Source organism: Actinoallomurus sp. NPDC052308, assembly GCF_040679195.1.
Taxonomy (GTDB): Bacteria; Actinomycetota; Actinomycetes; order Streptosporangiales; family Streptosporangiaceae; genus Actinoallomurus; species Actinoallomurus liliacearum.
In genome coordinates this window covers 1-55,771 of record NZ_JBFAUM010000024.1, presented here as the reverse complement: position 1 = coordinate 55,771, position 55,771 = coordinate 1, and the positions used below count along the sequence as shown (strand labels likewise).

Below are 55,771 nucleotides of genomic sequence, written 5' to 3'. Positions count from 1 at the left end.
GCCCACCCGTCGACCACTCGGTGCGGCGCGCCGGCAGTTGCCGCTGCATCGTCGCGCGGGCCCGCTGCAGCGCGCTGTTGGCCGCGGCGACGCTCGTGCCCAGCAGCTCCGCCGTCTCCGCCGCCGACCTGGCGAGCACGTCGCGCGCGAGGAACGCCGCCCGCTGTCTCGGCGGCAGCGCCTGCAGGGCCGCGACGAACGCCAGCTCGATCGTCTCCCGCTCGACCACGACCGCGTCCGGTCCCTCGTCGGCCGGCGCGGCCTCCTCGAGCAGACCGTCCGGGTACGGCTGCAGCCACGGCACCTCGGCGAACGAACCGGCCCGGATCGGCCGGCGTGCGGCGCGCCGGAGCAGGTCCAGGCAGACGTTCGTCGCGATCCGGTAGAGCCACGCGCGGAACAGCGTGTCTCCGTCGAAGCCCTCCCGGCCGCGCCAGGCCCGCAGGAACGTCTCCTGCACGGCGTCCTCCGCCTCGTCGAAGGACGCCAGCATCCGGTAGCAGTGGACGTGCAGCTCACGCCGGTGCCGCTCGGTGAGCGCGGCGAACGCCGGCTCGTCGCCCGCGACGGCCGCGGCGATCTCGTCCCTCGGGTCCGGCGTGCGCGTCGCCTCGGCGGTGCCCGTCATGAGACCTCCTTCGTCGGCCTCATGACCAAGGTGCTCTGCTCACCGATTCCCTCGCTCCGCTCGGTCATGGGACCTCCTTCCTCGGCCTCATGACCAAGGTGCTCTGCTCACCGATTCCCTCGCTCCGCTCGGTCATGGGACCTCCTTCCTCGGCCTCATGACCAAGGTGCTCTGCTCACCGATTCCCTCGCTTCGCTCGGTCATGCCGCGCCGCCGCCGCGCCGGACCTGCTGGAGCAGCCAGCCGTTGCCGTCCGGGTCGCTGAAGGAGGCGAAGTTCGCGTAGTCGCGCTCCTCCGCGTCGTGCCCCGGCACCGGGCCGCCGGCCTCGTGGTGGAAGACCTCGCTCACCTCCAGGCCGCGCTGGACGAGCTCGGCGCGCACGGCCTCGATGTCGGTGACCACCAGGTGCAGGCCCTGCACCGCGCCGGCCGTCTCCTTGTTCTTCATCAGCGCGATCGAGCAGGCCGAACCGGGGGGCGTGAGCTGCACCACGCGGAAGTCCTCGCCCGCACTGAAGTCGACGTCCACCGTGAAACCGGCCTTCTCGGCGTAGAACGCCTTCGCCCGGTCGACGTCCGAGACGGGGACGACGATGAGTTCGAGCTTCATCTCCATGGTGCTGTCTCCTCGGGTCCGGTCGGCCGCTCGCCGACGTTCTGGTCCATGTAACGACAGGCCTCCGACGGACTCATCGGTATCGCGATGAAGATTCTCCTCGAGGTACGCCGCCGGCGCGTTTCCGCCGGCCACCGATATTTGACCGATCGGTCTACATTCGACTAGCGTCCTGAGACGTGGCGAGGACGAAGGAGTTCGATCCGGACGCCGTGCTGCAGAAGGCGATGGAGCTGTTCTGGGAGCGCGGGTACGAGGCGACGTCGATGGCCGACCTCGTCGAGCGTCTCGGCATCGCGCGGGCGAGCATCTACGCCACCTTCGGCGGCAAGCACGAGCTCTTCCTCAAGGCGTACGAGCGGTACGCCCAGACCCGCGATCTGAACGTCGTCGAGCTCCTGTCGCAGCCGGGCCCCGTCCTGCCGGCCGTACGGACGCTGGTGCGGGCCTATGCCGAGGAGTCGGCGGCCGATCCGCACCGGCGGGGATGCATGGTCGTGAACACCGCGGTGGAGCTGGCGGGCCGGGATCCACAGGCGGCCCGCCGGGTCGAGGCGAGCTGGGACACGGTGGAGACCGCCCTGACCTCGGCGCTGACCAGGGCGCGGGCCCAGGGCGAGCTGTCGGCGGACAAGGACCCCCGGGCGCTGGCCCGGTTGCTCCTCGTGCTGCTGCAGGGAATGCGGGTGCTCGGCCGGGCCCACCCGGATCCGGCCCGCCTCCGCGACGCGGCCGAGCAGGCCCTGGCCGCCCTGGACTGAGAACCGCCCGATCCGGACGGCCGACCGTCCACCGTTCTCCGCTCGCGCGTGCTTCAGCGCGGCCGGCTGGTGGGGTGTGTCGGCTGGGTGGCCGCCAGGCTGGTCAGGAGCTTGAGCCGGTCTTCGGAGGTGCTGCCCGGTTCGGCGGTGTAGATGGTGAGGTGGTGCACCGTCCGGTTGGACATGGGCAGGTCGAGAGACTGGTAGGTCAGGTCCAGGTCGCCGACCTGCGGGTGCCACAGCCGCTTGCCGCCGTGGTGGCGGAGACGCACGTCGTGGACGGCCCACTGGCTGCGGAACTCGGTGCTGAGCGTGGACAGTTCACCGATGAGGTCGCGCAGGGCCCGGTCATGGGGCTCGCGTCCGGCCTCGGCGCGCAGCAGCGCGGCGGTGACGGCGGTGGCCGCGTCCCAGTCGACGAAGAACTGCTGCGAGCCCGGGTCGAGGAAGATGTAGCGGGCGAGGTTGGCGCGGCCGTGCTGGGCGATGGCGGGGCTGTCGAAGAACGGCGCGAGCAAGGTCCGGGCCAGCGCGTTGTGGGCGACGATGTCCTGGCGGCCGTTACGCACGAACGCCGCCGACATCGTCATGGAGTCCAGCAGCCACTGGACCCGCGGTGGGACCTGGACGTCCTTGCGGCGCGAGGGCGCGCGGCGGGCGGGCCGGGCGGCTCGGGCGAGGTCGAACAGGTAGGTGCGTTCGTCCTGGTCCAGGCGCAGGGCCTGGGCCACCGCGTCGAGTACCTCGTCCGATACGCCGCTGATGTGGCCCTTCTCCAGCCGGGTGTACCACTCGGTGCTCACACCGGCCAGCACCGCGACCTCTTCGCGGCGCAGTCCGGGGACCCGGCGCCGGCCGCTGGTGGGCAGCGCGACCTGCTCGGGGGTGAGCTTGGCGCGCCGGGTGGCCAGGAAGTCGCGGATCTGGGCGCGGTGGTCGGGCCGGTCGTCCATGCCCTCCACGGTAGCCGCAGGGCTCCCGCAGGGGCGGCGGTAAGGGGGTTGAGCTTGTCCCCCCTATGAATGCGCTCTGCCTTGCGCGCGGCCAACGCGGGTTTGCTGGGATCAGCACGTTGGACGCAACGTCGAGGCACCCCCATCAGCCCGGGTCACGGTATGGGGCGCCGCCACCACCCGAGAGAACATCCATCTGAAACGGAGCACTCCTGATGCGTGCAACCCTGATGTACGGCGCCGGCGACGTCCGCGTCGAGCACGTGCCGGACTCGGTCATCAAGCTGCCCACCGACGCGCTGGTCCGCATCACCGCGTCCTGCATCTGCGGCACCGACCTATGGCCCTACGGCTCGATGAAGCCGGAGGACGGCCCCGCCCGGATGGGGCACGAGTTCGTCGGCATCGCCGAGGACACCGGCCCTCAGGTGACCACCCTCAACCGGGGCGACCTGGTCGTGGCGCCGTTCGCCATCGCCGACAACACCTGCCAGTTCTGCCGCGAGGGCCTGCACACCTCCTGCACCCACCCGCAGGCCGGCTTCTGGGGCGGCCCGTCGTTCGAGGGAGGCCAGGCCGAAGCGATCCGCGTCCCGCTCGCCGACGGCAACCTGGTCAAGCTGCCCGTCGAAGCGGACTCGGCCCTCCTGCCGTCCCTGCTGACGCTCTCGGACGTGTTGGCCACCGGCCACCACGCGGCCGTGGCCGGCGGCGTCAACCCGCGCACCCGCGTCACCGTGATCGGTGACGGTGCCGTCGGCCTGCTGGCGGTCCTGGCGGCCAAGCGCCTGGGCGCCGAGCAGATCATCCTGATGGGACGCCACCAGGCCCGCATCGACGTCGGCCGCGAGTTCGGTGCCACCGACGTCGTCTCCGCCCGCGGCGAGGAAGGCATCGAGGCGGTGCGCGAGCTCACCGGTGGGCACGGCACCCACGTGGTCCTGGAGGCCGTCGGCACCATGCCCGCCTACCGGCAGGCCCTCGGCGTCGTCCGCACGGGCGGCGTCATCAGCCGCGTCGGCGTCCCGCAGTACGAGGACGCGCCGATCGGCTTCGGTAGCCTCTTCCGCCATAACATCCGCCTGACCGGCGGACCCGCGCCGGTCCGGGCCTACATCGAAGAACTGATGCCCGACATCCTGGACGGCACCATCGAACCAGGCAAGGTGCTCGACGCCACGGTCGGCCTCGACGGCGTCCCGGCCGGCTATCAGGAGATGGCCGACCGCAAGAGCCTCAAGGTCCTCATCAAGCCCTGACCTCGATCGGCGCGACTGGGGTGCGGGGCGGACGGGCGTCCTGCCCGACGATTCGCTCAGCGTCGTGACGCTCGACTCGGATTGCTGATCCGGCAGCCGGGCCGAATCGTCACCGACTGACCCGCGAACGGCCGCCACGGCCAGTGACGGCCGTTCGTTCTTCCATCGCCCCGTCAGGCGGTGAAGGCGGCGAAGTAGGCGGCCGCCATGTCCTCCTCGGCGTGGCCGGCGAGGGCGGCCCGCCGGAAGCGTTCGCGGGCGGCCTCCATGACGTCCATCCGGACCCCGGCGGAGGCGCCGGCCGCACAGATCAGCCGGGTGTCCTTCTCGGCGCCTGCCACGGTGAAGGTCGGCGCGAAGTCGCGCTCGATGATCGCGGCGGCCTTCTGCTGGAACAGCGCGCTGTTCATCGGACCGGCACCGACGACGTCGCGGAACGCCCGCGGGTCGACGCCCAGGGCCTGGGCCAGACCGAGGGCCTCGCCGACCCCGGAGACGAGGGTGAGGGCCCAGGTGTTCGTGACGAGCTTGAGCCTGCTGCCCGCCCCCGCCGGGCCGAGCCACAGCGTCTGCTTGCCGACCGCGTCGAACACCGGGCGCAAAGGTTCCCGGGCGGCCTCCGGCCCGGAGGCGAGGACGACCAACTGTCCCTGCTCGGCGGGTTGGCGGCTGCCCTGCACCGGGGCGTCGACGAACACGAGACCGTGCCGCTCGGCGATCGCGCGCAGATCGTCCAGCGGCGCGAGGCCGACCGTGCTCATCTGCGCCCAGATCTGTCCCTCCCGCAGGCTCGGGGCGGCCTGCTCCATCGCCTGGCGCACGGCCTCGCCGTCGTTCAGCATCGTGATGATCACGGTGGCGCCCTCCACCGCCTCGGCGGGACCGTCGGCGACCTTCAGGCCCTCGACGGCCTCGGCCTTCGCCCGCGTGCGGTTCCAGCCCCGCAGGTCGACGCCCTGCGCCAGCAGGTTGCGGGCCATCGCCGCGCCCATGATCCCGGTGCCCAGCAGTGCCACGGTCATCGGTCCGTCTCCTCTTTCTTGACTGCTCGTTACATATTTCGGGCATGACGCGGCGCCGAGCGCCCGCCACGTCACGGCAGCACGCCGAGGGCCGTCTCGACGACGCCGGTCAGCCGCCGCCGGTCGGGCCCGGCCTTCGCCATGACACGCAGCCCCTGGATGGCCGTGATGAAGAAGTCGGCCAGCCCCGGGACGTCGGCGTCCGGAGAAAGTTCCCCGCGCTCCCGTGCCCGGGTGAGCGCGGCCGCGATCGACTCGCGCACTCCCCCGAGCGCGTCGGCGACGATGCGCCCCGAGACGGCGTCGTGCGGAAGCCGTTCGACCGCGGTGTTCGTCACCAGGCAGCCGCGCCGGTCGGCGTCCCGCGCCGCCTCGTCGACCAGCGACAGCAGCAGGTCGCCGATGACCTCCCGGATCGGGACGTCCCGTTCGAGGCGAGCCGTCATCCGCGCCGAGGACATCTCGACATAGCGCCGGAGGCCCGCCTCGTACAGCCCGTCCTTGCTGCCGAAGGCCGCGTAGAGCGAGCCGCGCCCCAGCCCGGTCGCGTCCACCAGGTCCTGGATCGAGGTGGCCTCGTAGCCGCGCCGCCAGAACAGCTCCATCGCCGACCGGACGACCGTGTCGGTGTCGAACTCCCGGGTCCGTGCCATGACGAGGACGATAGCCAAATCTGTAACGAGCGGTCAAGAAAAGCCCGGCGACACACCTCCGACCACCTGCCACCCACCTCTCGATGAGGATCCTGCCCGATTCCGGGCAGAATTCTTGCTTTTGCGATTCCAGACCCGGCAACATCGTCGCTCGTGTCCGGACACCCCCATGACGAGCTCGTCGCCCACCTCAGCCGTACGTCGCCGCTGAGTCCCGGCGAGGCGGCGCGTGTCGTCGCCGACGTGCTCGCCTACTTCGCCGAGCCCGCCGAGGACTTCGTCCGCCGGCGGCACGCCGAGCTGAAGGCGCGCGGGCTGACGAACGACCGGATCTTCGAACGCATCGCCGCCGAGCTGCCGTCGTGGCGGGTCTCTCCCCCGGAGCTCTCGCTACGCCAGCTTCGCCGCATCGTCTACGGATGAAGGAGACCTGATGTGCGGAATCGTGGCCTACGTCGGCCCGCGGGACGCCGTCCCGATCCTGGCCGAGGGGCTGGCCCGCCTGGAGTACCGGGGCTACGACTCGGCGGGTCTGGCCGTCCTCGGCCGCGCGGGTGACCTGCGCGTCCGCAAGGCCAAGGTGCGCGTCGGCGAGCTGGCGGCCGAGCTGCCCGCCCGGTTCAAGGGCGCGCCGGGCATCGGGCACACGCGCTGGGCCACCCACGGCGAGCCGAGCGACGCGAACGCCCATCCCCACGTCGCCGGGTCGATCGCCGTCGTGCACAACGGCATCATCGAGAACGCCGACGAACTGCGCGCCGAGCTGGCCGCCGACGGCGTCGCCTTCTCCTCCGAGACCGACAGCGAGGTGCTCCCCCACCTGATCGCCCGGTCCGGCGAGGCGGAGCTCGAGGACGCCGTACGGGAGGCGCTGTCACGGGTCGTCGGGACGTACGGCATCGCCGTGGTGGACGCGCGCCACCCCGGGGTGCTGGTCGTCGCCCGCAACGGCAGCCCGGTCGTGCTCGGCATCGGGGAGAAGGAGATGTTCGCCGCCTCCGACGTCGCCGCGCTGGTGCGCTACACGCGGCAGGTCGTGCACCTGGACGACGGTGAGCTGGCGACCGTGCGGGCCGACGGGTTCCGCACCTCGACACTGGACCGGCGCGCGACACGCAAGGAGCCGTCCCTCATCGAGGCCGAGGAGGCCGCCTACGACGCCGAGGGCTACACGCACTTCATGCGCAAGGAGATCCACGAGCAGCCGGCCGCGGTCGAGCGCGCGCTGCGCGGCCGCCTGGATCTGCGCTTTCACACCGCGCACCTGGGCGGCCTGAACCTGGATCCGCGCGAGGCGCGGGAGATCCGCCGGGTGAAGATCCTCGGCTGCGGCTCGGCGTACTACGCCGGGCAGGTCGGGGCCCAGCTCATCGAGGAGCTCGCCCGCATCCCGGCCGACGCCGAGCCCGCCTCGGAGTTCCGCTACCGCAACCCGGTCGTCGAGGCGGACACCCTGTACGTCGCGGTGAGCCAGTCCGGCGAGACGTACGACACCCTCGCCGCCGTGCAGGAGCTGAAGCGCAAGGGCGGCCGGGTGCTCGGTGTCGTGAACGCGGTCGGCAGCGCGATCGCCCGCGAGTGCGACGGCGGGGTCTACCTGCACGCCGGCCCGGAGATCGCCGTGGCGTCGACCAAGGCGTACACCTCGACGGCGGTGGTGTTCGCGCTGCTCGCGCTGCACCTGGGCCGCATCCACGACCTGTCCCCGGCGGACGGGCGGCGGATCGCCGAGGGCCTGCGGGCGCTGCCCGCGCAGATCGAGGAGGTTCTCAAGCAGGAGGACCGGATCGCCGAGCTCGCGCGGGAGTTCGCCGCGTACCGGAGCATGCTGTTCGTCGGGCGGGTGCGCGGCTGGCCGGTCGCGCGGGAGGGCGCGCAGAAGCTCAAGGAGGTCTCCTACGTGCACGCCGAGGCGTACCCGGCCAGCGAGCTGAAGCACGGCCCGCTCGCGCTGGTCAGCCCGGAGCTGCCCGCCGTGGCCGTCGTTCCGGACGACGAGCTGCTGGACAAGAACCTGTCGACGCTCGGCGAGATCCGTGCCCGGCGCGGCCGCGTCCTGACGGTCGGGCACCGCGAGCTCGGCGAGGACGCGATCGTCGTCCCCAAGAACGAACCCGAGCTCGACCCGATCCTGCTGTCGATCCCGCTGCAGCTCCTGGCCTACCACGCCGCCGTGGCGCTGGGCCACGACGTCGACAAGCCCCGCAACCTCGCCAAGAGCGTGACGGTGGAGTGATGGCGCTGCTGACGTTCGCCGGGGTCGCGGCACTGCTCACGCTCGTCCCCGGCCCGGACTCGCTCCTCGTGCTGCGCACCGCGATCGCGCAGGGCCGCCGAGCGGCGCTGATCGCCGCGCTCGGCATCCAGGTCGGATGTCTGTGGTGGGGCGCCGCCGCCGGTCTCGGCCTGACCGCCGTGCTCGCGGCCTCGCACACGCTGTACACCGTGCTGCGCTGGGCGGGCGCCGCCTACCTGCTGTATCTGGGCGTGCGGCTGCTGATCCGCGGGGAGGAGACGGGTGAGGCGGCCGGCCCGTCCGGCCGGAACCGGTTCCTCATGGGACTGCTGACCAACGCGCTCAACCCGAAGGTCGGGGTCTTCTACCTGTCGCTGCTGCCGCAGTTCGTGCCGGCGGGCGCGCCGGTACTGCCGTGGAGCCTCCTGCTGACGGGCGTGCACGTCGCCGAAGGTTTCCTCTGGTGCGTCCTGCTGGCCGTGCTGGCGGACCGGCTGGGAGGGCTGCTGCGGCGGCCCGCCGTGGGGAGTGTGCTCGACCGGGTCGCCGGGACGGCGTTCCTCGGGTTCGCGCTGCGGCTGGCCCTGCGCCCGTGAGGCTCCGCCGCGGGTTCGCGCTGCGGCCGGCCCTGCGCCCGTGACGCTCCGCCGTCCGGTCCCTCAGCGCGACGTGGTGAGGACGATCCGGCTCAGCTCGGCGTTGGAGGTCGTGTCGCGCAGCCTGCCGATGAGGAGCTCGGCGGCCTCCTGCGGGCCGAGCGCGTGCAGGACCCGGCGCAGCCGGGCGGCGACCTCGAGCTCCGCCGGCGACATCAGCAGGTCGTCGCGGCGGGTGCTGGAGCCGGTGACCTCGACGGCGGGGAAGATCCGCTTGTCGGCCAGCTCGCGGCTGAGCCGCAGCTCCATGTTGCCGGTCCCCTTGAACTCCTCGAAGAAGACGTCGTCCATCCGGGAGCCGGTCTCGACCAGCACGGACGCGAGGATGGTCAGCGAGCCGCCCTCCTCGATGTTGCGGGCGGCGCCGAGGAACCGGCGCGGCGGGTGGATCGCCGTCGTGGCCACGCCGCCGGCGAGGATGCGGCTGCCCGACGACGCGCCGAGGTTGTACGCCCGCCCGAGCCGGGTGATCGAGTCGAGGATGACGACGACGTCCTGCCCGAGTTCGACGAGCCGCTTGGCGCGCTCGATCGCGAGTTCGGCGACGGCGACGTGCTCGGCGGCGGGCCGGTCGAACGTCGAGTGGACGACCTCGGCGTCGACGGATCGCCGCATGTCGGTGACCTCTTCGGGCCGCTCGTCCACGAGCACGACCATCAGGTGGCATTCGGGATGGTTGCTGCGAATGGCGGTGGCGAGGGATTTCAGCATCATCGTCTTGCCGGCTTTCGGCGGCGCGACGATGAGCCCGCGCTGGCCTTTTCCGATCGGCGCGATCAGGTCCACGACCCGGCCGGCCAGGTTCTTTCCATCGGTCTCCAGGCGCAGCCGTTCCCGGGGATGGAGCGGCGTCAGGTCCGCGAATCGCGGCCGCGCCGCGGCGTTCTCCGGCGGCAGCCCGTTCACGGTGTCGACGCGGACGAGCGCCTGGAACTTCTGCCGCCTGTCGTCCGGCCGCGGGCGGCGGGCCGCGCCTTCGATCCGGTCGCCGGGGCGCAGTCCGAGCTTGTTGACCTGCGCGAGGGACAGGTACGCGTCGACCGGGCCGGGCAGGTAGCCGGAGGCCCGGACGAACGCGTGCTTGTCGCCGACGTCCAGGACGCCGGAGACGGGCGTCGCCGGGTTCTCCCGGGAATCGGGCGCGCGGGACGGGGCGGTGGGTTCGAGGGTGATGGTCATGGAAATCCTTTCGGAACGCGGCGCCGTCGCCGATGACGGCGCGCGGAGAATGGGCGGCGCGGTGGGCCGCCGGAGATGACGCGCACGGCGGAACGGTGCGCGAAACGACGAGAGTCCTGCGAGAGATGGAACGTCGCCTGCCGGAGAACTCAACGGCGGCGGGTGGGAAACGACCCTGAGGAGAGAACGCCTTTTCCGATCGGGCGGAAATCCCGGCGTTGTGCCCAAGATATAGCACAGGGACGCCCGACGCACCAGCCGTGGATTCTCCGGCCGCCGGAACCTCGCTCCTCCGGGGGAGGCGGGGCGGGCCGCCGCTCTGCGAGGATTCCAGCGTGAAGTCCCTGGTCCGCCCGCTCGTCAGCGTGACGACGTACCGCCGCTGGACGTTCCTTCTCGGCGGCACGGCGATCCTGGTGCCGTACCTCCTGATCTACGTCGCGCTGCTCCAGATCATGGGCAGCGCGGGACGACTGCCCGCCGACCAGGTGCTGCAGTCGCTGGTCATGCTGCTCGCCTACGTCGCCGTCTCCAGCGCGGTGGCGTTCATCCCCGCCGTGCGGATCCTGTCCCGGACCGCCGCCGAGACGCTGCTGGGCGTACGACTGCCCGCGGAGACCGCGGAGGGGATGCGCTCATGGCGGTCCCGCCGGCGTACCGCCGCGTGGTGGGTCCTGCACATCGGCGTCGGCGGCGGCACCGGGCTGGCCGCCGTGTTCGCCCTGCCCTTCGCCCTGGTGCTGCTGCAGAAGGCGTTCGGCGGCGAGAACGCCCTCCGTGAGGTGTTCGGCGGTTCTTCCGTACTGCTCGCCGCGGCGTACGTGCTCCTGGCGCTCGTCGTGCTGCCGCTGGTCGTCTGCCTGGGGGCGGGCGTCGGAGCGCTGCTGGCCCGGCTGGCGCCGGCGCTGCTCGGCCCGTCACCGGCGGACCGGCTGGTGCAGCTCGAACGCCAGGCGGAACAGCTCATCGAGCGCAACCGGCTGGCGCGGGAACTGCACGACTCCGTCGGGCACGCGCTGACCGTCACCACTCTTCAGGCCGGCGCGGCGGTCCGCCTGCTCGACACGGACCCGGAGTTCGCGCGCCGAGCGCTGTCGGCGATCGAGGAGACCGGGCGGACGGCGTTGGAGGACCTCGACCACGTGCTCGGCCTGCTGCGCGAGGACCCGAGCGCTCGCACCCCGCAGCGTACGCTCGCCGACGTGACCGGGCTGTTCGAGCAGACCCGGTCCGCCGGCGCCGAGGTGCGCGCCGAGGTCGGCCCGACCGAGGGCATCCCGGCCGTGGTGTCCCGGGAGGCGTACCGCATCCTGCAGGAGGCGCTCACCAACGTCCTCCGGCACGCCGGTAAGGTTCCGGTCGACGTGCGGCTCGGGGTGTGCGCCGACCGGCTCGAACTCGAGGTGACGAACCCCGTCGGGTCCGTCGCCGCGCCGCGGGCGGGCGGCGGCAGCGGCCTGCGCGGCGTCCGAGAGCGCGTCACCCTTCTCGGCGGGCGCTCGAGCGCCGGCCTCGACGGCTCGCGCTGGCGCGTGCACGTCGCCATCCCGGTCGTCCCCACTCTGGAGCTCGAACGACGGTGACCGACATCCTCATCGCGGACGACGAGCCGCTGATCCGCACCGGCCTGCGCGCCATCATCGACGCCGAACCGGACTTCACGGTCGTCGGCGAGGCCGCCGACGGCGCCGAAGTGCTGCCGATGGTCCGCACGCTGCGTCCCGACGTGGTCCTGATGGACGTCCGCATGCCCGCCGTCGACGGCATCCAGGCGACCCGCACCATCCTCGGCGCGGTCCCCGAGCCGCCGCGGATCCTGGTCATCACGACGTTCGAGAACGACGACTACGTGTACGAGGCGCTGCGCGCCGGCGCGAGCGGCTTCCTGCTCAAGCGGGCCCGTCCACCGGAGATCCTGCAGGCGATCCGCACCGTCGCGCTCAGCGACTCACTGCTGTTCCCGGCGGCGATCCGGGAGCTGGCCGCCCGGCACGGCGCGGGTCACTCGACCGACCGGGTGCGGCGGGCGCGGCTCACCGAGCGCGAGGAGCAGGTCCTCACCCTGATGGCCCGGGGCCTGTCGAACGCGGAGATCGCCGCGGACCTCGTCGTGAGCGTGGAGACCGTGAAGACCCACGTGGGCAACCTGCTGGCCAAGCTCGGAGCCCGGGACCGCACCCAGGCGGTGATCACGGCGTACGAGTCCGGGTTCGTCCGGCCCGCGTAGCCCGCCACACCGTTCAACCGCGTGGGGCGCGGAACTGTTCCCCGCCTCCCGGCGGGTCCGTCAGCGGTTCTTGACGGAGGCGGCGTAGACGTCGACGTACTCCTGGCCGGACAGTTTCTGGATCGCCGCGATGATCTCGTCGGTGACGGCGCGGGGGTCGGCGTCCTCGCCGAACCGCATCGGCTCGCCGAACCGCACCTCCACCCGCATGATCTTTTTCGGCAGCTTGTGCCCCATGGGCTGGACCTTGTCGGTGCCGATCAGCGCGCACGGCACCACCGGCGCGCCCGAGGCGAGGGCCAGCCGGGCCACGCCGGTCTTGCCCCGGTAGAGCCGGCCGTCCGGAGAGCGGGTGCCCTCCGGGTAGATGCCGAACAGCCGGTCCTGTCGGAGCACGCGCAGCGCCGTGTCGAGCGCGTCGGCCGCCTCGGAGCCGCCGCGACGGTCGACCGGGATCGTGCCGACCCCCCGGAAGAAGGCCGCGATGAGCCGCCCCTTGAGCCCGGTACCGACGAAGTACTCCTCCTTGCCGATGAAGACGACCTTGCGCGGCGCCATCAGCGGCAGGAACAGCGAGTCGCAGAAGGAGAGGTGATTGGACGCGAGAATCGCGGCGCCGTCCGGAACCGTGCCGGTCACCTTCGGCCGGAAGACGATCCTCAGGAGCGGCCCGAGCAAGACGTGCTTGAGGAGCGAGAAGAACACGGCCACCCTTCCACTGACGAGTGCCCGACAGTCTGGCGTCTCCCGCCCGGTACGTCGTTGCGTACCGGTCACAAGAAACACGCCACGCTTCTTGTACCGCGCCATCACTTGACGTACACATGCCCGCGCCTTGGGATTCACCGCCGACGGCGCCACGACGCCTCGGCCATGCGCCCTCCTTCGCCGGAGGACCGATTAGAGGCACCGCGCTCATCGGCCGCGGCGCACGGCGAGGGCGGCCAGCGCGCCGGCGAGGGCGATCACGGCGCAGACGGCCAGGGCGACGTCGGCGCCCCGGGTCGGGCTCGGCCCGGACGTGGCGATGGCGACCACGACCGCGACCCCGATCGAGGCGCCGATGTAGCGGGCCGTGTTGTTCGCGCCCGACCCCATGGCCGTACGGGACGGCGGCACGCTCTCGACGGCCATCCGGGCGAGCGCGGCGTTCAGCAGGCCGCTGCCCGCCCCGCTGACCACCAGGCCGGGGACGAGCCGCCACCATCCCCAGTCGGCGGACAGGCCGATCAGAGCGAGGTCCCCGAGCGCGCACAGCACGAGGCCGGCCGCGATGAGGTGACGGCCCTCGGCGGCGAGGCGGCGGACCTGGAGGGAGACGGCGAACGCGACGCCGGACCACAGCGTCAGCACGGCGCCCGCGAGGAGCGGCGGCGCGCCGAGTACGCGGCCCACCACCGTCGGCAGGTAGCTCATCAGCCCGATCACCGCGACGCCCGTGACGAACGCCCCGCCGGTGGCGACCGCGAAGTCCGCCCGGCGCAGCAGCCGAAGGTCGAGCAGCGGCTCACGGGTCCGCGACTCCACGACCACGAACGCCGCCAGGAGAACGACGGCCGCGGCGAACAGCGCGAGCACCTCGGCCCTGGCCCATCCCCCGCGCCCCAGGGTGATCGCGCCGAGCAGCGCCGCGACTCCCAGGCCCAGCGTCAGGACACCGGCGGCATCGGCCCTGCGCCGCGCCTCGGCCCGGGACTCCCGCAGCGCGGCGCGGGCCGCGGCGGCCAGGGCGACGGACGCGACCGCCGCGGCGACGTACCACGCCCGCCAGCCGGCGAGCTCGGCCAGCCCGGCGGAGGCCTCGGGCCCGAGGGCGATCCCCAGGCCGAGCATCGCGCCCCACATCCCGGTCGCGCGGGCGCGCTCCGGTCCGGCCGGGAAGGCGTGGCCGATGAGCCCCAGCCCGGCCGCCAGCAGAGCGGCGGTCGCTCCGCCCTGGAGCAGCCGGCCGACGACGAAGGCCGTCGTCGTCGGGGCGACGGCGCACACCACGCTGGAGGCCGCCAGCGTGCCGGCCCCGGCGACGAAGACCCGCTTGCGTCCATGGTCGTCGGCGAGGCCGCCCACGGCCAGCAGCAGCACCGCGGTGCCGAGCGCGATGCCGCCGAGGATCCAGGTCTGCCCCGCCGTTCCCGCGTTCAGGTCGCGGGCCATGGCGGCGAGCGTGGAGAAGGTCGCGTTGTAGTTCATCAGCGCGAGCATCGTCGCGGCGGAGACGACGGCGAGCGTTCGCCCCTCCCGGACGCGTCCGCCGACCGGCACGGTCGTCTGCACGGTCATCACCTCGGTTCATTCATTGAACTAACGACCGGCGAACTGTAACACGTCAGTTCGTTGAATGAACTAACCTGGACCCCATGGCACTCGGCAAGGACTACGAGGCACAGGACTGCGCGCTCGCCCGCGCCCTCGAACTGCTCGGCGAGCGGTGGACGCTGCTCATCGTCCGGGACGCCTTCTACGGCGTACGCCGCTACGGCGACTTCCTCGCCCATCTGGACATCCCGCGGGCGGTGCTGGCGACGCGCCTGCAGGCCCTCGTGGACGCCGGGGTGCTCACCCGGCGGCCGTACCAGGAGTCACCGCGACGTCACGAGTACGTGCTCACCGAACGCGGCCGCGAGCTCTGGCCCGCGCTGAACGCGCTCGGTCACTGGGGCGGGGAGCATCTGTCGCCGTTCGGTCCGAGCCGGCTCTACACCCATCTCACCTGTGGCACGCGCGTCGACCGGACGGGCACCTGCCCGGCGTGCGGGCGGTTCGCCCCGCCCGAGGAGCTGGAGGTACGGCCCGGCCCGGGCGCCGACCGGCCGCACCGGGACGACGCGGTCTCGCGAGCGCTCCGGCGGCCGCACCGGCTGCTGGAGCCGCTGCTCGCCGAGTGAACCCGCGGCCCGGAGCCGTCACTCGGGATACGGCCCGTCCGGCCGCAGCCGGGTACCCCGGTGTCGCCGGCCCGCCGAACAGACCCTCGCGTTCGAAGCCGAACGTAGGATCGCCACAGGGGACAGGCGCAGCTGATCAATATGACTGCCTTGGAAGGGAACTACATGGAGCTTTTTCCCGCCATACCGTTGGCCGACTGGCAGGATACAAAAGAAACGCTTCACCGATTCGCCCAGGTCGTGGGAAAGATACGACTCGCGTCGGGTGCCCGGCGCAACCATTGGTGGCACGCCCCGTTTCATCTCACCGGACGCGGCCTGACCACCCGGCCGATGGGACTGATCAACGGCAATCCGATCTTCACGGTCGACTTCGACTTCATCGCACATGAGCTGATCGTCTCGACGGTGGACGGCAGAAGCGTGTCATTTCCGCTCCCCGGCAAGTCGGTGGCGCTCTTCTATCGCGAGGTGATGCGAGCACTGGCGGCTCTGGACGTCCACGTCGATGTGAACATTCCCCGGCCGTTCGACCTCCCCGACTCCGACCGGCCGTTCGCCGACGACACCGAGCACACCGCCTACGACCCATCGATGGTGACGCGCTACTGGCAGGTGCTCAGCCAGGTGAATCTCGTCCTGGAGGAGTTCGCCGGGAGATATTCGGGCAAGGTCAGCCCGGTACACCATTTCTGGCATACCTTCGACATCGCCTATACGCGATTCTCCGACCGAGTGATCGATCAGCCTGCCGACGTCGACCCGGTGACCCGTGAGGCCTATTCCCGCGAAGTGATCAGTTTCGGCTTCTGGTTCGGAGACGACTCGTTCCCCGCACCGGCCTTCTACTCCTACACGGCGCCCGAGCCCGAAGGCCTGCACACGGAACCCCTCCAGCCGGCCACGGCGCGATGGATCGCACAGCGAGGCAGCCACCTGGCCGTCCTGACCTACGACGACGCACGAGCGGAACCCGACCCACGCGCGACGGTACTCGCCTTCTACGAAAGCGCGTATCAGGCCGGTGCCCGACGTGCCGGCTGGGACATCGGCCGGATGGCCTGTCCCGGCGGCATCACCGACCCTCAGCTGAAGGGGCGCGTGACCGGAAACCGACCCTGACGACCCCACGATCTCCGGAACCGTGGCTCATCCGGCGAAACGCGGCCCGCGGCCGTCACTCGGGATGCCAGTCCGGCGACCGCCCGGACGCGCGCAGCACGGCCTCCCACTCGTCGCCCCGGCCCGGCGCCGGCAGGTGCGGGACCCCGGTGCGCCAGGCGTCCGCGATCACGTCCGGGCGACTGGGCCGGTGGTCCTTGTCGAGCGCGCGGGCCAGGTCCCAGGCGTGCAGGTGCCACTCGACGCACACCGCCCCGGCGTAGTCGCCCGCGGTCAGCTTCGTGCCACGGTAGGAGAGGTACGGCTCGTCCCACACGTCGAGCAGCCGGTCGGAGTACGCCTCGGCCGAGACGGCGAACGCGACGATGTGGTCCCGCCCCTCGGCGGACGGCAGCACGGCCAGCTCGGCGGCGTTCTGCCGCGACAGCTGACGCATCATGAGTGCCGCCGGGGCGTCCTGGGCGAACAGCCGGGACAGCCTGCTGTTCGGCGCGTCGTTGAGGTACTCGTGGAAGTTCTCCGCGACGCAGCGCAGGTGACCGGCCAGGTCGATGGCCTCCCACTCCTTGCACGGCGTGGGCACGGACCAGTCGGAGAAGTGCGCGGCAAGCTCGCAGATGGCGATGACGCCTTCCCGGCATGCGCCGAGAAGGTCTCGCCGATCAGGCGGCGTGCGCTCCAACTGATCCCCCCGGACAGAGCACTTCCTGCTGGCCGCGTCGCCGTGGCCGGGACGGCCGCTGTTGCCCACGACGACACCTGAGTCGGTAGAGTCTCAAAGTTCATCGGCCCGTGCCACTCCGACCGGGCCGTGTTCACGCTGGTGGGGCACTGCCTTGTACCCGTTGGACGAAATCCAGCGGCGATTTCATGGACAAGTGGCGACGGCGCGAGCCAATCGCACCGAGGGTCAAGGTCCTCTATCGGCCAGGTCACCCGGACGTGCCCCATGGCGGCGCGAGTCTTCGCGCGGCGACCGGTCCGCCCCCGTACCGGTCGGGTCACGCCCGTATTCCGTCGACACGCCGTCCGGCGGCCGCGCCCGGCGTCCGGGCGCGGCGCGAAGCCGGTCACGCGTGGTGGTGCTACGCCTCAGACGTGGGCGGCCGAGGTCGTGCGCACGGCCAGCTTGTGCGCCTCGCGCAGCGTGCGCAGCCGGTCGACCTCGTGGACGTAGGGGCGGACGCTCGCCTTGGCCCGTGCCTTGCGGGCGGCGATCTGCGCGGCGCGGCGCTGCTTGGCGTCGCCGTGCTCGTACACCTTCGGGCCCATCGCCACGCGCTCGGCCGCCTCCGCGGCGAGGAGCGCGGCGTACAGCGCGCGGTCGTAGGCGACCGCCAGCGGGCGCAGCCGGTCGAGCGGACGGCCCTCGACCTGAGCGGCGTGGAACTCCCGCTCCGCGTCCTGCGCGGCGGCGAGCCGGTCGCGCAGCTCGCCGGCGAGCTCCTTGTCCGCGGCGTGGTGCTCAGCGACCTCCGGGCTCACCTTGCGACCCAGGACCATGGCGGCTCCCCTTCTCTCCTCGATGCTCTCCGAGCCAAGGTTAGAGGGTACGGCACCGTGACACGCAGTCGGGATCCTCTTCCAGGCGACCGCCTTTACGTAGTAAGGTGCGATCATGTCGCAGCGGGAACCGCTCACGCGCGAGCGCATCATCGAGACCGCGCTCCACCTCATCGACGGTCAGGGCCTGGGCCGGCTGACCATGCGTCGCCTCGGCGACTCGCTGCAGGTCGAGGCGATGGCGATCTACCACCACCTCCCGCACGGCAAGGAACAGCTCCTCGAGCAGCTCATCGCCCACGTCGCGGCGCTGCCGGTGCCGCCCGGCGACGGCGACCCCCGCGAGCGGCTGCGCGCCTGGGCCCACGCCTACCGGGGCCGGCTGCTCGAGCACGTCGGCGTGATGCCCCTCATCGTCACCCGGCGCAATCCGGGGGCGCTCACGGCGACCACCGTCTCCGTACGGGAACTGCTGCGCGCGGCCGGCCTGCCGGAGGCGGAGGCGGCCGTCGGCGCGCACGTCCTGCTCGGCTACCTGCTCGGCGCGGTCGCCCTGGAGGCTCGCGAGCAGGCCACCGAGACGACGCCCGGCGACGTGGACCAGGACGGACGGTTCACCGCGGGCCTCGACCGCGTCCTCGCCGGCTTCTTCTAAGAACCGGACGGCGCACCGCCGGAGTCTCACCGCGGCCCTCCGCCGTCCGGGCCTCCCCCCACGCGGGTCTCTCACGCCGCGGTCTTTCACGCCGCGTGTCTCTCACACCCCGGTCTGCCGCGCCGGGTCTTCCCCGCCATGCCCGGCTCTCGTGGCACGGCCCTTGCCGTGGGGGCGGCCGTCTCCCGTACGATCATGGAGTCCGAATCCGGTAATCACCCCCTTATACGGAGATTCGGGATGGCCCGCTATACCCGTCTACGGCAACTCCAGGCCCTCGACCCCGAGCGCGACTACCAGGACATCTATCGGATCAGCGCCGAATACGAGTTCCCGTGGGACCTCCAGCGGTCCCTGGAACTCGCGCTCTTCCGTACGTACGCGGTCCCGTCGATCGGCGGACTGCTCGACCGGACCGGGGAGTTCGCCCGGCACGGACAGAAGCGCTACGACGACACCGTGGTCCTGCTGTACGAGATGACGCAGGACGGCGGTCTGGACTCCGAACGCGGCCGTGCCGCCATCCGCCGCATGAACCGCATGCACGGCCGGTACTCGATCACCAATGACGACTTCCTGTACGTCCTGTCGACGTTCGTGGTCATCCCGGTCCGCTGGATGACGGACTACGGCTGGCGGCCGTACAGCAGGCACGAGGTACGGGCGACGGTCAACACGTTCCGTCACATCGGCCGGCTCATGGGGCTGAAGGAGATCCCGGCGACCTACGAGGAGTTCGCCGAGTTCCTCGACCGGTACGAGCGCAAGAACTACGCCTACACCCCCGAGAACCATCGCGTGGCGGAGGCGACGATCGCCATCTTCGAGGACTGGTTCCCCCGGTTCCTGCGCCCGCTCGCCCGCAAGAGCGTCCTCGCGTTGACCGACGCGCCGCTGCGGCAGGCCCTGGGCCTGCCGCGCGCACCGCGGATCATGGAGATCGGCGCGCACCGGGCCCTCAAGGCGCGGGCGCTCGCCGTACGGCTGCTGCCCCCGCGCCCGTCGTCCCGGCCGAAGAAGCCGTCCACGCGCTCCTACCCCGACGGCTACTCCCTCCAGGACATCGGCCCCGAGTGGGTGAACGACGTCGGCCACCGGACCGACTGAGGCCGCCCCGCGTGGGCCGCGACGTGGGGACGGTGGTCACGGGGACAGATCGTTGTCTGTACTGAGAGTTGTTCTTTGGCCGATTTGGATGCGGGTACGGACCGATAAGCCGTAAAGTGATCTCTGTCACGAGGAGTCACTGGGGCCTTCGGAAAACCGCCCACCCGGGCCATATCGGCGCGCGGGCGAACCGCAGCACACTCGAAGACGTCTTAGTGACATGAGGCAACCGCACCTACGAGTAGTCGAGACCGGAGGCACGCAGATGTGCCCGCACGAGCCGCCATGCCCCTCGGCGACCGCACCCGACCGTGAGGCCGCTCGCACCATCACCTGCCACCCCGAGCAGGGATGGAGTCTGCTCTGCAACGGGGTCCTGCTGTTCGAGGACACCGGCGAACTGCTCCCTGACGGGGGGATCATCGCACCGCACCGCCCGACCGACGTTCCGGCTCACACGGCGGCGTGACGCGTTTCTCTTCGGGGGACCAGTCCGAAATGACCATCGACCCGGGGGATATCAGCGCGACCCGGTGCTCCACCGGCGCAGCCACTCCCCCACCACCGCCCCCACCGCGGCGGGCCTCTTGGCCAGATCGTGCCGTTCTCCCGGCAGGACCTGGACACAGGTCGCGTCCGCGGGGTCCGGGACACCGAACGGATCACGGTCGCCGTTGACGACCACGACCTCCACGCCCGCGGCTCTCAGCTCGTCCGCGCGCGAACGTTCGGGTCTTCCGGGTGGATGCAGCGGAAACGCCAGCGCGATCACTCCGCGCGCGCCGGCCTTCAGCGCCGTGCGGCAGGCGACCCGCGCCCCATTACTCCGCCCGCACTGAATCAGCGGCACGTCGGGGAACCTCTCCCGCAGCGCGGCGATCACGGTGAGCCATGCCTCGTCCTGCCGGGGAGCGGAACCGGGCGCCCGCCGTCCCGCACGGCGGAACGGCTGCAGCACGCGCGCCACCGCCCCACCGAGCGCGAGCGCCTCCTCGCGGACGGCCAGCAGGTCGGGGGCGTCGACCCCGCCGTTCGACCCGTGGGTCAGGACCAGGAGGAACGCCGGATCCGCCGGTTCGTCCAAGGTCACCTCGGCCGGACCCTGCGGGGTCGCGATGTCCATGCGGAAACCGTACTCCGCGGCCGGCCGGCCCCCGTCACGGAGGGTGTCGCGCGGCAGCCTCGAGGAATGACTTTTCGGTCGCGGCAGGTTGTTGATTACGGATACGAGACGGTCTTTGAGGAGCGCTATGGGGAACGCCGCCGATCGGCAGAAGGTCAAACGCTGGCAGGAACTCCTCGCCAGTGAGCGGGACGCCGCGGCGTTGTACTCCAGCCTTGCGGTCGCCGAGGACGGCGAGCGCCGTGAGATCCTGGAGGAGCTGGCGAGCGTGGAGCTCAGGCACGCGGCGCACTGGGAGGGGAAGCTGCGCGCGGCCGGGGCTGAGGTGCCCCTGCCCGGACCGCCCAGCATGCGCACCCGGCTGCTCGCGACGGCGGCGCGGCGGCTCTCCCCGCGTGCGGTCCTGCCGATGATCGAGCGCGCCGAACGCTTGGACGCGGGGACCTACGACCGCGACCCGGACGCCGCCCCGGGGATGGCCGACGACGAACGCGGTCACGCGCGCGTGCTCGCCAAGCTCATCGACGGCGGCAAGCCCGACCCGCGCGTGCAGATCTCGCGCCGGGAGGGCTGGCACCGTACGGACCGCTCAGGGGCGCTGCGGGCCGGCGTGTTCGGGGTGAGCGACGGCCTCGTGTCGAACACCGCCCTGGTCATGGGCTTCGCGGGATCCGGCTCGTCCCGCACCGCGATCCTGCTGGCGGGGATCGCCGGACTGCTGGCCGGCGCCTTCTCCATGGCGGCCGGGGAGTACGTCTCCATGTCCAGCCAACGGGAGATGTTCGAGCGGGAGCTCGCGCTGGAGGCGCAGGAGCTGGAGGAGACCCCGGAGGAGGAGCACGCGGAGCTGGTCCTGCTCTACCGCGCCAAGGGTCTGGACCGCGCCGACGCCGAACGCCTCGCCGACCGGATCATGAGCGACAAGAAGGTCGCGCTCGACACGCTCGCGCGGGAGGAGCTCGGCCTGGACCCGGACGAGCTGGGCTCTCCGTGGAGCGCGGCGGGCTCCAGCCTGCTCGCGTTCGCGCTGGGCGCGTTCGTCGTGGTCCTGCCCTACCTGATCACCGGCGGCGCCGTCGCGCTGCTGACCGCGATCGGGCTCGCGATCCTGGCGCTGTTCGGCGTCGGCGCGGGCATCGGCGTGCTGAACGGGCGGCCGGCCGTGCGCTCGGGCGTCCGCCAGGTCGTCGTGGGCGGTGTCGCCGCCGCGGTGACGTTCGTGGTGGGCCACCTGATCGGCACCTCCGTGTCCTGATCCCGGCGCGCGTGGCGGTGCGCCTTTCGGGAAGAATCGGATCATGGCCGAGACCATGAGCGAAGAAGAGTGGCACGACTTCGTGTCGACCGGTACCCGTACCGGCAAGGCGGCCGTCGTGAAGGAGGACGGCACACCGCACGTCACGCCGATCTGGTTCCTTCTGGACGGGAACGACCTGGTCTTCACGACGGCGGCTTCGGGGATCAAGGGCAAGGCGCTGCGCCGTGATCCCCGGATCTCGTTCTGCGTCGACGACGAGACTCCGCCGTACTCCTTCGTCTCGCTGTGGGGCGAGGCGTCCCTGTCGGACGATCCCGGCGAACTGCTCCGGTGGGCGACCGCGCTCGGCCGCCGCTACATGGGCGCCGACCGCGCCGAGGCGTACGGCGCCCGCAACGCGGTGCCCGGCGAGCTTCTCGTCCGGGTCCGGATCACCAAGGTCATCGCCCAGCGCGACATCGCGGACTGACGTCGGCGCGCGATCGCGCTGGGCGAGCGCCCCTTGCCGAAGGCCGCCAGGGTGACGTCGCGGCGTGACGGCCGCGCGCGGGGCCCTCGGTCAGTCGGCCGCGGGCCAGTCCGGAGGCAGGACGGGGACGTCGGAGCCCAGGGCCTGGCGGAGGCGCTCGGCGAAACTGTCCTGCAGCGCGCGGCCCCACGGATAGGCGGCCGGCACCCGTACGGTGTTCTCGAGCACGTCGTAGGCCTCGGCGGGCAGGCCGTCCGGGCCGTGGGCGTAGCGGGCGGCGATCACGGTGTACATGTGGTCGAGCGCGCCGAACACCTCGCCGGTGAGCATGGGCAGCGTGCCGGCGCGCAGGGCGGCCTCCACCTCGCCCTCCCACCAGGCGTCCTCCTCCCCGTCGGCGGCGAACGTACGGCGCAGCCGGGCCCGTACGTGCTCGCCGAGGGCCGGATCATCGAGGCCGCGCCGCCAGATCTCCTGGGCGGCGTCGTCCCGGCCGCGCAGCGGAAGCGTCCGGGCGAGCAGCTCGATGGCGAGCGGTACGACCTCCGGGTCGGCGTCCTCACCCGGCGTCACGCTGCCGAAGGCGTGGATCGCCTGCTCCAGGTGGGCGATGCCCAGGCTGACCGCGAGCCGGGCGTGCGCCTGCGGGTCGCGGCCTCGGTCGACGAGGTCCAGCGCGCCGGCGAGGATCCGCTGGGCGCGCGCGGGCTCGCCCCAGTCGATCAGGCGTAGCGCCAGGTCGTGGGCGGCGACGGGGGCGTACTCCTCGTCGCCGGTGGCGATGGCCAGCTCCCACCACTCGGACGCCTGCCGGGCGTCGCCCTCCTCGTCGGCGATCTGGGCGAGCGCGAGGTAGGCGGGCGGCAGGTAGGCGTGGTTGCCGAAGTCGACGACGGCGCGCCAGGCGTCACGGGCCTGGTCGCGCTCGCCGGCCCGCTGCCAGGACAGCGCGAGGTGGTACGCGGCGCGCGGGCCGTACTCCGGGTCCCGGGTCGCGACCGCGAGCCGATCGGCCTCCCGGGCGCCCTCGTCGTCGCCGCGTCCCTCCAGCACCACCGCCAGGCCCAGCGCCGCCTGCGCGCGCTCGGCCGTGTCACCGGTCTCCAGCACCCGGCGGAAGAGCTCCGCGGCGCGGTCCAGGTCACCGTTCTCGGCGTGGTTGCGGGCCTCCTCGAGGGAGGTCGACGGATCGGCCGTCGCCTCGCCGGGCGTCGTGCTCATCGACCCCTCCGATCGCACGACGGCCCGTCGGCCGGAATCCGGGGTGATACGTCGTCGCTCGCAGTCATTCTCCGTGCCTTGGGGGTAGGCGCTGGCCGTGTGGGGACGAGCCTAACCGGGCGGGGGCCGCTCCGTCCCGTCTCACCGCCGGTGTCGGCCACTCGGACGGCGGCGGGCGGGGAGGCGAACCGAACGCTCGGCGATCACGGGCACAATCAGGACGAATCGCCTCCGCAGGTCCCGTGTCAGTTCGCGCGGGTCACGTTCAGCGTCTGGATCTTGGGCGGGTCCTGGGGGTTCAGCCGGATCTCGCAGCGCAGCGGCCCGCGAACGCCCCGGACCTCCCACACGACGTGGGCCGGCGACTCCGACCGGATCACCTCCTCTGGAGCGGCCGGATCGAGCAGCGGCCCCACCTCGCCGACCAGGCGCTCGATCTCGGCCCGGCGATGCGCCAGATCCAGGTCCAGGTCGACGTTGTCGGCGAACCAGTCACCGGCCACGGCGGGGTCCCAGCCGCGCAGGAGCTCCTCCACGGCGGTCCGTGCCCGGACCGTCTCGGGCCAGAGCGCCTCGGGAGACTGCGGGTCGGCCAGGTCCGTGAGGACGGCGCGCAGGGCGGCCGCCGCCGGTACGCGACCCGTGGAGTACCTGGCGTTGGTCAGCACGATGACGCCCAGGCCCGTACGGGGATGCCAGCGCATGTGCGACCCGAAGCCCGGGTATCCGCCGCTGTGCGCGACGACCGTCCCCCAGAGCGGGTCCTGCTGGATCATCAGGCCGTGGCCGTAGCCCACGGTGACGGGCATCGCCCCGTCGTCCGGGTTCCCTGCGGGCCGGGGCGGCAACACGGCCCGGTGGACCTGCTGCATGTCCCGGCGCGACGCCCGGCGCAACGGCCCGTCGTCCACGCCGTCGCGGGCCGGGAAGGCGTCGGCCAGCCAGCGCACCCACCGGCCGAGGTCCTCGACCGTGCTGAACAGCCCGCCGATGGCGGAGAAGACCCCGGGCCCGGAGAACGCCTCCGGATGCCAGCGTCCGTCGAGCCGGGAATGGCCCATCGCGACGCCGCCCGGCGCCGCGACCGAGGTGTCGAACCCGGTCGCCGTCATCCCGAGCGGGCGGAGCAGCCGCTGGTCCACGAACTCCTGGTACGGCGTGCCGGAGGCGGCCTCGATGACCCGGCCGAGGACGGCGTAGCCGAGGTTGGAGTACTCGAAGCCGGTGCCCGGAACGCCGACGAACCGGACGCCATCGGTCAGCAGGCGTCCGAACTCCTCCCGGCTCATCGACTCCTGACGGTCGGCCCACGGGTCGTCCGTCGGCAGCCCGCCCGACATGGACAGCAGCATCCCCACCGTCACGTGCGGGGAGTCGGTCGTCGGGAGCCGCACCGCGCCGAACTCCGGAACGTACCGGCTGACCGGGTCGTCGAGACGCACCGCCCCCTCGTCGACAAGGATCATGACCGAGGCGGCGGTGAAGCTCTTGGTCATCGACGCGATGCGGAAGGCCGTCGCCGCGTCCGGGCGGGGACCGTCCAGGCGCGCGACGCCGTGCCCGGCCGCGTGGACCACGCCCGCCCGGTCGACGATCCCGTACGCGAGCCCTGGCACCTCACCGTCGTCCACGAGCGCGCGGAACAAAGAGTCGACCTCATCGAGTGCTCCACCGCTCGATGTCCGATGCTCCGCCGCCGTCATCCGCCCACTCCCTACCTCGACCGACGCGAATTCGTCGGCAAGGACATCTACCACGCGGCCACCTCGCCTCCTCCGCCGCCCCCAGGCGGTGCCCGAAGCGAGGACCAGGGAGAACAAGGGAGCGGCCGGATGCCGGACGGTTCGCGTGGCGCGCGCAGAAGTCTCGGCGAATGCCGTCGCGGCCGCCCGACTATGGGAGTCTCACCCGATTCTCGCGGCGAACCGGGTGGCGTTCACCGAGTGTCCCGCGCGCGCCGCCGAGCCGGAAGAACGGGAGCCGTCAGCGGACGACCGGAGCCGGGCCATGCCGTCTCCAGCCCGAGGAGCACTCCTCCGTGGCCTGGTGTGGCCAGAACGAGCGGCGGCCGGACACCCGGACGGTTCCCGCGACGAGGACGGAAGCGCGGTTCTGCCAATCACGCTGACGGCTGGTTGTAGAAACTTTCCTTTTACTCGGCTGTTGACGCCGTAAGTTATTTTCTTCACGATCGGGGGCACCCGGGCAGGCCTGTCACGTCGGAACCAACGAACGGAGACAGAAAATGGGGTGTTCCAACAGCAGCTCTCCCGCGTATGGGGAGATGTCGTGGTTCTGCTGCGGTAGCTCCTGGGGCCCGTGCGGGAGCGCGGGCGGCGGGGCCTGCGGCACCTGCAACTCCGGCTCGCACCAGTGCGCGTGGCCGAACACGTCCGACGCCTGCTTCAACATCACCCGCCCCGACCAGTGCGGCGAGGGACTGTCCCGGCGCACCTGCGGCCACGTCTTCTACGTGACCAGCGCCTGCAGCGGCAAGTGCGTGAGCGTGTCGATCGCCGACTGCGGGCCGGACACCAACTCCTTCTGCGGCGAACGGTCGTGCTGCGGGTCGACCTGCCACACGAACCGGCTCATCGACCTGACGCCCTCGGCCTACAGCGCCATCGCCGACCTCTCCACCGGGCTGTCCCCCGCCCGTATCGACAGCTGACCGGAGGCCCCGCCATGCCCCAGCCAGACCGCCGTCGCTTCCTCACCTCCGCCGTGCTCGGCGGTTCCGCCGTCGCCGGCGCGACCGCCCTGGGCTCGCTGGCCCCCGAGGCCGCGTTCGCCGCCGCGCCCAAGATCAAGCTCGACCCGGGCGCCCTCGACCCGAATTTCGCCGAAGGCCGGATCACCGGCATCAGCGGATCGCTGCTCAAGGCCTCCGGATCCGACCGGACCCTGCATCGCGTCCACGTCACCGACGGCACCAGCATCTGGAAGCTGCACCCGACGACCTTCGACCAGATCAAGGTGGGCGACGGGTTCTACGCCCGCGGCGTCCGCCTGCCGGACGGCTCACTGGCCGCGGACGCGATCTGGGTGAACATCGTCAACCTGGACGCGTCCATCGCCTCCATCGAGACCAAGCGCCTCCACCTCGACCACAACGGCAAGAGGGTCATCGGCCACGTCGTCAGCGGCAGGACCGCCGCGGTGTACGGCGCCGCGCCGGCGGTCGCCGACCTGACCCGCCTGCAGGTCGGCAGGCACGTGAAGGTGATCGGCGCCTGGCGGCCCGACACCAACGAGGTGGACATCGCGACCGTCTACTCGGGCGCGTAGCCGAAAGGAGGCGATCCCCCATGGTCGAGTGGCCGGCGTCGGTCCAGCCGTTGTTCGTCGGGGCGACCTTGCTGTGGTCGGGCGGGATCAAGTGCGCCGGTGCGTCCGCCCGTCGCGCCGCGCAACGGTCCGCGTTGCGGTCATTGGTCGGCGAGGAGAGGGCACCGGTCGTCTACCGGCTGGTCGGGGCCCTGGAACTGGTCCTGGCCGCCGCCCTGCTGCTGCCGCCGGTGTACGCGGGCGAGGCCGTGGCGGCCGCCGTGCTCGCCATCGGGTTCCTCGCCTACCTGGCGTACGCCCCGATCGCCGCGCCGGACTCCTCCTGCGGCTGCATGAGCGCGCGCCCCATGCCGGTCACCTGGCGCGGCTTCGCCCGCGCCGGGCTGATCCTGGCGGCGGCGCTGCTCGGTACGCGGGCCGGTCCGTGGTGGGACGGGCCGGCCGCTCACCCCTGGGCCGCCGGGGTCACGCTCCTCGGTGAGGTCGCGGCGCTGGTCGCGCTCTCGCCGGAGGCGGACCGGCGGTGGCTGTACCCGCTGCGGCGCCTACGGGTACGGCTGCGCCACCCACTCGCCGACCGGTCGTTCGACATGCCCCTGGAGTCCAGTCTCCAGCAGCTCCACGGCAGCACGGCGTATCGGCAGGTGAGCGGGCTGCTGCGATCCGGGCTGCGGGAGAACTGGGACGAGGAGTACGTCCGGGTGCTCTGCTACACCGCGGAGTACGAGGGACGGCTCGCCACGGCGGTGTTCGCCGTGCCGCTGCGGCACTACCGGCCCGAAGAGATCCGCGTCGCCCTAGTCGACGAGTCGGCCGAGTCGACGCTGCTGGTCCTCGACGGCGCCTGACCCGTGGCCCGCGTCGCCGGGCCGTCCCCGGTGAGCGCCCTCCGCCCCCGCGGGGGGCGCTCACCGATCCCGAGAGCCGGGCACCCGGCACGCCGAACCGAACGCGAGCGGCGGCGGCCCGGGATCCGGCGTCGCGGTCAGCCGCCCGCCATGGCACCGACGATCAGGAACGGCTCGGCGCCCGTCGCGACCGGTTCGGGCAGCGGCGTGTCCGGCGGGTCGTGGGAGAGGTCCCGTTCGCACGCGTAGTAGCGGACGAACGCCCGGCGCCGGTGGGTGCCGTGATCGCGGATGGTGCCGCGCAGCACCGGATAGCGGGCCTCCAGGGCGTCGAGGACGGAGCCCGGCGTGATCGGTCCGGCCACCTCGAGCTCCACTTCGCCGTGGACCTCGGCGAGGACCTTCAGGTGCGCGGGGAGGACGACACGGATCACGGCAGCGTCTGTACTTCGACGGACAGGACGGCCGGGAGGTCCCGGACGATCGGCGCCCAACTGTCCCCGGCGTCGGCCGAGGCGTAGACCTGCCCGCCCGTCGTGCCGAAGTAGACGCCGCAGGAGTCGAGCGAGTCGACCGCCATCGCGTCGCGGAGCACGTTGACGTAGCAGTGGTCCTGCGGGAGGCCCTTCGTCAGCGGCTCCCAGTCGTTCCCGCCCGTCCGGCTGCGGTACACGCGCAGCCGCCCCTCCGGCGGGTAGTGCTCGGAGTCGCTCTTGATCGGCACGACGTAGACGGTCTCCGGCTCGTGGGCGTGCACCGCGATCGGGAACCCGAAGTCCGACGGCAGGTCACCGCTGACCTCGCGCCACGACGCGCCCGCGTCGTCGGTCCGCATGACGTCCCAGTGCTTCTGCATGTAGAGGACCTCCGGCCGCGACGGGTGCATCGCGAGGCGGTGGACGCAGTGGCCCACCTCGGCGTCGGGGTCCGGGATCCCGTTGGTGTGCAGGCCGCGGTTGATCGGCCGCCAGGTGTCGCCCCCGTCGTCGGTGCGGAACGCGCCCGCGGCGGAGATGGCCACGTACATCCGCCGCGCGTCGGACGGGTCGAGGATGATCGTGTGCAGGCACATCCCGCCCGCTCCCGGTTGCCAGGACGAGCCGGAGCCGTGGCGGCGCAGCCCGGGCAGCTCCTCCCATGTCCCCCCGCCGTCCTTCGACCGGAACAGCGCGGCGTCCTCGACGCCGGCGTACACGGTGTCCGGGTCGGTCGGCGAGGGCTCCAGATGCCAGACCCGCGCGAACTCCCAGGGATGCGGCGTGCCGTCGTACCACTGGTGAGTGCCGGTGACGCCGTCGTAGTCGAACCGGTTGCCGACCGCCTCCCAGGTCCGGCCGCCGTCGTCGGACCGCTGGATCAGCTGCCCGAACCACCCGCTGGACTGGGCGGCGTACAGCCGTGACGGGTCCGCCGGGGATCCCGCGATGTGGTAGATCTCCCAGCCGCCGAAGAAGGGGCCGCTGACCTCCCAGTCCCTCCGGTGACCGTCCGAGGTCAGGACGAACGCGCCCTTGCGCGTGCCGACCAGTAGACGTACTCCGCTCATGCGCCCTCCCTCGCCTGACCTGCGGATGTGCAGGTTGCTCACGGTAGACCGCCGCTACGACGAAAACTCATCGTTTCCGCGCACCGATGAGCCGGATCCGCTGAATCAATGAGCGCGACGACTCGCTTCCAGCCCGGTTCTCCCGCCTATGGCGGGGTAGAGACGAATTCCTGAGAACAAGGAGGTCGTGGTTGCGAAGTTTCGGAGTCGAAGAGGAACTCCTGCTCGTCGCGCCGAGCAGCGGAGTCCCCGTCGCGCTCGCCGAGTCCGTCACGCGGGGGAAGGACGACGACGGGCCAGAGCGCGAGCTGCAGCGGCAGCAGGTCGAGACGGGCACCGACCCGTGTACGACGCTCGACGAGCTGGCCGGCCAGCTACGAGACCGGCGGAACGCCGCCGCCCGGGCCGCCCGCCGCGCCGGCTCGGAGGTCGCCGCCCTCGCGACCTCGCCGCGGGCCGTCACCCCGTCGACCACTCCGGCGGAGCGCTACCTGCGCATGGCCGAGGAGTACGCCCTCACCGCGCAGGAGCAGCTGACCTGCGGCTGCCACGTCCACGTGAGCATCGAGTCCGAGGATGAGGGCGTCGGGGTGCTGGACCGCATCCGCCCGTGGCTGGCGCCCCTGCTCGCGATGACCGGGAACTCCCCCTTCTGGCAGGACCGCGACAGCGGGTACGACAGCTATCGGTACCAGGTCTGGGGGCGCTGGCCGTCGGCCGGGCCGACCGAGGCGTTCGGCACCCCGAAGCTCTACCACGACACCGTACGGTCGATGGTGGAGTCCGGCGCGCTGCTGGACGAGGGGATGATCTACTTCGACGCCCGGCTGTCCCGGCACTATCCGACCGTGGAGGTCCGCGTCGCGGACGTGTGCCTGATGGTGGACGACGCCGTGCTGCTCGCCGCGCTCGTACGGGGGCTGGTGGAGACCGCCGCGCGGGAGTGGCGGTCCGGGGAGCCGCCGGTGCCCGTGCGCACGGAGCTGCTGCGCCTGGCGTCGTGGCGGGCGAGCCGCTCCGGACTCGCCGGCGACCTGATCCATCCGGTGACGCAGCGCCCGGCCCCGGCCCGCGACGTCGTGTACGCGCTGATCGAGCACACGGCGCCGGCCCTCGTCGACACGGGCGACCTCCAGACCGCCACCGAGCTGGCCGAGCGGCTGCTGGAGCGGGGCAACGGGGCCGCGCTGCAACGCCAGGTGTACGAGGAGACCGGCGAGATGTCCGCCGTGGTCAACGCCGCCGTGGCCCGTACGCTCGGCGCCTGAGCGCGCCCGCTCTCCGGCGCGGCGTACGAGCCGCGGACCCCGGCCGCGACCGCGGCGCCTCGACGGACGGCCGCCACGGTGTGAACCGCCGCGGCGGACGGCCGACGGCCCAGTGCGCGACCCGCGTCGCGCACCGGGCGGTGCGACGCGGTGTCAGGACTCGAAGGCCTCCGGCGGCGGGCAGGCGCAGACCAGGTTGCGGTCACCGTACGCCTGGTCGATGCGGCGCACCGGCGGCCAGTACTTGTTCTCTCGCAGGGACGGCAGCGGGTAGGCCGCGTCCTCCCGGCCGTAGGAGTGCTTCCAGTCGTCGGTGAGCAACGACGCGGCGGTGTGCGGGGCGTTCTTCAGCGGGTTGTCGTCCGCGTCGTACTCCCCCGTCGCCACCCGCTCGATCTCCCGGCGAATCTGGATCATGGCGTCGCAGAAGCGGTCCAGCTCGGCCAGGTCCTCGCTCTCCGTGGGCTCGATCATCAGGGTGCCCGCGACGGGGAAGGCGAGGGTCGGCGCGTGCAGGCCGTAGTCGACGAGCCGCTTGGCGACGTCCTCCGCCGTGACCTTCGTGTCCTTGGCGATCTTGCGGAGGTCGATGATGCACTCGTGAGCCACCAGGCCGCCCCGGCCGGTGTAGAGGACCGGGTAGTGCTCGGACAGCCGCTTGGCCACGTAGTTGGCGGCCAGCACCGCCGTCTCGGTCGCCGCGCGCAGCCCGTCCCCGCCCATCATCGCGATGTAGGTCCACGAGATCGGCAGGATGCCCGCCGAGCCCCAGGGCGCGGCGGAGATCGGGCCGCTGCCCGTCTCAGGGCCGGCCTCGGGCCGCAGCGGGTGGTTGGGCAGGAACGGCACCAGGTGCTCGCGCACGCCCACCGGGCCGACGCCCGGGCCGCCGCCGCCGTGCGGGATGCAGAAGGTCTTGTGCAGGTTCAGGTGGGAGACGTCCGCGCCGAACTCCCCGAGCCGGGCCAGGCCGACCAGGGCGTTGAGGTTGGCCCCGTCCACGTACACCTGACCGCCCGCGTCGTGCACGCTCTTGCAGACCTCGGTGATCGTCTCCTCGTAGATCCCGTGCGTCGAGGGGTACGTCACCATGATCGCCGCGAGCCGGTCGCGGTGCTTCTCGATCTTGGCGTGCAGGTCGTCGAGGTCGATGTCGCCGTGGTCGGTGCTCTTGACGACGACCACGCGCATCCCGGCCATCACCGCGCTGGCGGCGTTGGTGCCGTGCGCGGAGGACGGGATCAGGCACACGTCGCGGTGGCCCTCACCGCGGGCGGCGTGGTAGCCGTGCACGGCGAGGAGCCCGGCCAGCTCGCCCTGGGATCCGGCGTTCGGCTGCACCGACACCTTGGCGTAGCCGGTGATCTCGGCCAGCCACGTCTCCAGCTCCGCGATCAGCCGGACGTAGCCGCGTGCCTGGTCGAGCGGCGCGAACGGGTGGATCTGCGCGAACTCCGGCCAGGTGATCGGCTCCATCTCGGTGGTGGCGTTGAGCTTCATCGTGCAGGAGCCCAGCGGGATCATCGAGCGGTCCAGCGCGATGTCCTTGTCCTGCAGGCGGCGCAGGTAGCGCAGCATCGCCGTCTCCGAGCGGTGCGCGTGGAAGACCGGGTGGGTCAGGTAGTCGCTCTCCCGGCGGAGCGCCGGGGGCAGCACGGCCTCCGCGTGGACGGACGGCGCGTCCTCGTCGGCCAGGCCGAACGCCCGCCACACCTCGGTCACGTGCTCGTCGGTCGTCGTCTCGTCGCAGGCGATCCCGACGTGGTCGGCGTCCACGAGGCGCAGGTTGACGCCGCGCTCGGACGCCCGGCGTACGATCTCCCCGGCTCGGCCCGGGACCCGGGCGAGCACGGTGTCGAAGTACGTCTCGTGCACGATCTCGGCGCCGAGCGCCGCGAGCCCGCCCGCGAGGCGCGCGGCGTGCGCGTGCACCCGCTCGGCGATGCCGCGCAGCCCCTCCGGGCCGTGGTAGACGGCGTACATGCTCGCCATGACCGCCAGGAGCACCTGGGCGGTGCAGATGTTGCTGGTGGCCTTCTCCCGGCGGATGTGCTGCTCACGGGTCTGCAGCGCCAGGCGGTACGCCGGGTTCCCGTCCACGTCGAGGGACACGCCGACGAGACGGCCGGGCAGCTGCCGCTGCAGCCCCTCCCGTACGGCCATGTAGCCGGCGTGCGGGCCGCCGAAGCCGTACGGCACGCCGAACCGCTGGGACGTGCCCACCGCGATGTCCGCGCCGAACTCCCCCGGCGCCCTGAGCACCGTCAGGGCCAGCAGGTCGGCGGCCACGACGACCTGCGCGCCGCGCTCGTGCGCGGCCTCCGTCACCGGCGACAGGTCGCGTACGGCGCCGCTCGCTCCCGGGTACTGCAGCAGGACCCCGAAGAAGTCACCGTCCGGCAGGCCCTCGGACAGGTCGGCGACGACGACCTCGAGGCCCAGCGGCACCGCGCGGGTGCGGACGACCTCGATCGTCTGCGGCAGCGCGTCCGCGTCGATCAGGAAGGTGTCCCCCGCCTTGGCGGCGCGGTGCGCGAGCGTCATCGCCTCGGCGGCGGCGGTGCCCTCGTCCAGGAGGGAGGCGTTGGCGACCGGCAGCCCGGTCAGGTCGCTCACGACGGTCTGGAAGTTCAGCAGCGCCTCGAGACGCCCCTGGGAGATCTCCGGCTGGTACGGCGTGTAGGCGGTGTACCAGCCGGGGTTCTCCAGAACGTTGCGGAGGATCACTCCGGGCGTCACCGTGCCGTAGTAGCCGAGGCCGATCATCGAGGTGAGGACCTGGTTCTCGGCGGCCAGTTCGCGCAGCCGGGCCAGCGCCTCGACCTCGGTCAGCGCCGGAGGCAGGTCCAACGGCCGGTCGGTACGGATCGCCGTGGGCACGGCGGCGTCGACGAGGGCCTGGACGCTCGGGAAGCCGACGGCCCCGGCCATCTCGTCGCGGTCGGTATGGGACGGCCCGATGTGCCGATCGGCGAAGGGAACCTCGGTCATTGGGGAGCCTCCTGGTGCGATGGATGCGCAGCCACCACCGGGCAGGCCGGTGGCCGGTCTCCCCCTCTGTCAGGTGAACCTGAGAGCTTCACCGCGCCGGAGCGCGGCTTGCACCTTCGGTGAGGCCCGGTGTGGATCACCGGTCCTGCTTTCCAGAGGTGCCTCGTTCGTACGGTCCTTTGTGCCTGAGAGGTTCCGGGGAGGGTTGCTCCTTCGGCGCCCCGCACCACACTGTGCGAGGACTCTCCCGTACGAGGTCGACGGCCATTCCACCCTACCGGAGGACAGATAGCCGCATACCCGTCACGATCATGCTTCCCTCCCCTCGCGCGGATTCCCGTGCGACGATCGACCTCCCGGTTCTCCGCGCATGAGGAGACGCGATGGACGAGACCTGGCGGCTGATCGAGTGTTGTCACGCGTTCGTCTATTTCGTTCCCGAGGCGCGGGACGCCTACGCGGAGGCCGGTCTGACGGGCTTCTGGCGGGGTTATTTCGCCTCGCGGGCCGCCTCCCTCGGCACCGCCCCGGCCGAGGTGGTGACGGCGGCGTTCCACAATTTCGCGCCGCGCATGGTGGCCCGGGCGATCCCGGACGTCTGGCGACGCTCCTCGCCGACGGCGGTCCTGGCCGCCCGGACGGCCATCGTCGATCGCGCCCTGCGCCGTCTGGCGGGCGATCTGATCGACGGCCCCGCCGTCGCCGAGGCCGCCGCCCTCGCGGGGCGGGCGGTCGGGGCGTCACCCGTCGCGGGTCGCGTCATGTTCGCGGCGCACGCGGCGCTTCCCCGGCCGGCCGAGCCTCACCTGGCGCTGTGGCACGCCGCGACCGCGCTCCGGGAGTACCGCGGGGACGGGCACATCGCCGCACTGCTCACCGCGGGCATCGACGGCTGCGAGGCGAACGTCCTCTCGGGCGCACTCGGTCTCACCCCGCCCGAACAGCGCGATCACCGAGGCTGGACCGAAGAGGAGTGGGCGGCCGCCGCCGGCCGGCTGCGCGCCCGGGGCCTCCTCGACGGCGACGGCGCCGTCACCCTGGACGGGCGCGCCGAACGCCAGGCGATCGAGGACCTGACCGACCGGCTCGCCCGCCCGCCCCTCGACGCCCTCGGCCCGGACGGCGCGGCCCGGCTGGCCGACCTGCTCCGGCCGCTGGCCCGAGCGATCGTCGAGGGCGGCGGCGTACCCTTCCCCAACGCGATGGCCATGCCGCGGCCTGACGCACCCGGCCTCGCATCCTGATCTCGATCCTCCGCGTGAGGGGGACCCGATCAGCCCATGCGCGGTCCCCTCCACGTGCTCACGCATCCGCATGACGCAGGTGAGGGTCCCGCCCGCAGCAGGACTGACGGCATCCGTCCGGTGACGACGCCCGGATGACGGTTTCCGGCGATTCGCGCCCGCCGGCTGTCGCGACGCCGGGACGTCGCGGTGAGATCGGCGCATGACGAACACCAAGATCCTCGTCTTCGCCGCCACCGGAAACATCGGCCGCCACCTCGTCACCTTCCTCCGGGAGACCGGCCACGCCGTACGGGCGGTCACCCGTGACCCGGGGGCCGCCCGCCTCCCGGCGGACGTCGAGATCGTGCCCGGCGATCTGGCCGACCTCGCGACCCTCGATGCGTGCCTCGCCGGGATCGACGCGGTCTTCCTGCTGTGGCCGCTGCGCGCCGGCGAACGGTTCCCGGCCGTGCTGGACCTGATCGCCGCGCGGGCCCGCCGAATCGTCTTCCTCGGCACGGGCGGCGTCCCCGATCTGCCGTTCGAGGAGCAGGACAGGCTCGTCCACGACTGCGACATCGAGTCCACCGTGCTGCGGCCGAGCACCTTCGCGGTCAACACGCTGTGGTGGGCGGACCAGATCCGGGCCGGCGACGTCGTCCGTGGCGCGTACGGCGCGCTGCCCATGTCCTTGATCCATGAGGCCGACATGGCCGCAGTCGCGGCGCGGGCGCTGACCGGCCCCGGGCACGACGGCGCGACCTATGCCCTCACCGGCCCCGAAGTGCTCACCCAGGCCGAGCAGGTCCGCGTCATCGGCGAGGTCCTGGGGCGGCCGCTGCGCTGGGCGGAGCTGAGCCGCGACCAGGCCCGGCAGCGTCTGCTGGCCGATGAGACCTTCCCCGACTCCTTCGTCGACGTGCTGCTCGACGGCTACGCCGCCATGCTCGCCGGCCCGCCGCCGGCCCTGACCTCCACGGTCGAGGAGGTCATCGGCGTCCCGCCACGGTCACTGCGCCAGTGGGTCGCCGACCACATCGACGACTTCCGCTGACGGCCGGCTCAGGGCCGGGGCCGCGCGGTGCGGAACCGGCGCCGCGGCACGCCGATATCGCGCGGGCCCTGGTCCGGGCCGGCGGTCGCGCCGTCGCCTCGGTCGGCCAGGGTGCGGTACGGCGTGGCGGCCGTCCTCCGGACGGCGTCACGGCACGACGAGATCGTCCCCGGTCCGGCCGGGGCATCGATCGGGCGGCACATCGGACACCTCTCGCGCACTCCGGGCGATGGCCTGGAAGGATTCACTGCGTGTCCGTGAACGAATCCCCCGGTCCCGACCGCATGGTCCCCGGCAAGTCGCCCCCGTCCGCCGATAACGGCCTCGTGGACGCGGCGGGCCGGGCCGGCGAAGACGTCGAGGGCGCCCGACCGGCGGCCGAGGACCCGGTCGCCGAGGCTCCGGCAGCCCAGGTTCCGGCCGCCGAGGACCCCGGAGCGGAGGCCCCGGCCGCCGAGGACCCGGCCGCCGAGGCTCCGGTCGCCGAGCCGTCGCTGCCGCGGCGGATCCGGCGTCCGTCCGACGCCATCCGCTTCCTGCTGACGGTGGGCATGATCGGGCTCATCCTGGTGCTGGCCCACATCGCGCGGCACACGACCAGCGGGCTGGCCTCCGACATCGCCAACGGCACCGAGCGGGCACCGCACCTGCTCCTCACCCTCGCCAACCTGGCCTCCGGCATCGGCGTCCTGGCCGTCCCGGTCGCCTTCGGCGTCGCCCGCGTCATCGGCCGGGACGGGCTGCGGGTGGTGATCGGCGTCGTCGCCGCGGTGGCCGCGCTGTTCGTCTCCCTCAGCCTGGACTCGTGGATGACGGCGGCGGGCATGCGCGACCTCGCCTGGTACCTGACGTGGAAGCGGCACGGCGGGTGGTTCCCCGGACCGGCCCACATCGACATCACGCCCGTCATCGCCTACGTCACCGCGGTCGGCCTGGGCGGCCGGACCCGATGGCAGCTCGTGACCTGGAGCGTGATCGGCCTGGACGCGGTCGCGTCGCTGACCACCGGCGCGATCACCCCGCTCGCGGTGCTGACGACGTACCTCATCGGCCGCGCCGTCGGGTACGGCACTCTGTACGCGGTCGGCTCGCCGAGCATCCGCCCACCCGGTGACGCCGTGGTGGCCGCGCTCCGGCGCGTCGGGCTGGTGCCGGTCCGCGCCGCGCGCGTGGGCGACGGCCCCGAGGACACCCGCCGCTACACGGCGACGCTCGCCGACGGCCGGTACGTCGACGTCACGGTGCTCGACCGCGACCAGCAGACGGCCGGGCTGCTGTACCGCCTGTGGCGGCGGGCGCGGCTGCGCGGTGAGATGCCGCGCCGTACGATCCGGTCGCTGCGCCGCTCGCTGGAGCAGGAGTCGCTGATGTCTTACGCCACGACGGCGGCGGGCGCGTCGACGCCCCTGCTGCTGGCGACCTCGGAGGTGGGCAGTGAGGCCGCCCTGCTCGCCTACGAGCACGTCCCGGGCCGGCTCCTCGCCGACCTGCCCGACGAGGAGCTGACCGACGAACTGCTCGCCGGCATCTGGACCCAGCTGAAGCTGCTGCAGGACCGGCGCCTCGCGCATCGCCGGCTGGTCAGCGAGAGCATCCTCGTCGACGAGGCCGGCCGGCCATACCTGGTCGACCTGCGGGGCGGCGAGACGGCCGCGGGCGACCTCGTCCTGCGCGTCGACCTGGCGCAGTTGCTGACCGAACTGGCGCTGCGCGTCGGCGCCGAGCGGGCCGTGCGCACGGCCGCCGGGGTGCTCGGCGTGGAGACCCTCGGCGCGGCCGTGCCCCTGCTGCAGAAGGTCGTGCTCGCCCAGTCGACGAGGAACGCGCTGCGCCGGGACAAGAAGCTGCTGAGCCGGATCCGGGAGCAGATCCGCGTACTGCGGCCGGAGCTCGTGACGGCGGCCCAGCCGCTGCGGCTCGACCGGTTCCGGCCGCGCACCCTGCTGAGCGTGATCGCCGGGACCGTCGGCGCGTACCTCCTGTTGTCCCAGCTCAGCAACGTGAACCTGCCTCACCTCGTGGCCCACGCGGACCTGCGGTGGTTCGCGGTCGGCGCGCTGGCCTCGGCCGTCAGCTACCTGGCCGCGGCCCTGATGCTGATGGGGTTCGTGCCGGAACGGCTCTCGCTGGGCCGGACCATCCTGGTGCAGCTCGTCTCGTCCTTCGTCAAGCTGGTCGCGCCCGCGGCGGTCGGCGGCATCGCCGTCAACACGCGCTACCTCCAGCGGGCGGGCGTGCCGGCCGGCCAGGCGGCCGCGAGCGTCGGCGCCTCGCAGCTGACGGGCATGGGCTCGCACATCCTGATGCTGGCGCTGTTCGGCTACATCACCGGCAGCAACTACGGTCCGTCGCTGCCGCCGTCGCGGATCATCATCATCTCGCTGCTCGCGGCGGCCGTGTTGGCGATCATCGTTCTGTCGGTCGGGCCGCTGCGGCGGCTCGTCGCCGCGCGGATGCGCTCGATGTTCTCCGGGGTGCTCCCCCGCCTGCTGGACGTGCTCCAGTCGCCGAAGAAGCTCGCCACGGGCCTGGGCGGCACGATCCTGCTCACGGTCGCGTTCGTCGCCTGCCTGGACGCGTCGATCCGGGCGTTCGGAGGCTCGCTGAGCCTGACGACCGTCGCGGTGGTGTTCCTCACCGGCAACGCGCTCGGCTCGGCCGCGCCCACCCCCGGCGGGCTCGGCGCCGTGGAGGGCGCGCTGTCGCTGGGGTTGACGCTCGCCGGGCTGCCGGCCGGAACGGCGACCTCGGCGGTGCTGCTGTTCCGGCTGCACACGTTCTGGCTGCCCGTGCTGCCCGGCTGGGCGTCGCTGTCCTACCTGCAGCGCAAAGAGGCGCTCTGACCGTCACCCGGTCATCGGCCGTCAGCCCAGGTCGGGCACGCGCTCGGCGGCGGGGACGGGACCGGGCGGGGTGCCGTCGCCGAAGGGCCGGCCGCCCAGCTCCTCGCGGCCGTGCGGCGTCAGCCAGCCGCGCGGGTCCGGGCCGACCGCGACGATCCGCGTCGGATTGATCTCGTGATGCACGTAGTAGTAGTGCCGCTTGATGTGGTCGAAGTCCACCGTGTCGCCGAAGCCCGGCGTCTGGAAGAGGTCACGGGCGTACGCCCACAGCACCGGCAGCTCGGTGAGCTTGCGGCGGTTGCACTTGAAGTGGCCGTGGTAGACGGCGTCGAACCGGACCAGGGTGACGAACAGCCGGATGTCGGCCTCGGTGATCGTGTCGCCGACGAGGTAGCGGCGGTCCTCGAGGCGCTCGGACAGCGCGTCGAGCCGCTCGAACAGCCGGTGGACGTGGCCCTCGTACGCCTCCTGGTCCCGGGAGAAGCCGGCCATGTAGACGCCGTTGTTGACGTCGCGGAAGACCTCGGCGTTGACGGCGTCGATCTCGTCCCGCAGCCGCTCGGGGTACAGGTCCGGCGCGCCGGGCCGGTGGTGGGCGGTCCACTCGGTGGACAGGTCCAGCGTGATCCGCTGGTAGTCGTTGGTGACGAGCCGCCCGCTGGGCACGTCGACGATCGCCGGGACGCTCACGCCGCCGTCGTAGTCCGGCTCGGCCTTGGCGTACGCCTCGGACAGGAAGCGGATGCCGAGGACCGGATCACGGTCGTCGGCGTCGAGGGTGAACCGCCAGCTGCGCTCGTCCTGGATCGGGTCGACGACCCCGACGGAGATCGCGTCCTCCAGCCCTAGGAGCCGCCGGACGATCAACGCGCGGCTGGCCCAGGGGCAGGCGCGGCTGACCACCAGGCGGTACCGGTCCGCCTCGACCGGCCACGGCGAGGAGCCGTCGGCGGTGATGCGGTCGGCGAAGTGGCTCGGCGACCGGGTGAACTCCTTGTCGTCCTGCTGCTGGGTGAGGCTCAATGCGCTCGCTCTCGGTGAGATCGGGGGAACAAACGGGTCTGGGGGGTCAGCCGGTCTTGCGCACCCGCCGGCGCCGGGCCAGCTCGTCGTGCGGGCTGTCACCGCCCGCGTGCGCGCGTTCGGCCGGCATCTCCGCGAGGCTGCCCTCGACCTCCTGCCATACCCGTCCCAGCGCGATCCCGAACACCCCCTGCCCGCCCTGCACCAGATCGACGACCTCGTCGGGGGACGTGCACTCGTAGACGCTCACGCCGTCGCTCATCAAGGTGATGTGCGCGAGATCGTGCACCCCGCGGTCCCGCAGATGCTCGACCGCGGTGCGTATCTGCTGCAGGGAGACCCCGGTGTCCAGCAGCCGCTTCACGACCTTCAGCACCAGGATGTCGCGGAAGCTGTACAGGCGCTGGGATCCCGAGCCATGGGCGGAGCGCACGCTGGGCACGACCAGCTCCGTGCGCGCCCAGTAGTCGAGCTGGCGGTAGCTGATGCCCGCCGCGGCGCATGCCGTTGGGCCGCGAAACCCGACGTCGTCGGGCAGGGGCGACACGCTCCCGCCGAACAGGAGACCTTGCTCCCCGGCGCGTTGAGACGCATCGTGCCTTTCGCGGGCCGCCTTGCCCTCGCCGCTGCTTGCCGCCACGCGGACCTCCGGCTCTATCATCCCGCAGCGATCCACCAAGGGGGTTTGACGGAATTACGCCGCAGGTGTTCAAGCAGCACGGTAGGTCGCGGCCCCTGCAGGGTCAACGTTCGCGGTCGGCGCGTCGCAGCCAACACAAACCGCTACGACGTCGCCTAAACCCCATATTCGACGCTATCGACGGCACCTACCCACGTAGTGACGCTCTTCGCGACGCAAAGGTTCCCCCGAAGCGGGACGGAACTTTTCCCCCGGGATTACGATCCTGCTACCGAGAGGAGTCGTCCGGGCGGCCTCCCGCGCGGGAAGAAGAGCACCACGCGGACACAGAGGGCGATCATCGATATCGCCGCCCGGACACGAGCGCTCGGGCCTGCGGCGACGCCTCGCGAAGAGACGGCTCAGCTGAGAAGAGGCGCCGCTCAGGTGGCGCGGCCGAAGTCCTCGGGCGAGATCGTGTCCAGGAACTCCCGGAACTTCTCGACCTCGTCCTCCTGCTCGTCGGGGATCGCCACGCCCGCCTCGTCGAGCACGTCCTCGCTGGCGAAGATCGACGCACCGGTGCGCAGGGCGAGGGCGATGGAGTCCGAAGGACGGGCGCTCACCTCGGCGCCGTTGGAGAAGACCAGATCGGCGAAGAAGATGCCCTCCCGCAGGGCCGTGATGTTCACCGTCCGCAACTGGACGTCGAACGCCTCCAGCACGTCGCGGAACAGGTCGTGCGTGAGCGGGCGGGCCGGCAGCACACCCTGCTGGGCGAAGGCGATCGCGGTGGCCTCGACCGCCCCGATCCAGATCGGCAGGTAACGATCGCCGTCCGTCTCCTTCAGCAGCACGATGGGCTGGTTGGAGGGCATCTCGACCCGTACGCCGACGACCTCCATCTGCTTCACAGCGGCTCCCTGCTGAGACGGCTACCCGAAACCCTTGTAGCCAACGTACACCCGAGGCGCGTCAAGCCGGGGAGGGGAGACGGAGTCAGGATCATGATCCCTAGGGGTCGAGCGTTTCCCGCAACCCGGTCGAGACCAGGGCGGCGTGCAGCTTCAGCGACAAGGCCGCGATCTCCCGCGCGGTCTCGGCCGCGCGGTCCCGCGCGCCCGGGCTACGCTGCCGCATGGCCGGCGCCACCGCCGCCTCGATCAGGCCGACCTCCCGGTCCGCGGCGGCCTTGACCGCGCGCAGGTGACGGGCCTCGAACCCGAAGGATCGCAGCGCCGCCGCCGCGCGGGCGATGGTGAGCGCATCCCGGTCGTAGTGGCCCCCGTTCCGGCGGACGAGGCCGAACTCCTCCAGGTCGGTCAGCGCCTCCGGATCGATGCCGGCCGCGTCGACGAGCTGCCGGCGGGTCAGCCGTACCTCGGCGTTCTCGTCGGCCGTGCTGTCGGTCGCGACGAGGCCCCGGGGCGCCCGCCGTCGTCCGGCCAGCGGAGGCGGCTCCAGCCCGCGGTCGGCGGCGTCCAGGTGCTCCTTGATGACCCGCAGCGGCAGGTAATGGTCCCGCTGGGCGGCCAGGATGAACCTGAGCCGCTCCGCGTCCGCGGGGGCGAACTTCCGGTACCCGGACGGGGTGCGCTCCGGCTCGATCAGGCCCTCCGCCTCCAGGAACCGGATCTTCGAGACCGTGATGTCCGGGAACTCGGCGGACAGGAGGCCGATGACCTCGCCGATCGTCATGTACGCACGGGCGGCGGACTGGCTCATCGGCACCCCCGGCCCGACGGCACGCGGACCCGCGCGCCGTCACCCCGCGCTCGCGCGCCCGCGCGGCGCCCGTCGCTCACGGCGTCCACGAGCGCGCGGTCGCCGCGCGCCCTCTCAGCCTCTGCCACACCGTGCCTCCGGCTTCCTCACGGCCCTCCCGCCGGCCGGCCGTCGCCCCTTCCTTCGGCGGCGTACTGCGGGTTGGTGAGGAAAACCAGTCGGAACTTGCCGATCTGGACCTCGTCGCCGCCGGACAACCCGGCCTCGTCGATCCGTTCCCGGTTGACGTAGGTGCCGTTCAGGCTCCCGACGTCGCGCACGGAGAACTGCGCGCCCCTGCGGTAGAACTCGGCATGGCGGCGGGACACCGTGACATCGTCGAGGAAGATGTCGCTCTCGGGGTGGCGACCCGCCGTGGTCCGGTCACTGTCGAGCAGGAACCTGCTTCCGGCGTTCGGCCCCCGCTTCACCACCAGCAGCGCGGTGTCCGGCGGCAGCGCCTCGACCGCCATCTGGTCCGGGGACAGCTCCTCGCCCGGCTCCACGTCGGGGATCGCGCCGAGGGAGATCGTCGACGTCGAGTCGCCCGGCTCGCCCGGCACCGGGGGCACCGCACTACGCGAGAGCGGGGTTCCGCACTGCGAGCAGAAGTTGGCGTTCTCCGGATTGGCGTGACCACACTGCGTGCAGTAGACGCTCGGCATATATCGGCTCGGCCTCCTACCTATGGCCTCGGGTGTGCCTCTGGCACCGTACGGCACGGAGGTCGAGCACCGACGACCCCGGCACCGTACCTCCGGTCGGCCTCAGCACACGATCCCCCCTTCGAGCGCCGTCGGCGATGGCGCTTTCAGTCCCTCGTCCGCCATGACGACGGTTGCCGCAACTTACGCGGCAATGACCGAGGGGTCAACCACGACAAGAGTCCTGTCTCATCAAGCTACCTTCGACAGTGATCGTCGGTCCACGCCGCCGCGCGGTGAACGCGCGGCCGGCGCCGGGCGCCGCCATGGTCTACGGCGACCGTACCGCACGGATCACGATCCTCTGCTCCTGGGCCACGGCGCCCCGCGCGCCGAGGTTGCGCAGCGTCTGCAGGACCCCGCCCGGGATGCCGAGCGCCGTCGCGAGCGTGTGCGGATCGCCGATCACGAGGAAGACGTAGGGCCGGGTCAGGAGCCGCCCGTCGGCGACGACTCCCCCGGACGCCGCGTCGGCGAAGTAGGTGCTGACCCCGACCCGCACGTCGTCGGCCTGGATCACCTCGGCTCCGGCGTCGCGCAGCTCCTCCAGCGTGTCGAGGAGGTCCTCCGCCCGCAGCCGGCCGCGCGGGTCGTCGATCGTCAGCCGGATGCCGGGACCGGCGGCGGGAAGGGTGCCGGCGAGCATCCCGTACGTCGCGGCGCGCCGCCGGGCGTCCTCGACCGCCGTCTGGCCCTGGGTGTCGCGTTCGAGGCCGGCCTTGGTGTTCTCCAGGTCCCGGATGTCGCCGCGCAGCCGCTCCGAACGCTGCGACAGGTCGCCCAGGATGCCCACCAGCTCGTCCTGCCGGGCGGTCGCGAACTTCGTGCTCTGGTCGTTGGACCGCACCTCGGCCGTCGCGGCGAACCCCAGCACCGCGCAGAGCACCCCGATGACGAGCCGCCCGGCCAGACGACGCCCACGCGGCCTCACCGGTGCCCGCTCGCCGGGCTCCCTCGCCGCGGCGGTCTCGCGCTCGTCCGGCTCCGGCTCGCTCATGCGCCCGCTCCCCGCACTCACGCCTGGAAGAGCTTGCGGCGGATGGCGGCGACGTTGGAGAAGATCCGGATGCCGAGGACGACCACCACGCCCGTGGACAGCTGCGATCCCACGCCGAGCTGGTCGCCGAAGAAGACGATCAGGACGGCGATGATCGTGTTGCTGAGGAACGAGACGACGAACACCTTCTCGTCGAAGACGCCGTCGAGACGGGCGCGCAGGCCGCCGAACATGGCGTCCAGCGCCGCGACGATCGCGATGGGCAGGTACGGCTGCAGCCACAACGGCACGTCGGGATGGAAGAACAGGCCGAGGGCGACCCCCGCGACGAGACCGACCAGAGCGATCACTTCGCCGGCACCTCCCCCGCGTAGCGGAGAGTGGGGGCGGGTGCGGCGGGGAGTCGCACGCTGTCCTCCTGGCGGATGTCGAAACGGATGCCGAACGCGGCTTTGAGAGTACGGAAAGATCGGGCGGCCGCGGAACCGGAGAACGACCGCTCCAGGCCGCCCGGATCGCCGAGGGCGGTGACGGTGTACGGCCGGGACAGCGGCCGGTAGTCGACGAGGATGGCGTCGCCGGCGAAACGGATCGCGGTCGTGGCGGCCATCCGCTGCCCGTTCACGGCGACGGCGGTCGCGCCGGCCGCCCACAGCGCGTTGACGAGCCGCTGCATGTCCTGGTCGGAGACGCGGCCGTCCTGCGGGTCCCCCCGGGTGTGCGAGTCGTCCAGCACCACGGTCAGCCCGGCGCCGTGGACGGGACCGACCGCGGCCGCCGCGGCCAGCCCGTCCATCTCCTGGCGCGCGGTCCGGCCGGCGTCGCTGCGGGCCAGGCCGGCCCGGCGCAGTCCGTCGGTCTGACGGCGGAGCCGGTCGGCCTGCCGCTGCAGGCCGTCGTCCTCCGCCGTCCGCTGCCTGATCTGGCCGAGGAGTGCCCTGCGCTGGCGCTGCGCGACCGGCTCGCCGCGGCGTACCTGGACGACCGCGACCGCTCCGAGCAGGCCGATGATGAGGGTGCCGGCGAGCAGGCGCGCCCACCGTCCGGCCCGGCCGCGCCGCGCCCCGGTCGCGGCCCGCCGGGCGGCGGCCGCCTCGTAGCCGGGATCGAGGTCCTTGCCGGCCAGCAGATCGGCGAGCAGCGACATCGAGGCGTCGGGCCGGTTCCAGCGCGCTCCCCGTTCACTCATCCGGACATTCTCCCAACAGCGCGGCCCCGGCCGGACCACGGCATCACCCCTGATCGGCGGCGTTTCACAGCGAACTCTTAGGAAACGTGCACAGCCTTCGCAGAAACGGACGATGAACTGGTCCCCATGCGCAGCAGGGCACATGGGGGAGCGATGGGGGAACAGGCGGGCGCGATCCCGCTCATGCGGCTGCCGATCAGCGGCTGGTCGGTGCGGATCGGCCGGGCCGCCGCGGATCGCGCCGCTCTCGAGGTGTACGAGGGACCGCGGCTCGCGGACGTCTGCGTGGCGACCCCGGTGTCGGTGTCGCTGCTGCGCGGCGCGTGGCGCAACCCGCGCGGGGGCGCCGGATGGGCGCTGGCCTGGGGCCAGTTGCCCACGGGCGTGTCTGCGGTCACCGCGGAGTTCACCGGTGGGGGCCGTACCCCGGTCATCAGCCGCGTCCCCGCGGTGGTCATCGAGCGGACGTACTGGGTGGCCGAGGTCGCCGGGGACTTCGCCGGGGTGACCGTGCACGCCGGGCCGGCGCTGGTGTCCGGCAGGCTTCGGCGCTCGCGCGGCCGCTGACGCGCACAACGGGCGCTACGGCGCACGGCGGGCGGCGAGGTCCTCGACGGCGCGCGCGACCTGCGACGGGGCAGAGATCAGCGTGAGGTGCCGGGCGCCGGGGATCAGGGTCGGGTCGGGAGCGCCGATCCGGCGGGCCGTCTGCGCCGCGGAGTCCTTGGCGAACACGTGGTCCTCCGCGCCGTACACCACCGCCTTGGGCATCCCCGTCGAGCGGAGCCGCGTCAGCCGGTCCGGGGGCAGGCCGGGTACGCCGTACCGCAGCATCCCCCAGATTCCGGACTCCGCGCCGGCGACCTGGAACGGCCTGCGCCATTCCTCCACCCCTGCCGCGTCCAGCCGGGGGCACCCCGGGCCGCACTGCGCGGAGTAGATCGTGCGGATGACCCAGTCGGAGCGGACGACGAGACGCAGGATCGTGGTCCGGTACGGCGAGATGACCAGGTGCCGGAAGGCGGGCGGCGGCCCGGCCCCGGTGCTGAGGGCGTCGCCGTCGAGGAACATCAGGCCGCCGACGCGATCCGGGGAGCGCAGCGCCGCGTCCGCGATCGCCGCCGCGCCCGAGGAGTGCCCGACCAGCACGGGCCGGCGCAGGCCGAGCGCGTCGAGGAAGGCGAGCAGCTGCCGCGTCTGGTGGTCCAGGTCGTACGGCGCGCGCCGCGAGGTGTACCCGGACCCGTTGAGGTCCAGCGCGTACACCCGGTGGTCGCGGGCGAGCAGCTCGGCGACCGGCTCCCAGGTGTCGGCCGACTCGGCCGCCCCGTGCACGAGGACGATCGGCGAGCCGCCGCTTCCCCACGCGCGGTAGCGGGTCAGCAGGTCACCGGTCCGTACGTAGGTCAGCCCGGCCGGTGGGCGGACGCGGCCGGCCGTGGCCGCGTTGTAGATGAAGGAGAAGAGGGTGGCGCAGACGGCCAGGGCGAGCGCCGTCAGGCCCAGCCGCCGCGCCCATCGCCGCCACCACGGGCGCCGCGGCCGGTCCGCGGGGACGGGCCCGGCCGTTCCCGGCGGCACCGGCGGGACGCCGGTCCGATCCTGCTCGTCCGCTGCCGCCGGCCGCGCCGTCGCTTCGACCGTTCCCGCCGCCTTCGGCGAGGCACCGGTCCCATCCCGCTCGTCCGCCCCCGCCGCGCCGTCGGCCGATTCCGGTTCGTCGGTGCGTACTCCGGCGGCGACGGCACCAGGGCCGTGGTCGTCCGGGCGCGGCCGGTCGGGGGCCGCGCCGTCCTCCTGGTCGATCATGAACCGGCGGCCTCCACGACGCCGGCCCACGTCTCCAGGAGCGCCTGAGCGGTGTCCCGGTCGGCGCCCTCGGCCCACAGGTGGGTGACCGCCTCGGCCGGGTCGGGCAGGACGAGCACCCAGCTCGCGTCGTCCTCGATGACGCGGACGCCGTCGGTCGTGTCGATCGGACGGTCGCCGGCCGCCTCGACGACGTGCCGCATGACGCTGCCCTTGGCCGCCCACGGGGTGGGCACCGACCGTTTCAGCAGGTGTGCCTCCGGGATCCGCTGGTCGATCTGGGAGAGCGTGAGGCGGGTGCGCGCGATCAGGCCGAGCAGCCGGAGGAACGCCGCCACCCCGTCGACCGTGGGGCTGAACTCGGGGATCACGAACCCGCCCCGGCCGTCCCCGGCGAAGATGATGTCGTCCGCCGTCGTCGCCTTGGTCAGCACGTCCTGGGAGGTGGAGGTCCACTCGACCTGCACCCCGTGGAAACGGCAGACCTGCTCGGCCACCCGCGTGGTCGTGACCGGCAGCGCGACCCGGCCGCCGCGCCGCTCGGCGGCGACGAGGTCGAGGACGACGAGCAGCCCGCGGTCGTCGCTGATCAGCTCGCCGTTCTCGTTGACGAGGCTGATGCGCTCGGCGACGGTGTCGAAGCGCACGCCGAACGCGGCCCGCGACGAGGACACCAGGTCGCCCAGCCGCTGCAGGTCGCGCATGCGCTCGGCCAGCGTCTCGGTCGGCGACACCTCGTCGAGGCGGTTGTTCACCGTGAGCACCTCGACCCCGATACGGCCGAGAAGCTGTGGGAGGACCAGCGAGCCGGTGCCTCCGGCGCAGTCGATGACGATCTTGAGGTCGGCCTCGCGGACGCCGCGCAGGTCGATGCAGCGCTGCAGGTCGCGAGCGTAGCTCTCGAACACGCGGGCGGGGTAGGTCAGCTCCGCGATCTCGCCGGGGAACGCCCGGCGGTACTCCTGCCGGCTGAACACCCGCTCCAGCTTCCGCTGTGCCGTCTGGGAGAGGTCCGCGCCGTTCTCGTCGAGGAAGAGGATGTCGACGCCCTGCGGGTCACCTGGGGTCGTACGGATGACGATGCCGCCCGAGCAGTCCTCCCGCGCGGTCTCGTAGCGCGCGACCGGGACCGGGCAGGCCTCCAGGTCCTGGACGTTGATGGCGCTGGCGGTGAGCGCGCTCTGCACGGCGCGCTTGAGCGTACGGGCCGCCCGTGAGGCGTCGCGCGAGGCGGTGACGTTCGCGCCCTTCTTGAGCGTGGTGGCGTACGCGCTGGCCAGCCGCACCGCGAGCTCGGGGGTGATCTCGACGTTGACCAGCCCGGACACGCCGCGCGGCCCGAACAGCGTGCGCTGGCCGCGGGACTCCCAGATGACACTGGTGTTGACGACCGCCCCGGCCTCGATCGTCTTGAAGGGATAGACCTTGACCTCGCTGGAGATGTACGCCTCGGCCTCGATCACGCACTCGTCGCCGATGATCGCGCCCTCTTCGATGCGGGCGGCGGACATGATGTCGGTGTTCTTGCCCACGACGCAGCCGCGCAGGTTGGTCAGCGGGCCGACGAAGACGTTGTCGTGGACGATGGCGCGGTGCAGGAACGCGCCCTCCTTGACGACGACGTTGCTGCCGAGCACGGTGAACTCCCGCAGCTCCGCGCCCGCCTCGACCTTGGCGTAGTCGCCGATGTAGAGCGGGCCCTTGAGGGTCGCCTCGGGGTCGACCTCGGCGCCCTCGCCGACCCAGACGCCCGGCGACATCTCGAAGCCGTCCAGCTCGGCCCGGATCTTGCCGGACAGCATGTCGGCCTGCGCCTTGAGGTAGCTCTCGTGGGTGCCGACGTCCTCCCAGTAGCCCTCGGCGACGTAGCCGTACAGCGGGGCGCCCTCGGCGAGCAGCTTGGGGAAGACGTCGCCGGACCAGTCGACGGACTCCCCCGCCGCGACGTGGTCGAGCACCTCCGGCTCCATCACGTAGATGCCGGTGTTGACGGTGTCGGAGAACACCTGGCCCCACGTGGGCTTCTCAAGGAACCGCTGGATGCGGCCGTCGTCGTCCACGATGATGATGCCGAACTCCAGGGGGTTCGGCACGCGCTTGAGGCCGATGGTGACGAGCGCGCCGTTCTCCCGGTGGAAGCGCACCATGTCGGTCAGGTCGATGTCGGTGAGCGCGTCACCGGAGATGACCAGGAAACGGTCGTCGCGCAGCGCGTCCTGGGCGTTCTTGACGCTGCCGGCGGTGCCCAGGGGCATCTCCTCGGTCGCGTAGCTCAGCGCCATGCCGATCTCTTCGCCGTCGCCGAAGTAGTTGCGGACCAGCGCGGCGAGGAACTGCACGGTGACGACCGTCTCGGTGAATCCGTGCCGCTTCAGCAGGCGCAGCACGTGCTCCATGATCGGTTTGTTGACCACCGGAAGAAGCGGCTTCGGCTGGTTGGCGGTCATCGGACGCAGACGGGTCCCTTCCCCGCCCGCCATCACCACGGCCTTCACTGGAGCCACTCCTTCGCGGGTACGCCGATCATGGTAGGGGTTCCGCTCCCTTCAGCTCGCCGGAGCCGCGGTCCGCGAGCACGAGCCTGCGGACCTGGACGGTGTAGAGGACGGCGGCCCACCAGTACAGACCGGTTCCCCAGATGGTGAACGCCCAGCCGATGACCTTCGCGACGGTCGCATAGGTCCCCGAGTGCGCCCCCAGGAACAGCAGCGGGAAGGCATAGAGCAGGCAGAGCGTCGCCGTCTTGCCCACGAAGTGCACCGGAAACGCGTCGTAGTCGTGCCGCCGGAGGACGGTGAGGGGCACGGCCATGTACACCTCACGGGCGACCAGGACCAGCGCCACCCACAGGGGGACGACGCCTCGGACGACCAGCCCGATCAGCGTCGCGAAGATGTACAGCCGGTCGGCCGCGGGGTCGAGGAGCGTACCGAGCTCGCTGGTCTGGTCGAGCATCCGCGCCAGCTTGCCGTCGAGCCAGTCGGACAGTCCCGCGAAGACCAGGATGCCCAGTGCCCACCAGTCCTCCTTGACGAGGACCAACCACAGAAAGACGGGAACGCCGATCAGACGAGCAAAACTCAATACGTTCGGCCACGTCCATAGACGGTCGTTCAACGCCCACCTCCCGCTCCCCCACGCTGGTCATGACCTTACCTGTCGGTACCGCCGCACGCCGTGGTCGGGCCGCGTACGCGGCACGAAGCCGCCTCCGACGCGCCGCGCACGCCGCGCACGTGATCGGCGGATTCACCGGCGAGCGGACGCGACGCGGCCGGCCGACCTGCTCGTCCGGGTCCGGCCATCGCCCGGGCCAAGGCTGGCCCGGAGCCGGACGGCATGTTATTCCGGCCCCATGCCTCCGGTCGTACCCGTCCGCCGTACGTCAGGGACCCCGCCACGGCTCCGGCACGAGCGCGTGGCGCCGGTGGTCAGGCCCGGCCGCGCGTATCGCCCGCGGGGTGCTCCGGAGCGGGTGACCGCCCGCCCGCGACGGGCGCGGGCGGCGGCACCCGCGCGAGTTCCACGCAGCAGCCGCTGGGATTGCTGTACCGGCTCTTTCGCCAGTCCCGATCCGATGATGGGACGTCCGGGTCGGTGCGCCGCATGTGACCCCCTCCACGGCACCGCCCGCGCGGTCGGCCCTCGACGGGCCGCGGATCGACAGGGCGACCCGCGTCGGGGGCGCGGCCGGCGCCCGAATGTAGGCGCATCATATCTCGGCATGTGCATGATGCACATGCCGAGATCGGCGGAAGTCACCGGGCGGAGCGCCCCCGCCTTACCAGCGGTGGCGAGCCTACGGTCGGACCCTCACCAGCGGTGGCACACCCGGCTCACCGGTGGGGGCGCGTCTGCGGTCGGCCCCGGCTCACCAGCGGTGGTGCACCTGCGGGCGAATCCGGCGGTCGTAGAGATCGCGCACGGCGTCGAGCGTCGCCTCCGGCAGCGGGGACAGACCGGCCGCGGCGGCGTTGGCGCGGACCTGGTCGGGGTTGCGCGCCCCCGGGATGACGGTGGTGACGCCGGGCTGCTGGATGATCCACCGGAGCGCCGTCTGCGCGGGGGTGGCCCCCGGCGCCGCCAGCGCCGTGAACTCCGCCGCCGCCTCCACTCCGGTGTCGTAGTCCACACCCGAGAAGGTCTCGCCGATGTCGAACGCCGCTCCGTGCCGGTTGAACGTCCGGTGGTCCTCGGGGCCGAACTCCGTGTCGTGGCGGTAGCGGCCCGACAGCAGACCGGAGGCCAGCGGCACGCGGGCGATGATCCCCACGCCCGCCTCGGCGGCGGCCGGCAGCACCCGCTCCAGGGGCTTCTGCCGGAAGGCGTTCAGAATGATCTGAACGCTGGCGGTGCCCGGCCGGGCGATCGCGGTGAGCGCCTCGTCGCACGTCTCGACGCTGACGCCGTACGCGGCGATCCGGCCCTCGTCGACGAGGGTGTCCAGGGCGTCGAACACCTTGTCGCTGGAGTAGACCGGCGTCGGCGGGCAGTGGAGCTGGACGAGGTCGAGGGTGTCGACCCCGAGGTTGGCGCGCGACCGGTCGGTCCAGGCGCGGAAGTTGTCCAGGGTGTACTCGGCGGGATCGAGCGGGGCCCGGCGCCCCATCTTCGTCGCGACGAAGAGGCCGGGGTGGTCGCGCAGGAAGCGGCCGATGATCTGCTCGCTCCGCCCGTCGCCGTAGACGTCGGCCGTGTCGAGGAACGTGACCCCGGACTCGACCGCCGCCTCGAGGACGGCGACGGCGTCCCGCTCCTCCACCTGCCCCCAGTCGGCCCCCAGCTGCCAGGTGCCGAGCCCGACGACCGACGCGCGCCGGCCGATCCTGTCGATGAGACGTTCCTCCATGACAGGTCATTATCCTGTCCGCCCTGTTCCAGACCACGACCGGGTCCCTCGCACCGATGGGGCGCTGGACGCCGGTGTCTCGTCACCCGCGGCGCCCAGCGCCCTTATCACCGGCCCCGGATGCGCGAGAGGCCGGGCTGTGGAGAGGCTGGATCTACTGGGGCGGATCGACGGGCCTCTCCATCTCAGGTTCCGGGAACGGCGGGCTGGGCGGTGCGATTCATTTGGGAAGATCCACTAAGGATCGGCACACCCGCCTACTGCCGGAACACTTCCACCGTAACTCCGCAGGTCAATACAGGGGAAGAAACGGCGGCTTCACAGAAAATGACAACGCGTGTCCGATTTCGGACGTGATCGCGCGCCGTGGGTGGACGACCGATTCCACGGGTGTCGTCCGGCGCGGGGCGGATCAGGACGCCGGCGTCCGCCGGGGTCACACGCTCGCCAGGGCGATGGCGGTCCAGTGCTCGAACCGGGAGTACCCGTCGGCGGCGGCCTGGGTCTCCGGCACGGGCATGCCGAGGATCATGTCGGCGGCGTCCAGCAGGTCCCAGTAGGGGTGGTGGCCGTCCAGCCCGGCGATCCGCTGGTAGATCGCCAGGAACCGCTCGGCGACCTCGACGCCGTACTCGATGGCCAGGTGGATCCGCATGCGGGCCAGGTCGACGCCGTACGGGCCCCCGCACCCGGTGGTCCAGTCGACGATGCCGGTCAGCCGGTCCCCGGACCACAGGATCTGCCCCGGATGAAAGTCGCGGTGGACGAACCCGGTCGACGTCTCCGGCGCGGAACCCGAGATCACCTCGAACACCCGCTGCCAGAGCTCGGGGCTGCCCGACCAGACGGGCGGGCGCCGCTCACCGTGGACCGCCGGATCGTAGTACGGCGCGTACCTTCGCAGGCCCGCCTCCGGCGGCACCTCGTGGACCCGCGCGAGGGCCTGGGCGATCTCCGTCAGATAGGCGTCCATGTCCCAGGGCCGGACCGCGTGCCGGCCGGGCACCCGTGTCACGAGGAGCGCGGGAACGTCACAGAGCCGGCCGTACGGGTCGGCGGCGAGGAGACGCGGCGCCGGCACCTCGGTGTCGTCGAGGAGCTCCAGGACGGCCGCCTCGACTGCCGGGACGTACCAGGGATCGGTCCGCAGCCGCGCGGTGTCGTGGAACCGGCGGACCACCAGGCGGCGCACCGGATCGGTCCCGGCGTCGATCGCGTGCAGGGTCGTCGAGCCCGCCCCCATCGAGCGGATCGAGGTGATCCGGCCGCCCACGACGTCACGGACCCACCCCAGGACCGTCTCCGGCGGATGCGGAGATGCCATCTACCGGGTGGAGCCGATCTCAGCCACGGTGACCACCTTAATCGTCCGTCGATTACCCCGATGTCGTCTGCCCGACACCGTCCGTTCGCCGGGCGCGGCTAGCGTCTCTGCGCCAGTCCCGACGACAAGAGGCTCAATGGCTAACTCCGATCGCATCTCCGAGGTCTACAAAGGCGAGATCTGGGCCGAAAGCACGCAGCGGGTCGCACGTGATCGTATCCACTGGCTCGTCGGCCAAGCCACCGGAGAGGTGCTCGACGTCGGGTGTTCGCAGGGCATCGCCTCGATCCTGTGCGCGCGGCGCGGGCTGAGCGTGCTCGGTGTGGACATCCAGGCCGACCGTATCGAGTACGCGAAGAAGGAGCGCGACGCCGAACCGGAGGACGTGCGCGCGCGCCTGGACTTCCGGCTCGCGGACGCGAGCGCCCTGGACCTGCCCGACGCCTCGTTCGACACCGTCATCATGGGCGAGATCGTCGAGCACATCCCGGACGCCTCCCCCTTCCTCAAGGAGGCCGCGCGGGTACTGCGCCCGGACGGCGTGCTGGCGCTGACGACGCCGTTCGGCCTCAGCAAGCACCACGACCACTACGCCACGTTCTACGTGGACACCCTGGTCCGGATGCTCGCCCCGTACGTCTCGATCGAGAGCCTGGACATCGTCGACAGGTACCTGCGGGTCCGGGCCCACCCGGGGCCGATGGCCGACCCGGACCGGCTCATCCTCGACTCCCAGCCGATGATGGAGCGCGCGTTCATCGCGATCCAGGAGGCGATGCAGGACGAGAAGGAGCGGATGCGGCGCTACGACATCGCGATCGCCCGCTACGAGCAGGTCAACGCCCGGATGAAGAACCTCGAGGCGCGCCTGGCCCACCAGTCGTACCGCACCGATTACGTCACCTGGCAGCTCAAGTCCGCCAAGAACCGCAAGTGGTGGCGGGTGGGCGAGGCGCTGTGGAGCGCCAAGCGGCCCACCGACGCGCTCAAGCTGCCCAGGAACCTGGCGAGCGCGCTGAAGACCCCGCCGCGCCTGACCGAGCCGAAGCCCGACACCACGACGGGCTCGCCGGACCAGACCGGGCACTACTCGGCGATCGCCATCCCGGAGGTCGTCGTCCCGGACGGCCCGGTCGCGCGCGACCTGAAGGTCGCGGTGATCCTCGACGTGTTCTCCGCGACCGCGTTCCGGTACGAGTGGCAGCAGATCCGGTTCGGGCCGGACGACTGGCGCCAGGTCCTGGAGCGTGAGAAGCCCGCGCTGCTGTTCGTCGAGTCGGCCTGGCACGGCAACGACGGGCGCTGGGCGACGATGATGAGCGCCGCGGGCGCGCCGAAGCAGCCCGTGCGCGACCTCGTCGCCTGGTGCCGGGCCCAGGGCATCCCGACGGTCTTCTGGAACAAGGAGGACCCGCCGAACTTCGACCGGTTCATCGAGACGGCGAAGCTGTTCGACCGGGTCTTCACCGTGGACGCCGACTGCATCCCGCGCTACGTCGAGGCGCTGGGCCACGACCGGGTCGCGCTGCTGCCGTTCGGCGCGCAGCCGCGGATCCACAACCCGGTGACCGTTCCCGGCGGGCGGAAGTACGAGGTGGCGTTCGCCGGGACGTACCACTCCAAGAAGTACCCCGAGCGCGCGGCGCAGATGGACACGATCCTCGCCCCGGCCCGCGAGTTCGACCTGCACATCTACAGCCGCATCTCCGACGACCCGGACTTCCAGTTCCCGCCGGAGTACGCCGACCACATCGTCGGCTCGCTGCCGTACGAGAAGATGCTCGCCGCGTACAAGGCGTACAAGATCTTCCTCAACGTCAACTCGGTGACGAAGTCGCCGACGATGTGCGCGCGGCGCGTGTTCGAGCTGTCGGCCTGCGGGACTCCGGTGGTGTCCGGGCACTCGCGCGCCCTGGAGGAGGTCTTCGGCGACCTCGTACGGCTCTCGACCACGCCGGAGCAGACCACCGAGGCGCTGGTCGAGCTGATGAAGAGCGCCGACCTGCGGGACCGGATCGGTCACCTGGCCATGCGCGAGGTCTTCGCCAAGCACCTGTACGGGCATCGGGCCGACGCGATCCTGTCGGCGGCGGGCGTGTCCGCGCCCCGGCGGGAGCGCTCGATCTCGGTGATCCTGCCGACGAACCGTCCGGAGCAGATCGACCACGCCATCGAACAGGTCGCCCGGCAGGTCCACCGGCCGCTGCAGCTCGTCCTGGTCACGCACGGCTTCTCCTCCGACCGGGCCGCGGCCAAGGCGCGCGCCGCCGGGCTGGAGAACGTCGTCGTGCGGTCCGCGGACGCGGGCCTGACGCTCGGCGCGGTGCTCAACCTCGGCATCGACGCGGCCGACGGCGCGTACCTCGCCAAGATGGACGACGACAACCTGTACGGGCCGCACTACCTGAGCGACCTCGCCTACTCCTTCGACCACACGACGGCCGGCCTGGTCGGGAAGGGCGCGCACTACTGCGAGATGCGCACGCACGGGGTGACCCTGCTGCGCTTCCCGCACCTGGAGCACACCGAGGCGGAGCTCATCCAGGGCGGCACGATCCTCGCCGACGGTGACGTCATGCGGCGGCTGCGATTCTCCGACCTGCCCCGAGCCGTGGACAGCGACCTGCTGCGCCGGGCCCAGGCGGAGGGCGTCGGGATCTACTCCGCGGACCGGTTCAACTTCGTCTCCGTGCGCGGCGACCGCGAGGCCCACACGTGGAAGGTCAGCGACGAGGAGCTGATGCGGCACGGCCGGGTCGCGTTCCACGGGCCCGCCGAGGAGCACGTCGTCTTCTGATGCCGGCCACCGCCTCCGAGCCGGCCGTCGCGGCGGCGCGGAACCGTCCGGCGGTGGGGTCGGCGTTCACCGGCTCGGTGTCGGTGAGCAGCGGCGCG

53 protein-coding genes and 1 riboswitch (1 of these 54 cut by a window edge) are annotated in these 55,771 nt (G+C 72.1%); of the genes, 23 read left to right on the top strand and 30 right to left on the bottom strand.

Annotated features, from left to right (window positions below):
- Together AB0L00_RS35940 and AB0L00_RS35935 are read right to left on the bottom strand one after the other, a co-directional pair.
- Positions 1–628, bottom strand: partial view of an RNA polymerase subunit sigma-70 gene (locus AB0L00_RS35940; protein ID WP_364441792.1) — the 5' portion only. It extends 377 nt beyond the left edge of the window; only the first 628 of its 1,005 coding nucleotides appear in the window; it begins with the start codon at positions 626–628; its stop codon lies beyond the left edge, outside the window.
- 200 nt (positions 629–828) lie between these two features.
- Entirely contained in the window at positions 829–1,245 is a 417-nt protein-coding gene (locus AB0L00_RS35935; RefSeq protein WP_364441791.1) for a VOC family protein, read from the bottom strand.
- Positions 1,246–1,424: 179 nt separating this feature from the next.
- Between AB0L00_RS35935 and AB0L00_RS35930 the strand changes: the two genes are divergently transcribed.
- Positions 1,425–2,006: a TetR family transcriptional regulator gene (locus AB0L00_RS35930; RefSeq protein WP_364441789.1), complete on the top strand. Its 582-nt coding sequence runs from the start codon at positions 1,425–1,427 to the stop codon at positions 2,004–2,006.
- 53 nt (positions 2,007–2,059) lie between these two features.
- Here the strand turns inward: AB0L00_RS35930 and AB0L00_RS35925 are convergent, their stop codons facing one another.
- Positions 2,060–2,959: a helix-turn-helix transcriptional regulator gene (locus AB0L00_RS35925; RefSeq protein ID WP_364441788.1), complete on the bottom strand. Its 900-nt coding sequence runs from the start codon at positions 2,957–2,959 to the stop codon at positions 2,060–2,062.
- Between the two features lie 215 nt (positions 2,960–3,174).
- Between AB0L00_RS35925 and AB0L00_RS35920 the strand changes: the two genes are divergently transcribed.
- Positions 3,175–4,218: an alcohol dehydrogenase catalytic domain-containing protein gene (locus AB0L00_RS35920; RefSeq protein ID WP_364441787.1), complete on the top strand. Its 1,044-nt coding sequence runs from the start codon at positions 3,175–3,177 to the stop codon at positions 4,216–4,218.
- Positions 4,219–4,391: 173 nt separating this feature from the next.
- Here AB0L00_RS35920 and AB0L00_RS35915 read toward each other — a convergent pair whose 3' ends face one another.
- Positions 4,392–5,240 carry an NAD(P)-dependent oxidoreductase gene (locus AB0L00_RS35915; protein ID WP_364441786.1) on the bottom strand — a complete coding sequence of 283 codons (849 nt, stop codon included), beginning with the start codon at positions 5,238–5,240 and terminating at the stop codon, positions 4,392–4,394.
- Between the two features lie 71 nt (positions 5,241–5,311).
- Positions 5,312–5,893, bottom strand: a complete 582-nt coding sequence (locus tag AB0L00_RS35910; protein ID WP_364441784.1) for a TetR family transcriptional regulator — start codon at positions 5,891–5,893, stop codon at positions 5,312–5,314.
- A 153-nt stretch (positions 5,894–6,046) separates the two neighbouring features.
- On the opposite strand from AB0L00_RS35910, the gene AB0L00_RS35905 reads away from it, so the two are divergent.
- From AB0L00_RS35905 to AB0L00_RS35895, 3 genes are read left to right on the top strand one after another with little or no spacing between them, the layout of a single operon-like run.
- Positions 6,047–6,316: a hypothetical protein gene (locus AB0L00_RS35905; RefSeq protein ID WP_364441782.1), complete on the top strand. Its 270-nt coding sequence runs from the start codon at positions 6,047–6,049 to the stop codon at positions 6,314–6,316.
- 10 nt (positions 6,317–6,326) lie between these two features.
- A complete protein-coding gene (glmS, locus tag AB0L00_RS35900; protein WP_364441780.1) occupies positions 6,327–8,129 on the top strand; it encodes a glutamine--fructose-6-phosphate transaminase (isomerizing) in 1,803 nt (600 codons plus the stop codon).
- Complete coding sequence (locus AB0L00_RS35895; protein WP_364441779.1) at positions 8,129–8,725, top strand: LysE family translocator; 597 nt, start codon at positions 8,129–8,131, stop codon at positions 8,723–8,725. The genes glmS and AB0L00_RS35895 overlap by 1 nt, the downstream gene beginning before the upstream one ends.
- A 63-nt stretch (positions 8,726–8,788) precedes the next feature.
- Here the strand turns inward: AB0L00_RS35895 and rho are convergent, their stop codons facing one another.
- A complete protein-coding gene (gene rho, locus AB0L00_RS35890) occupies positions 8,789–9,964 on the bottom strand; it encodes a transcription termination factor Rho (protein WP_364441778.1) in 1,176 nt (391 codons plus the stop codon).
- 335 nt (positions 9,965–10,299) lie between these two features.
- Here rho and AB0L00_RS35885 point away from each other — a divergent pair, with 335 nt between their 5' ends.
- Together AB0L00_RS35885 and AB0L00_RS35880 are read left to right on the top strand one after the other, a co-directional pair.
- Positions 10,300–11,547 carry a histidine kinase gene (locus AB0L00_RS35885; RefSeq protein WP_364441777.1) on the top strand — a complete coding sequence of 416 codons (1,248 nt, stop codon included), beginning with the start codon at positions 10,300–10,302 and terminating at the stop codon, positions 11,545–11,547.
- Positions 11,544–12,191: a response regulator transcription factor gene (locus AB0L00_RS35880; RefSeq protein ID WP_364441776.1), complete on the top strand. Its 648-nt coding sequence runs from the start codon at positions 11,544–11,546 to the stop codon at positions 12,189–12,191. Before AB0L00_RS35885 ends, AB0L00_RS35880 begins: the two co-directional genes overlap by 4 nt.
- A gap of 60 nt (positions 12,192–12,251) precedes the next feature.
- On the opposite strand, the gene AB0L00_RS35875 is transcribed toward AB0L00_RS35880, so the two are convergent.
- Together AB0L00_RS35875 and AB0L00_RS35870 are read right to left on the bottom strand one after the other, a co-directional pair.
- Complete coding sequence (locus AB0L00_RS35875) at positions 12,252–12,896, bottom strand: lysophospholipid acyltransferase family protein (RefSeq protein ID WP_345348906.1); 645 nt, start codon at positions 12,894–12,896, stop codon at positions 12,252–12,254.
- A 210-nt stretch (positions 12,897–13,106) separates the two neighbouring features.
- Positions 13,107–14,471: an MFS transporter gene (locus AB0L00_RS35870; protein WP_364441775.1), complete on the bottom strand. Its 1,365-nt coding sequence runs from the start codon at positions 14,469–14,471 to the stop codon at positions 13,107–13,109.
- A gap of 77 nt (positions 14,472–14,548) precedes the next feature.
- Between AB0L00_RS35870 and AB0L00_RS35865 the strand changes: the two genes are divergently transcribed.
- On the top strand, positions 14,549–15,076 hold the full coding sequence (locus tag AB0L00_RS35865) for a helix-turn-helix domain-containing protein (RefSeq protein WP_364441773.1): 528 nt from the start codon (positions 14,549–14,551) through the stop codon (positions 15,074–15,076).
- A 165-nt stretch (positions 15,077–15,241) separates the two neighbouring features.
- The gene (locus AB0L00_RS35860; protein ID WP_364441771.1) at positions 15,242–16,198 is read left to right on the top strand and encodes a DUF5996 family protein; all 957 of its coding nucleotides are present in this window, start codon (positions 15,242–15,244) and stop codon (positions 16,196–16,198) included.
- 55 nt (positions 16,199–16,253) lie between these two features.
- Here the strand turns inward: AB0L00_RS35860 and AB0L00_RS35855 are convergent, their stop codons facing one another.
- Both AB0L00_RS35855 and AB0L00_RS35850 read right to left on the bottom strand, forming a co-directional pair.
- Positions 16,254–16,949, bottom strand: coding sequence for a maleylpyruvate isomerase N-terminal domain-containing protein (locus AB0L00_RS35855; RefSeq protein ID WP_364441770.1), 696 nt, complete (start codon positions 16,947–16,949; stop codon positions 16,254–16,256).
- Positions 16,950–17,290: 341 nt separating this feature from the next.
- Positions 17,291–17,701, bottom strand: coding sequence for a plectin (locus AB0L00_RS35850; protein ID WP_345348918.1), 411 nt, complete (start codon positions 17,699–17,701; stop codon positions 17,291–17,293).
- 115 nt (positions 17,702–17,816) lie between these two features.
- Here AB0L00_RS35850 and AB0L00_RS35845 point away from each other — a divergent pair, with 115 nt between their 5' ends.
- The 3 genes from AB0L00_RS35845 to AB0L00_RS35835 all read left to right on the top strand — a co-directional run bounded on the left by AB0L00_RS35845 (position 17,817) and on the right by AB0L00_RS35835 (position 19,932).
- Complete coding sequence (locus AB0L00_RS35845) at positions 17,817–18,356, top strand: TetR/AcrR family transcriptional regulator (protein ID WP_364441769.1); 540 nt, start codon at positions 17,817–17,819, stop codon at positions 18,354–18,356.
- A gap of 240 nt (positions 18,357–18,596) precedes the next feature.
- On the top strand, positions 18,597–19,463 hold the full coding sequence (locus AB0L00_RS35840; RefSeq protein ID WP_364441768.1) for an oxygenase MpaB family protein: 867 nt from the start codon (positions 18,597–18,599) through the stop codon (positions 19,461–19,463).
- Positions 19,464–19,728: 265 nt separating this feature from the next.
- Positions 19,729–19,932 (top strand): DUF5999 family protein, encoded by a 204-nt coding sequence (locus tag AB0L00_RS35835; RefSeq protein WP_345349566.1) that lies wholly within the window; start codon positions 19,729–19,731, stop codon positions 19,930–19,932.
- Between the two features lie 51 nt (positions 19,933–19,983).
- On the opposite strand, the gene AB0L00_RS35830 is transcribed toward AB0L00_RS35835, so the two are convergent.
- The gene (locus tag AB0L00_RS35830; protein WP_364441767.1) at positions 19,984–20,586 is read right to left on the bottom strand and encodes an alpha/beta family hydrolase; all 603 of its coding nucleotides are present in this window, start codon (positions 20,584–20,586) and stop codon (positions 19,984–19,986) included.
- Positions 20,587–20,713: 127 nt separating this feature from the next.
- Here AB0L00_RS35830 and AB0L00_RS35825 point away from each other — a divergent pair, with 127 nt between their 5' ends.
- The gene (locus tag AB0L00_RS35825; protein ID WP_364441765.1) at positions 20,714–21,841 is read left to right on the top strand and encodes a VIT1/CCC1 family protein; all 1,128 of its coding nucleotides are present in this window, start codon (positions 20,714–20,716) and stop codon (positions 21,839–21,841) included.
- Between the two features lie 43 nt (positions 21,842–21,884).
- The gene (locus AB0L00_RS35820) at positions 21,885–22,313 is read left to right on the top strand and encodes a PPOX class F420-dependent oxidoreductase (RefSeq protein WP_364441764.1); all 429 of its coding nucleotides are present in this window, start codon (positions 21,885–21,887) and stop codon (positions 22,311–22,313) included.
- Between the two features lie 90 nt (positions 22,314–22,403).
- Here AB0L00_RS35820 and AB0L00_RS35815 read toward each other — a convergent pair whose 3' ends face one another.
- Together AB0L00_RS35815 and AB0L00_RS35810 are read right to left on the bottom strand one after the other, a co-directional pair.
- On the bottom strand, positions 22,404–23,534 hold the full coding sequence (locus tag AB0L00_RS35815; protein ID WP_364441763.1) for a tetratricopeptide repeat protein: 1,131 nt from the start codon (positions 23,532–23,534) through the stop codon (positions 22,404–22,406).
- 245 nt (positions 23,535–23,779) lie between these two features.
- On the bottom strand, positions 23,780–25,237 hold the full coding sequence (locus tag AB0L00_RS35810) for a serine hydrolase domain-containing protein (RefSeq protein ID WP_364441762.1): 1,458 nt from the start codon (positions 25,235–25,237) through the stop codon (positions 23,780–23,782).
- A gap of 542 nt (positions 25,238–25,779) precedes the next feature.
- Here AB0L00_RS35810 and AB0L00_RS35805 point away from each other — a divergent pair.
- The 3 genes from AB0L00_RS35805 to AB0L00_RS35795 are packed head-to-tail and all read left to right on the top strand — an operon-like array spanning position 25,780 to position 27,670.
- Complete coding sequence (locus tag AB0L00_RS35805; RefSeq protein WP_345348943.1) at positions 25,780–26,205, top strand: hypothetical protein; 426 nt, start codon at positions 25,780–25,782, stop codon at positions 26,203–26,205.
- A gap of 14 nt (positions 26,206–26,219) precedes the next feature.
- On the top strand, positions 26,220–26,822 hold the full coding sequence (locus AB0L00_RS35800; protein ID WP_364441761.1) for a cell wall protein: 603 nt from the start codon (positions 26,220–26,222) through the stop codon (positions 26,820–26,822).
- A gap of 20 nt (positions 26,823–26,842) precedes the next feature.
- Entirely contained in the window at positions 26,843–27,670 is an 828-nt protein-coding gene (locus tag AB0L00_RS35795) for a MauE/DoxX family redox-associated membrane protein (protein ID WP_364441759.1), read from the top strand.
- A gap of 137 nt (positions 27,671–27,807) precedes the next feature.
- Here the strand turns inward: AB0L00_RS35795 and AB0L00_RS35790 are convergent, their stop codons facing one another.
- A complete protein-coding gene (locus AB0L00_RS35790) occupies positions 27,808–28,104 on the bottom strand; it encodes a MoaD/ThiS family protein (protein ID WP_364441758.1) in 297 nt (98 codons plus the stop codon).
- Positions 28,101–29,216 carry an exo-alpha-sialidase gene (locus AB0L00_RS35785; protein WP_364441756.1) on the bottom strand — a complete coding sequence of 372 codons (1,116 nt, stop codon included), beginning with the start codon at positions 29,214–29,216 and terminating at the stop codon, positions 28,101–28,103. The genes AB0L00_RS35790 and AB0L00_RS35785 overlap by 4 nt, the downstream gene beginning before the upstream one ends.
- A gap of 191 nt (positions 29,217–29,407) precedes the next feature.
- On the opposite strand from AB0L00_RS35785, the gene AB0L00_RS35780 reads away from it, so the two are divergent.
- Entirely contained in the window at positions 29,408–30,484 is a 1,077-nt protein-coding gene (locus tag AB0L00_RS35780) for a glutamate--cysteine ligase (RefSeq protein ID WP_364441754.1), read from the top strand.
- Between the two features lie 153 nt (positions 30,485–30,637).
- Here AB0L00_RS35780 and gcvP read toward each other — a convergent pair whose 3' ends face one another.
- The gene (gene gcvP / locus AB0L00_RS35775; RefSeq protein WP_364441752.1) at positions 30,638–33,475 is read right to left on the bottom strand and encodes an aminomethyl-transferring glycine dehydrogenase; all 2,838 of its coding nucleotides are present in this window, start codon (positions 33,473–33,475) and stop codon (positions 30,638–30,640) included.
- Positions 33,476–33,637: 162 nt separating this feature from the next.
- A riboswitch (glycine riboswitch) is annotated at positions 33,638–33,735 on the bottom strand.
- A gap of 123 nt (positions 33,736–33,858) precedes the next feature.
- Between gcvP and AB0L00_RS35770 the strand changes: the two genes are divergently transcribed.
- The 3 genes from AB0L00_RS35770 to AB0L00_RS35760 all read left to right on the top strand — a co-directional run bounded on the left by AB0L00_RS35770 (position 33,859) and on the right by AB0L00_RS35760 (position 38,598).
- On the top strand, positions 33,859–34,719 hold the full coding sequence (locus tag AB0L00_RS35770; protein WP_364441751.1) for a hypothetical protein: 861 nt from the start codon (positions 33,859–33,861) through the stop codon (positions 34,717–34,719).
- A gap of 202 nt (positions 34,720–34,921) precedes the next feature.
- Positions 34,922–35,755, top strand: coding sequence for an NAD(P)H-binding protein (locus AB0L00_RS35765; RefSeq protein WP_364441750.1), 834 nt, complete (start codon positions 34,922–34,924; stop codon positions 35,753–35,755).
- 251 nt (positions 35,756–36,006) lie between these two features.
- Complete coding sequence (locus tag AB0L00_RS35760) at positions 36,007–38,598, top strand: lysylphosphatidylglycerol synthase transmembrane domain-containing protein (RefSeq protein ID WP_364441749.1); 2,592 nt, start codon at positions 36,007–36,009, stop codon at positions 38,596–38,598.
- Positions 38,599–38,619: 21 nt separating this feature from the next.
- Here the strand turns inward: AB0L00_RS35760 and AB0L00_RS35755 are convergent, their stop codons facing one another.
- The 8 genes from AB0L00_RS35755 to AB0L00_RS35720 form a co-directional block, all read right to left on the bottom strand.
- Entirely contained in the window at positions 38,620–39,621 is a 1,002-nt protein-coding gene (locus AB0L00_RS35755) for a glutathione S-transferase C-terminal domain-containing protein (protein WP_364441747.1), read from the bottom strand.
- A 46-nt stretch (positions 39,622–39,667) separates the two neighbouring features.
- A complete protein-coding gene (locus AB0L00_RS35750) occupies positions 39,668–40,261 on the bottom strand; it encodes a MerR family transcriptional regulator (RefSeq protein WP_364441874.1) in 594 nt (197 codons plus the stop codon).
- 422 nt (positions 40,262–40,683) lie between these two features.
- Positions 40,684–41,154 carry a bifunctional nuclease family protein gene (locus tag AB0L00_RS35745; protein ID WP_252781406.1) on the bottom strand — a complete coding sequence of 157 codons (471 nt, stop codon included), beginning with the start codon at positions 41,152–41,154 and terminating at the stop codon, positions 40,684–40,686.
- A gap of 100 nt (positions 41,155–41,254) precedes the next feature.
- Positions 41,255–41,965, bottom strand: a complete 711-nt coding sequence (locus tag AB0L00_RS35740) for a MerR family transcriptional regulator (protein ID WP_364441746.1) — start codon at positions 41,963–41,965, stop codon at positions 41,255–41,257.
- A gap of 146 nt (positions 41,966–42,111) precedes the next feature.
- Positions 42,112–42,669, bottom strand: coding sequence for an FHA domain-containing protein (locus tag AB0L00_RS35735; protein ID WP_345348979.1), 558 nt, complete (start codon positions 42,667–42,669; stop codon positions 42,112–42,114).
- 310 nt (positions 42,670–42,979) lie between these two features.
- Positions 42,980–43,705 (bottom strand): DUF881 domain-containing protein, encoded by a 726-nt coding sequence (locus AB0L00_RS35730; protein WP_364441744.1) that lies wholly within the window; start codon positions 43,703–43,705, stop codon positions 42,980–42,982.
- A gap of 17 nt (positions 43,706–43,722) precedes the next feature.
- Positions 43,723–44,055, bottom strand: a complete 333-nt coding sequence (locus tag AB0L00_RS35725) for a small basic family protein (RefSeq protein WP_345348985.1) — start codon at positions 44,053–44,055, stop codon at positions 43,723–43,725.
- Positions 44,052–44,894 (bottom strand): DUF881 domain-containing protein, encoded by an 843-nt coding sequence (locus tag AB0L00_RS35720; RefSeq protein ID WP_364441743.1) that lies wholly within the window; start codon positions 44,892–44,894, stop codon positions 44,052–44,054. Before AB0L00_RS35720 ends, AB0L00_RS35725 begins: the two co-directional genes overlap by 4 nt.
- 153 nt (positions 44,895–45,047) lie before the next feature.
- Between AB0L00_RS35720 and AB0L00_RS35715 the strand changes: the two genes are divergently transcribed.
- On the top strand, positions 45,048–45,461 hold the full coding sequence (locus AB0L00_RS35715; RefSeq protein WP_364441741.1) for a hypothetical protein: 414 nt from the start codon (positions 45,048–45,050) through the stop codon (positions 45,459–45,461).
- Between the two features lie 15 nt (positions 45,462–45,476).
- Here the strand turns inward: AB0L00_RS35715 and AB0L00_RS35710 are convergent, their stop codons facing one another.
- From AB0L00_RS35710 to AB0L00_RS35685, 6 genes are all read right to left on the bottom strand, one after another.
- A complete protein-coding gene (locus AB0L00_RS35710; RefSeq protein WP_364441740.1) occupies positions 45,477–46,703 on the bottom strand; it encodes an alpha/beta hydrolase in 1,227 nt (408 codons plus the stop codon).
- Entirely contained in the window at positions 46,700–49,198 is a 2,499-nt protein-coding gene (locus AB0L00_RS35705) for a mannose-1-phosphate guanyltransferase (protein ID WP_364441739.1), read from the bottom strand. Before AB0L00_RS35705 ends, AB0L00_RS35710 begins: the two co-directional genes overlap by 4 nt.
- A 28-nt stretch (positions 49,199–49,226) precedes the next feature.
- The gene (locus AB0L00_RS35700; protein WP_364441738.1) at positions 49,227–49,820 is read right to left on the bottom strand and encodes a CDP-alcohol phosphatidyltransferase family protein; all 594 of its coding nucleotides are present in this window, start codon (positions 49,818–49,820) and stop codon (positions 49,227–49,229) included.
- A gap of 314 nt (positions 49,821–50,134) precedes the next feature.
- Entirely contained in the window at positions 50,135–50,311 is a 177-nt protein-coding gene (locus AB0L00_RS35695; RefSeq protein ID WP_364441737.1) for a DUF397 domain-containing protein, read from the bottom strand.
- Between the two features lie 263 nt (positions 50,312–50,574).
- Positions 50,575–51,552, bottom strand: a complete 978-nt coding sequence (locus AB0L00_RS35690) for an aldo/keto reductase (RefSeq protein ID WP_364441735.1) — start codon at positions 51,550–51,552, stop codon at positions 50,575–50,577.
- Positions 51,553–51,988: 436 nt separating this feature from the next.
- Entirely contained in the window at positions 51,989–52,876 is an 888-nt protein-coding gene (locus AB0L00_RS35685) for an aminoglycoside phosphotransferase family protein (protein WP_364441734.1), read from the bottom strand.
- Positions 52,877–53,012: 136 nt separating this feature from the next.
- On the opposite strand from AB0L00_RS35685, the gene AB0L00_RS35680 reads away from it, so the two are divergent.
- Positions 53,013–55,673, top strand: coding sequence for a methyltransferase domain-containing protein (locus tag AB0L00_RS35680; protein ID WP_364441732.1), 2,661 nt, complete (start codon positions 53,013–53,015; stop codon positions 55,671–55,673).
- Positions 55,674–55,771 lie beyond the last annotated feature (98 nt).

Excerpts from the sequence above, each read along its gene's own strand:
- AB0L00_RS35935 (WP_364441791.1), bottom strand. The coding sequence starts at position 1,245 with ATGGAGATGAAGCTCGAACTCATCGTCGTCCCCGTCTCGGACGTCGAC.
- AB0L00_RS35925 (WP_364441788.1), bottom strand. The coding sequence starts at position 2,959 with ATGGACGACCGGCCCGACCACCGCGCCCAGATCCGCGACTTCCTGGCC.
- AB0L00_RS35920 (WP_364441787.1), top strand. The coding sequence starts at position 3,175 with ATGCGTGCAACCCTGATGTACGGCGCCGGCGACGTCCGCGTCGAGCAC.
- AB0L00_RS35915 (WP_364441786.1), bottom strand. The coding sequence starts at position 5,240 with ATGACCGTGGCACTGCTGGGCACCGGGATCATGGGCGCGGCGATGGCC.
- AB0L00_RS35910 (WP_364441784.1), bottom strand. The coding sequence starts at position 5,893 with ATGGCACGGACCCGGGAGTTCGACACCGACACGGTCGTCCGGTCGGCG.
- glmS (WP_364441780.1), top strand. The coding sequence starts at position 6,327 with ATGTGCGGAATCGTGGCCTACGTCGGCCCGCGGGACGCCGTCCCGATC.
- AB0L00_RS35895 (WP_364441779.1), top strand. The coding sequence starts at position 8,129 with ATGGCGCTGCTGACGTTCGCCGGGGTCGCGGCACTGCTCACGCTCGTC.
- rho (WP_364441778.1), bottom strand. The coding sequence starts at position 9,964 with ATGACCATCACCCTCGAACCCACCGCCCCGTCCCGCGCGCCCGATTCC.
- AB0L00_RS35870 (WP_364441775.1), bottom strand. The coding sequence starts at position 14,471 with ATGACCGTGCAGACGACCGTGCCGGTCGGCGGACGCGTCCGGGAGGGG.
- AB0L00_RS35865 (WP_364441773.1), top strand. The coding sequence starts at position 14,549 with ATGGCACTCGGCAAGGACTACGAGGCACAGGACTGCGCGCTCGCCCGC.
- AB0L00_RS35860 (WP_364441771.1), top strand. The coding sequence starts at position 15,242 with ATGGAGCTTTTTCCCGCCATACCGTTGGCCGACTGGCAGGATACAAAA.
- AB0L00_RS35850 (WP_345348918.1), bottom strand. The coding sequence starts at position 17,701 with ATGGTCCTGGGTCGCAAGGTGAGCCCGGAGGTCGCTGAGCACCACGCC.
- AB0L00_RS35845 (WP_364441769.1), top strand. The coding sequence starts at position 17,817 with ATGTCGCAGCGGGAACCGCTCACGCGCGAGCGCATCATCGAGACCGCG.
- AB0L00_RS35840 (WP_364441768.1), top strand. The coding sequence starts at position 18,597 with ATGGCCCGCTATACCCGTCTACGGCAACTCCAGGCCCTCGACCCCGAG.
- AB0L00_RS35835 (WP_345349566.1), top strand. The coding sequence starts at position 19,729 with ATGTGCCCGCACGAGCCGCCATGCCCCTCGGCGACCGCACCCGACCGT.
- AB0L00_RS35830 (WP_364441767.1), bottom strand. The coding sequence starts at position 20,586 with ATGGACATCGCGACCCCGCAGGGTCCGGCCGAGGTGACCTTGGACGAA.
- AB0L00_RS35825 (WP_364441765.1), top strand. The coding sequence starts at position 20,714 with ATGGGGAACGCCGCCGATCGGCAGAAGGTCAAACGCTGGCAGGAACTC.
- AB0L00_RS35820 (WP_364441764.1), top strand. The coding sequence starts at position 21,885 with ATGGCCGAGACCATGAGCGAAGAAGAGTGGCACGACTTCGTGTCGACC.
- AB0L00_RS35815 (WP_364441763.1), bottom strand. The coding sequence starts at position 23,534 with ATGAGCACGACGCCCGGCGAGGCGACGGCCGATCCGTCGACCTCCCTC.
- AB0L00_RS35810 (WP_364441762.1), bottom strand. The coding sequence starts at position 25,237 with ATGACGGCGGCGGAGCATCGGACATCGAGCGGTGGAGCACTCGATGAG.
- AB0L00_RS35805 (WP_345348943.1), top strand. The coding sequence starts at position 25,780 with ATGGGGTGTTCCAACAGCAGCTCTCCCGCGTATGGGGAGATGTCGTGG.
- AB0L00_RS35800 (WP_364441761.1), top strand. The coding sequence starts at position 26,220 with ATGCCCCAGCCAGACCGCCGTCGCTTCCTCACCTCCGCCGTGCTCGGC.
- AB0L00_RS35795 (WP_364441759.1), top strand. The coding sequence starts at position 26,843 with ATGGTCGAGTGGCCGGCGTCGGTCCAGCCGTTGTTCGTCGGGGCGACC.
- AB0L00_RS35785 (WP_364441756.1), bottom strand. The coding sequence starts at position 29,216 with ATGAGCGGAGTACGTCTACTGGTCGGCACGCGCAAGGGCGCGTTCGTC.
- gcvP (WP_364441752.1), bottom strand. The coding sequence starts at position 33,475 with ATGACCGAGGTTCCCTTCGCCGATCGGCACATCGGGCCGTCCCATACC.
- AB0L00_RS35770 (WP_364441751.1), top strand. The coding sequence starts at position 33,859 with ATGGACGAGACCTGGCGGCTGATCGAGTGTTGTCACGCGTTCGTCTAT.
- AB0L00_RS35765 (WP_364441750.1), top strand. The coding sequence starts at position 34,922 with ATGACGAACACCAAGATCCTCGTCTTCGCCGCCACCGGAAACATCGGC.
- AB0L00_RS35740 (WP_364441746.1), bottom strand. The coding sequence starts at position 41,965 with ATGAGCCAGTCCGCCGCCCGTGCGTACATGACGATCGGCGAGGTCATC.
- AB0L00_RS35735 (WP_345348979.1), bottom strand. The coding sequence starts at position 42,669 with ATGCCGAGCGTCTACTGCACGCAGTGTGGTCACGCCAATCCGGAGAAC.
- AB0L00_RS35730 (WP_364441744.1), bottom strand. The coding sequence starts at position 43,705 with ATGAGCGAGCCGGAGCCGGACGAGCGCGAGACCGCCGCGGCGAGGGAG.
- AB0L00_RS35720 (WP_364441743.1), bottom strand. The coding sequence starts at position 44,894 with ATGAGTGAACGGGGAGCGCGCTGGAACCGGCCCGACGCCTCGATGTCG.
- AB0L00_RS35715 (WP_364441741.1), top strand. The coding sequence starts at position 45,048 with ATGGGGGAACAGGCGGGCGCGATCCCGCTCATGCGGCTGCCGATCAGC.
- AB0L00_RS35710 (WP_364441740.1), bottom strand. The coding sequence starts at position 46,703 with ATGATCGACCAGGAGGACGGCGCGGCCCCCGACCGGCCGCGCCCGGAC.
- AB0L00_RS35695 (WP_364441737.1), bottom strand. The coding sequence starts at position 50,311 with ATGCGGCGCACCGACCCGGACGTCCCATCATCGGATCGGGACTGGCGA.
- AB0L00_RS35690 (WP_364441735.1), bottom strand. The coding sequence starts at position 51,552 with ATGGAGGAACGTCTCATCGACAGGATCGGCCGGCGCGCGTCGGTCGTC.
- AB0L00_RS35685 (WP_364441734.1), bottom strand. The coding sequence starts at position 52,876 with ATGGCATCTCCGCATCCGCCGGAGACGGTCCTGGGGTGGGTCCGTGAC.
- AB0L00_RS35680 (WP_364441732.1), top strand. The coding sequence starts at position 53,013 with ATGGCTAACTCCGATCGCATCTCCGAGGTCTACAAAGGCGAGATCTGG.